At 66.2% G+C, this 56937-nt stretch carries 49 protein-coding genes and 2 riboswitches (1 of these 51 only partly in view); of the genes, 24 read left to right on the top strand and 25 right to left on the bottom strand.

Going from position 1 to position 56937, the window contains the following annotated elements; all coding sequences use genetic code 11:
* Window positions 1-263, top strand: the 3' portion of a protein-coding gene (locus tag RXV88_RS14060) for a Hint domain-containing protein (protein ID WP_316293903.1). Its footprint begins 802 nt before the window's first position; 263 of the gene's 1065 nt are visible here — the last part of the coding sequence; its start codon lies off the left edge, out of view; it ends in the stop codon at window positions 261-263.
* A gap of 253 nt (window positions 264-516) precedes the next feature.
* Here RXV88_RS14060 and RXV88_RS14055 read toward each other — a convergent pair whose 3' ends face one another.
* Window positions 517-1017, bottom strand: a complete 501-nt coding sequence (locus RXV88_RS14055; RefSeq protein ID WP_316293901.1) for an SH3 domain-containing protein — start codon at window positions 1015-1017, stop codon at window positions 517-519.
* Window positions 1018-1137: 120 nt separating this feature from the next.
* Between RXV88_RS14055 and RXV88_RS14050 the strand changes: the two genes are divergently transcribed.
* Together RXV88_RS14050 and ggt are read left to right on the top strand one after the other, a co-directional pair.
* Window positions 1138-2124 (top strand): D-glycerate dehydrogenase, encoded by a 987-nt coding sequence (locus tag RXV88_RS14050; RefSeq protein WP_316293899.1) that lies wholly within the window; start codon window positions 1138-1140, stop codon window positions 2122-2124.
* 185 nt (window positions 2125-2309) lie between these two features.
* Window positions 2310-4091, top strand: a complete 1782-nt coding sequence (ggt, locus tag RXV88_RS14045) for a gamma-glutamyltransferase (protein ID WP_316293897.1) — start codon at window positions 2310-2312, stop codon at window positions 4089-4091.
* Window positions 4092-4159: 68 nt separating this feature from the next.
* Here ggt and RXV88_RS14040 read toward each other — a convergent pair whose 3' ends face one another.
* The 13 genes from RXV88_RS14040 to RXV88_RS13980 all read right to left on the bottom strand — a co-directional run bounded on the left by RXV88_RS14040 (window position 4160) and on the right by RXV88_RS13980 (window position 16257).
* Complete coding sequence (locus tag RXV88_RS14040; protein ID WP_316293895.1) at window positions 4160-5515, bottom strand: TRAP transporter large permease subunit; 1356 nt, start codon at window positions 5513-5515, stop codon at window positions 4160-4162.
* Window positions 5516-5518: 3 nt separating this feature from the next.
* Window positions 5519-6850 (bottom strand): TRAP transporter small permease subunit, encoded by a 1332-nt coding sequence (locus RXV88_RS14035; protein WP_316293894.1) that lies wholly within the window; start codon window positions 6848-6850, stop codon window positions 5519-5521.
* A gap of 96 nt (window positions 6851-6946) precedes the next feature.
* Window positions 6947-8035, bottom strand: coding sequence for a TRAP transporter substrate-binding protein DctP (dctP, locus tag RXV88_RS14030; RefSeq protein WP_316293892.1), 1089 nt, complete (start codon window positions 8033-8035; stop codon window positions 6947-6949).
* A 248-nt stretch (window positions 8036-8283) separates the two neighbouring features.
* Window positions 8284-8811, bottom strand: a complete 528-nt coding sequence (locus tag RXV88_RS14025) for a chemotaxis protein CheD (RefSeq protein WP_316293891.1) — start codon at window positions 8809-8811, stop codon at window positions 8284-8286.
* Between the two features lie 2 nt (window positions 8812-8813).
* Window positions 8814-9812, bottom strand: coding sequence for a CheB methylesterase domain-containing protein (locus tag RXV88_RS14020; RefSeq protein ID WP_316293889.1), 999 nt, complete (start codon window positions 9810-9812; stop codon window positions 8814-8816).
* A 40-nt stretch (window positions 9813-9852) separates the two neighbouring features.
* On the bottom strand, window positions 9853-10206 hold the full coding sequence (locus RXV88_RS14015) for a chemotaxis protein (protein WP_316293887.1): 354 nt from the start codon (window positions 10204-10206) through the stop codon (window positions 9853-9855).
* Window positions 10206-10592, bottom strand: coding sequence for a response regulator (locus RXV88_RS14010; protein WP_316293885.1), 387 nt, complete (start codon window positions 10590-10592; stop codon window positions 10206-10208). Before RXV88_RS14010 ends, RXV88_RS14015 begins: the two co-directional genes overlap by 1 nt.
* A gap of 18 nt (window positions 10593-10610) precedes the next feature.
* Complete coding sequence (locus tag RXV88_RS14005; RefSeq protein ID WP_316293884.1) at window positions 10611-11477, bottom strand: protein-glutamate O-methyltransferase; 867 nt, start codon at window positions 11475-11477, stop codon at window positions 10611-10613.
* Window positions 11474-11941 (bottom strand): chemotaxis protein CheW, encoded by a 468-nt coding sequence (locus RXV88_RS14000; protein WP_316293882.1) that lies wholly within the window; start codon window positions 11939-11941, stop codon window positions 11474-11476. Before RXV88_RS14000 ends, RXV88_RS14005 begins: the two co-directional genes overlap by 4 nt.
* Window positions 11934-14057 (bottom strand): chemotaxis protein CheA, encoded by a 2124-nt coding sequence (locus RXV88_RS13995; protein WP_316293880.1) that lies wholly within the window; start codon window positions 14055-14057, stop codon window positions 11934-11936. The genes RXV88_RS14000 and RXV88_RS13995 overlap by 8 nt, the downstream gene beginning before the upstream one ends.
* Before the next feature lies 1 nt (window position 14058).
* The gene (locus tag RXV88_RS13990; RefSeq protein WP_316293878.1) at window positions 14059-14433 is read right to left on the bottom strand and encodes a response regulator; all 375 of its coding nucleotides are present in this window, start codon (window positions 14431-14433) and stop codon (window positions 14059-14061) included.
* Entirely contained in the window at window positions 14430-14717 is a 288-nt protein-coding gene (locus RXV88_RS13985; RefSeq protein ID WP_316293875.1) for an STAS domain-containing protein, read from the bottom strand. Before RXV88_RS13985 ends, RXV88_RS13990 begins: the two co-directional genes overlap by 4 nt.
* A 133-nt stretch (window positions 14718-14850) precedes the next feature.
* On the bottom strand, window positions 14851-16257 hold the full coding sequence (locus RXV88_RS13980) for a short-chain fatty acyl-CoA regulator family protein (protein WP_316293873.1): 1407 nt from the start codon (window positions 16255-16257) through the stop codon (window positions 14851-14853).
* Between the two features lie 165 nt (window positions 16258-16422).
* Between RXV88_RS13980 and RXV88_RS13975 the strand changes: the two genes are divergently transcribed.
* The 6 genes from RXV88_RS13975 to xylB all read left to right on the top strand — a co-directional run bounded on the left by RXV88_RS13975 (window position 16423) and on the right by xylB (window position 23673).
* The gene (locus RXV88_RS13975; RefSeq protein ID WP_316293871.1) at window positions 16423-17412 is read left to right on the top strand and encodes a tripartite tricarboxylate transporter substrate binding protein; all 990 of its coding nucleotides are present in this window, start codon (window positions 16423-16425) and stop codon (window positions 17410-17412) included.
* A gap of 92 nt (window positions 17413-17504) precedes the next feature.
* Entirely contained in the window at window positions 17505-17996 is a 492-nt protein-coding gene (locus RXV88_RS13970) for a tripartite tricarboxylate transporter TctB family protein (RefSeq protein ID WP_316293869.1), read from the top strand.
* Window positions 17997-18006: 10 nt separating this feature from the next.
* The gene (locus RXV88_RS13965; RefSeq protein WP_316293867.1) at window positions 18007-19524 is read left to right on the top strand and encodes a tripartite tricarboxylate transporter permease; all 1518 of its coding nucleotides are present in this window, start codon (window positions 18007-18009) and stop codon (window positions 19522-19524) included.
* Window positions 19525-19557: 33 nt separating this feature from the next.
* The gene (locus RXV88_RS13960) at window positions 19558-21081 is read left to right on the top strand and encodes an acyl--CoA ligase (RefSeq protein ID WP_316293865.1); all 1524 of its coding nucleotides are present in this window, start codon (window positions 19558-19560) and stop codon (window positions 21079-21081) included.
* A gap of 117 nt (window positions 21082-21198) precedes the next feature.
* Window positions 21199-22185 (top strand): 2-dehydropantoate 2-reductase, encoded by a 987-nt coding sequence (locus RXV88_RS13955; protein ID WP_316293863.1) that lies wholly within the window; start codon window positions 21199-21201, stop codon window positions 22183-22185.
* Between the two features lie 39 nt (window positions 22186-22224).
* Window positions 22225-23673, top strand: coding sequence for a xylulokinase (xylB, locus tag RXV88_RS13950; RefSeq protein WP_316293861.1), 1449 nt, complete (start codon window positions 22225-22227; stop codon window positions 23671-23673).
* Between the two features lie 84 nt (window positions 23674-23757).
* Here the strand turns inward: xylB and RXV88_RS13945 are convergent, their stop codons facing one another.
* The 3 genes from RXV88_RS13945 to RXV88_RS13935 form a co-directional block, all read right to left on the bottom strand.
* Entirely contained in the window at window positions 23758-24531 is a 774-nt protein-coding gene (locus RXV88_RS13945) for an ATP-binding cassette domain-containing protein (protein ID WP_316293859.1), read from the bottom strand.
* A 100-nt stretch (window positions 24532-24631) separates the two neighbouring features.
* Window positions 24632-25705, bottom strand: a complete 1074-nt coding sequence (locus tag RXV88_RS13940) for an ABC transporter permease (protein ID WP_316293857.1) — start codon at window positions 25703-25705, stop codon at window positions 24632-24634.
* Between the two features lie 122 nt (window positions 25706-25827).
* Complete coding sequence (locus RXV88_RS13935) at window positions 25828-26847, bottom strand: sugar ABC transporter substrate-binding protein (protein WP_316293855.1); 1020 nt, start codon at window positions 26845-26847, stop codon at window positions 25828-25830.
* 165 nt (window positions 26848-27012) lie between these two features.
* Between RXV88_RS13935 and RXV88_RS13930 the strand changes: the two genes are divergently transcribed.
* Window positions 27013-28203, top strand: a complete 1191-nt coding sequence (locus RXV88_RS13930; RefSeq protein ID WP_316293853.1) for an ROK family transcriptional regulator — start codon at window positions 27013-27015, stop codon at window positions 28201-28203.
* Between the two features lie 86 nt (window positions 28204-28289).
* Window positions 28290-28976, top strand: a complete 687-nt coding sequence (locus RXV88_RS13925; RefSeq protein ID WP_316293851.1) for a D-lyxose/D-mannose family sugar isomerase — start codon at window positions 28290-28292, stop codon at window positions 28974-28976.
* A 45-nt stretch (window positions 28977-29021) separates the two neighbouring features.
* On the opposite strand, the gene RXV88_RS13920 is transcribed toward RXV88_RS13925, so the two are convergent.
* Window positions 29022-29588 carry a hemerythrin domain-containing protein gene (locus tag RXV88_RS13920; protein WP_316293849.1) on the bottom strand — a complete coding sequence of 189 codons (567 nt, stop codon included), beginning with the start codon at window positions 29586-29588 and terminating at the stop codon, window positions 29022-29024.
* Between the two features lie 160 nt (window positions 29589-29748).
* Between RXV88_RS13920 and RXV88_RS13915 the strand changes: the two genes are divergently transcribed.
* The 5 genes from RXV88_RS13915 to RXV88_RS13895 all read left to right on the top strand — a co-directional run bounded on the left by RXV88_RS13915 (window position 29749) and on the right by RXV88_RS13895 (window position 35190).
* Window positions 29749-30840: a carboxynorspermidine decarboxylase gene (locus tag RXV88_RS13915; protein ID WP_316293848.1), complete on the top strand. Its 1092-nt coding sequence runs from the start codon at window positions 29749-29751 to the stop codon at window positions 30838-30840.
* 47 nt (window positions 30841-30887) lie between these two features.
* Window positions 30888-32123, top strand: a complete 1236-nt coding sequence (locus RXV88_RS13910) for a saccharopine dehydrogenase family protein (protein WP_316293846.1) — start codon at window positions 30888-30890, stop codon at window positions 32121-32123.
* An 84-nt stretch (window positions 32124-32207) separates the two neighbouring features.
* Window positions 32208-33059: a BadF/BadG/BcrA/BcrD ATPase family protein gene (locus tag RXV88_RS13905; RefSeq protein WP_316293845.1), complete on the top strand. Its 852-nt coding sequence runs from the start codon at window positions 32208-32210 to the stop codon at window positions 33057-33059.
* A gap of 75 nt (window positions 33060-33134) precedes the next feature.
* Window positions 33135-34478: a proline--tRNA ligase gene (proS, locus tag RXV88_RS13900; RefSeq protein WP_316293843.1), complete on the top strand. Its 1344-nt coding sequence runs from the start codon at window positions 33135-33137 to the stop codon at window positions 34476-34478.
* A 199-nt stretch (window positions 34479-34677) separates the two neighbouring features.
* The gene (locus RXV88_RS13895) at window positions 34678-35190 is read left to right on the top strand and encodes a DUF2937 family protein (protein ID WP_316293841.1); all 513 of its coding nucleotides are present in this window, start codon (window positions 34678-34680) and stop codon (window positions 35188-35190) included.
* A 151-nt stretch (window positions 35191-35341) separates the two neighbouring features.
* On the opposite strand, the gene RXV88_RS13890 is transcribed toward RXV88_RS13895, so the two are convergent.
* Entirely contained in the window at window positions 35342-38788 is a 3447-nt protein-coding gene (locus RXV88_RS13890; RefSeq protein WP_316293839.1) for a pyruvate carboxylase, read from the bottom strand.
* A 146-nt stretch (window positions 38789-38934) separates the two neighbouring features.
* Between RXV88_RS13890 and RXV88_RS13885 the strand changes: the two genes are divergently transcribed.
* The gene (locus RXV88_RS13885; protein ID WP_316293837.1) at window positions 38935-39330 is read left to right on the top strand and encodes a hypothetical protein; all 396 of its coding nucleotides are present in this window, start codon (window positions 38935-38937) and stop codon (window positions 39328-39330) included.
* Window positions 39331-39337: 7 nt separating this feature from the next.
* Here the strand turns inward: RXV88_RS13885 and RXV88_RS13880 are convergent, their stop codons facing one another.
* Complete coding sequence (locus RXV88_RS13880; protein ID WP_316293835.1) at window positions 39338-40498, bottom strand: alpha-hydroxy acid oxidase; 1161 nt, start codon at window positions 40496-40498, stop codon at window positions 39338-39340.
* A gap of 178 nt (window positions 40499-40676) precedes the next feature.
* Here RXV88_RS13880 and RXV88_RS13875 point away from each other — a divergent pair, with 178 nt between their 5' ends.
* On the top strand, window positions 40677-43019 hold the full coding sequence (locus tag RXV88_RS13875) for an ATP-dependent helicase (RefSeq protein ID WP_316293833.1): 2343 nt from the start codon (window positions 40677-40679) through the stop codon (window positions 43017-43019).
* Window positions 43020-43109: 90 nt separating this feature from the next.
* Here RXV88_RS13875 and RXV88_RS13870 read toward each other — a convergent pair whose 3' ends face one another.
* Window positions 43110-43760 (bottom strand): glutathione S-transferase N-terminal domain-containing protein, encoded by a 651-nt coding sequence (locus RXV88_RS13870; RefSeq protein ID WP_316293831.1) that lies wholly within the window; start codon window positions 43758-43760, stop codon window positions 43110-43112.
* Window positions 43757-44698, bottom strand: a complete 942-nt coding sequence (locus RXV88_RS13865; protein ID WP_316293829.1) for an alpha/beta hydrolase — start codon at window positions 44696-44698, stop codon at window positions 43757-43759. Before RXV88_RS13865 ends, RXV88_RS13870 begins: the two co-directional genes overlap by 4 nt.
* A gap of 111 nt (window positions 44699-44809) precedes the next feature.
* Window positions 44810-44887, top strand: a riboswitch (SAM riboswitch).
* Between the two features lie 59 nt (window positions 44888-44946).
* Between RXV88_RS13865 and metZ the strand changes: the two genes are divergently transcribed.
* From metZ to RXV88_RS13845, 4 genes are all read left to right on the top strand, one after another.
* Window positions 44947-46116, top strand: coding sequence for an O-succinylhomoserine sulfhydrylase (gene metZ, locus RXV88_RS13860; RefSeq protein ID WP_316293827.1), 1170 nt, complete (start codon window positions 44947-44949; stop codon window positions 46114-46116).
* A gap of 148 nt (window positions 46117-46264) precedes the next feature.
* Window positions 46265-47368 carry a GTP cyclohydrolase FolE2 gene (folE2, locus tag RXV88_RS13855; protein WP_316293825.1) on the top strand — a complete coding sequence of 368 codons (1104 nt, stop codon included), beginning with the start codon at window positions 46265-46267 and terminating at the stop codon, window positions 47366-47368.
* A gap of 131 nt (window positions 47369-47499) precedes the next feature.
* Window positions 47500-48951: a TrkH family potassium uptake protein gene (locus RXV88_RS13850; RefSeq protein WP_316293823.1), complete on the top strand. Its 1452-nt coding sequence runs from the start codon at window positions 47500-47502 to the stop codon at window positions 48949-48951.
* Window positions 48951-50543 carry a 5-guanidino-2-oxopentanoate decarboxylase gene (locus tag RXV88_RS13845; protein ID WP_316293822.1) on the top strand — a complete coding sequence of 531 codons (1593 nt, stop codon included), beginning with the start codon at window positions 48951-48953 and terminating at the stop codon, window positions 50541-50543. The genes RXV88_RS13850 and RXV88_RS13845 overlap by 1 nt, the downstream gene beginning before the upstream one ends.
* A gap of 9 nt (window positions 50544-50552) precedes the next feature.
* On the opposite strand, the gene RXV88_RS13840 is transcribed toward RXV88_RS13845, so the two are convergent.
* Window positions 50553-53693 carry a valine--tRNA ligase gene (locus RXV88_RS13840; protein ID WP_316293821.1) on the bottom strand — a complete coding sequence of 1047 codons (3141 nt, stop codon included), beginning with the start codon at window positions 53691-53693 and terminating at the stop codon, window positions 50553-50555.
* Window positions 53694-53850: 157 nt separating this feature from the next.
* Window positions 53851-54064: riboswitch (cobalamin riboswitch) on the top strand.
* 91 nt (window positions 54065-54155) lie between these two features.
* Here RXV88_RS13840 and RXV88_RS13835 point away from each other — a divergent pair.
* Window positions 54156-54425: a hypothetical protein gene (locus RXV88_RS13835; protein WP_316293819.1), complete on the top strand. Its 270-nt coding sequence runs from the start codon at window positions 54156-54158 to the stop codon at window positions 54423-54425.
* Window positions 54426-55157: 732 nt separating this feature from the next.
* Here RXV88_RS13835 and RXV88_RS13830 read toward each other — a convergent pair.
* Window positions 55158-55376 carry a DUF1127 domain-containing protein gene (locus tag RXV88_RS13830; RefSeq protein ID WP_316293817.1) on the bottom strand — a complete coding sequence of 73 codons (219 nt, stop codon included), beginning with the start codon at window positions 55374-55376 and terminating at the stop codon, window positions 55158-55160.
* Window positions 55377-55620: 244 nt separating this feature from the next.
* On the opposite strand from RXV88_RS13830, the gene RXV88_RS13825 reads away from it, so the two are divergent.
* Window positions 55621-56685: an Mrp/NBP35 family ATP-binding protein gene (locus RXV88_RS13825; RefSeq protein WP_316293815.1), complete on the top strand. Its 1065-nt coding sequence runs from the start codon at window positions 55621-55623 to the stop codon at window positions 56683-56685.
* A gap of 12 nt (window positions 56686-56697) precedes the next feature.
* Here the strand turns inward: RXV88_RS13825 and RXV88_RS13820 are convergent.
* The coding region (locus tag RXV88_RS13820) for a transposase (RefSeq protein ID WP_316293813.1) at window positions 56698-56937 on the bottom strand (240 nt) is incomplete at its 5' end.

Genomic DNA, 56937 nt, shown 5'->3' with positions numbered 1-56937 from the left:
AGGTCACGCTGGACATGAATGTGCGCGCGGTGACCTATGTGCATCTGCTGCTGCCGCGCCACGAGGTGCTTTTCGCCAACGGGATGGAGACCGAGAGCTTCCACCCCGCCAACACCGCGCTGGCCACGCTGAGCGATGCCGACCGCGCGCGGCTGCTGGCGCAGCTGCCGGTGATCGAGGACAACCCCCATGCCTATGGCGGCTATGCAAGGCGCAACCTTTCGGCCTCGGAGGCGGCGATCCTGATGCACGAGGCGGCTTAGGGGGCGGCAGGGGCAGACTGGCCCATTGCTCTTGGGTAACGAAAGCCGCGACCTGCGCCTGTCCGTGGGGTGGCGCTGCTACGGTACGTCTACGCGCTTTATCCCAGCCCAGTCATCGCACCGAATGAGCGGCGTACTCACGTCACCAAAGCGCCAGCCCGCCGGGACGGGCAGGCGCTGGTCGCGGCGGCCTGCGGCCTTGATTCCGCGACTTGAGGGCGCTGATCAGAGTTAAAACAGGGCACCCCGCCCGTTATTCGCGAATCTCGTCCGGCCGAACGCCCCAGAGCGCGGTTTTCTGACCCCATCCCTTGTAGCCGCCCGCGCTGAGGTGGCACCATTCGGGGCCGCAATCGCCCAGCCGGGCGATCACCCCCAGCGCCAGCTTGGCGGCCACCGGCGCGCCCGGATCGGGCCGGGTGTGCAGCGGCAGAAGGTCGGAATCCACGATCACCGTGCGCACGCCCGACAGCAGAGAGTAATGCACCCAGCCGCCCGCGCCGTCGCGGTCCTGAACGCGCCGCCAGTGGCCGTGTTCGGCGGTGATCTGCAGCGGCATGTCGCGGCGCTTGTAGACCCAGTCGATCCGGTGCGTCAGCGACGGGCCGCGCCGGACGTTGCCCTCGGCGGCCTTCATCGACACGTAGCGCGGCAGCGGCAGGTTGGTCACCGGCCCGCGATCCTGCCCCGCCCATGCGGCATGGCCCAGAAAAAGGGCCGCCAGCAGCCCCGCCCGCAATGCTTTCGCGATCATGTTCCCGATCCTGCCCGAATTCTGCCCAAGGGTTTTTCGCGGCGGGGTTCTTGTGCCCCGTTCCGTCTTGCGACACTCTGCCAAAGCGCCGGGCCAAGGGAAAGCGAAGGGACGAACCACATGCCATCAAAACGTCTGAGTGTTGTCGTGACGCGACGCTTGCCCGATGTGGTGGAGACCCGGCTGAAGGAATTGTTCGACGTGCGTCTGCGCGACGACGACACGCCGATGACCCGCGCCGAGCTGATCGAGGCGGTCCAGAGCGCCGACGTGCTGGTGCCCACGCTGACCGATACGATCGACGCGGGGCTGATCGGGCAGGCGGGCGAGGACCTGCGGCTGATCGCCAATTACGGCGCCGGGGTCGATCATATCGACGTCGAGACCGCGCGCTCGCGCGGGATCCTGGTGTCGAACACGCCCGGCGTGGTGACCGACGACACCGCCGACATGGTGATGGCGCTGATGCTGGGTGTGACCCGCCGCATCCAGGAAGGGCTGGCGGTGATGCAGGAAGGCACCTGGCAGGGCTGGGCGCCGACGGCGTTTCTGGGCGCGCGGCTGGGCGGCAAGCGGCTTGGCATCCTCGGAATGGGCCGCATCGGCCAGGCGGTGGCGCGGCGCGCGCAGGCTTTCGGGATGCAGATCCACTACCACAACCGCCGCCGACTGCGCCCCGAGACCGAGGAGGCGCTGGAGGCGACCTATTGGGAGAGCCTCGACCAGATGGTCGCGCGCATGGATGTGCTGAGCGTGAACTGCCCGCATACGCCTTCGACCTTCCATCTGCTGAACGCGCGGCGGCTGAAGCTGATGAAACCTTCGGCGGTGATCGTGAACACCTCGCGCGGGGAGGTGATCGATGAGAACGCGCTGACGCGGATGCTGAAGGCCGGGGAGCTGGCGGGGGCGGGGCTCGACGTTTATGAACACGGGCATCGCGGAAATCCCGATCTGGTCAACATGCCCAATGTGGTGATGCTGCCGCATATGGGGTCTGCCACGGTCGAGGGGCGGATCGAGATGGGCGAGAAGGTGATCATCAACGTCAAGACCTTCGCCGACGGCCACCGCCCGCCGGACCAGGTCGTGCCGGCGATGCTCTGAAGCTTGCCGTTATCATGTGGAGCGCGGCTGCGCCGCGCGCTGGTTTCTGGAGGGGTTTGCGGATGTGAGCCCTTTTTCTTTCGCCGTCGCGCCGGTGTCGGGGGCGGAGCCTCCGGCGGGGATATTTTGGGATCGATGAAGACGAGCGCTGTGCTAGGCTGAGAGCGATTCAGCTGGAGATTGAAATGCGGTATGTTCTTGGATTTGGATTGGCGGTTGTCCTGAGCGGCGCGGCGCTGGCGCAGGAGGCCGCCGATGCGGTTGCGCCGGAGGCGGCGACGGAGACCGGTTTCGCGGCGCTTTCGGCGGAAGTGGCGGCGGCGCTGGAGGCCAAGGCCTCGGGCGTGCCGGTGGCGGCGTCGGACTGGATGGTGGCCGCGGCCAACCCGCTTGCGGTCAGCGCCGGGGCGCGGGTTCTGCGCGAGGGCGGCACGGCGGCGGATGCCATGGTGGCGGTGCAGGCGGTGCTGGGATTGGTGGAGCCGCAAAGCTCGGGTCTGGGCGGCGGGGCGTTCCTGGTCTGGCACGACGGCGCGAGCGGAGAGATCACCACGCTCGACGGGCGCGAGACCGCGCCGCTGGCGGCGACGCCGGGGCTTTTCCAGGACGACAGCGGCGCGCCGCTGAAGTTCTTCGACGCGGTGGTTGGGGGCCGGTCGGTCGGGGTGCCGGGCACGCCGGCGCTGATGCAGGCGGCGCATGACCGTTGGGGCCGGGCGGACTGGGCCGGGCTTTTCGACGACGCGGTGGCGCTGGCAGAGGGCGGTTTCGCGGTGTCGCCGAGGCTGGCGGCGCTGGTGGCGGGCGATGCGGATCGGCTGGGGCGCTTTCCGGCCACGGCCGCCTACTTCCTGCCCGGGGGCGAGCCGCTGGCCGAGGGCGATATGCTGACCAACCCGCAATATGCGGCGGTGCTGCGGGCGATGGCGGCGCAAGGGGCGGATGCGGTCTATACCGGACGGATCGCACAGGACATCGTCAGCACCGTGCGCGGGGCCGAGGACAATCCCGGCGTCATGGCCGCCGTCGATCTGGCGATCTACGAGGTCAGGGAGCGCCCCGCCGTCTGCGCGCCGTTCCGTGCGCATGAGGTCTGCGGTATGGGGCCGCCGTCGTCGGGGGCGCTGACCGTGGGGCAGATCCTGGGGATGCTGGACCAGAGTGCGGCGGGGGGGGCGGACGACGTGCAGACCTGGCGGCGGATCGGCGATGCCTCGCGGCTCGCCTTTGCGGATCGGGGCCGGTACATGGCCGACAGCGATTTCGTGCCGATGCCCACCGCGGGGCTGGTCGCCCCCGCCTATCTTGCCGAGCGGGCGGCGCTGCTGGAGGGCGACGACGCGCTGCCCGAGGTGGCGCCGGGCAATCCCGAATGGGATCATGCACGGCTCTGGGCCGATGACGAGAGCATCGAGTTTCCCTCGACCTCGCATATCTCGATCGTGGACCAGTACGGCAACGCGCTGTCGATGACGACGACCATCGAGAACGGTTTCGGGTCGCGGCTGATGACCAACGGTTTCCTGCTGAACAACGAGCTGACGGATTTCTCGTTCCGTTCGCACAGCGACGGGGTGCCCATCGCCAACCGGGTGGAGCCGGGCAAGCGGCCGCGCTCGTCTATGTCGCCGACCATCGTGCGCCGGGGCGGCGCGCCAGTGCTGGTGATCGGCTCGCCCGGCGGGTCGCGGATCATCGGCTATGTGGCGCAGGCCATCGTCGCGCATATCGACTGGGGGATGGATGTGCAGCAGGCCATCGCCATGCCGCATGCGGTGAACCGCTTTGGCACCTATGACCTTGAGGCGGGCACCGACATGGAGGCGATGGAAGCGCCGCTTGCCGAGCTTGGCTTCAAGGTCAATCTGCGCGATCTCAATTCCGGGCTGCACGCCATCGCCATCGGGCCGGACGGTTTGCAGGGCGGGGCGGATCCGCGCCGCGAGGGGATCGCGCTGGGGGAATGACCCGGGCCTTGCCGTGAAATAAAAAGGGCTGCCCGTGGGCAGCCCTTTTTGGGGTCATGTGCGATGGTTCAGCCGTAGACCAGCCTGGGCAGCCAGGTGATGATCTGCGGGAAGAACATGCAGAGCACCAGCCCGACGATCTGCAGCGCCAGGAAGGGCAGGGCGGATTTGAAGATGTCGGTCATCGGAATCTCCGCCGGGGCCACGCCGCGCAGGTAGAAGAGCGCATAGCCGAAAGGCGGCGAAAGGAACGACATCTGCATGTTCACCAGGTAGAGCACCCCGAACCACAGCACCAGATCGTCCGGGTTGGTCAGGCCGAAGGGCTCGGGCCCCATCGCCTTGATGATCGGCACGAAGATCGGCACGCAGAGCAGCAGGATGCCGACCCAGTCGAGGAACATGCCCAGGATCACCAGCACGATCATCATGATGATCAGGATGCCCCAGGGGCCGAAACCGGTGGCCTCCAAAGCGCCTTGCACGAATTGCTGGCCACCTTCGAGCACGTAGAGCCCCACGAAGATCGTCGCGCCGAACATGATCCAGATCACCATGGCCGAGGCCTTGAGCGTGGTCAGAGAGGCCTCGCGGATGGTCTGCCAGTCCAGCTTGCGGTGAATGGCCGCCACGATGAAGGCGCCGAAGGTGCCGATGCCCGCGGCCTCGACCGGCGTTGCGACGCCGGTGAAGATCACGCCCAGAACCACCGCAATCAGCGCGATGGGCGCCGACATGTTGCCCATGAGCTTCATCTTTTCGGCGGTGCTGATGCGTTCCTCGACCGGAATCGGCGGGCCCAGCTTGGGGTTGATGACCGAGCGGATGACCACATAGGCGATGTACATGCCCGACAGCAGCAGGCCCGGAATGACCGCGCCGATGAAGAGTTCGCCCACCGATTGCTCGGCCACGACCGCGTAGATGATCGCCAGGATCGACGGCGGGATCAGGATGCCCAGCGTGCCGCCGGCCATGATCGAACCCATCGCGATCTTGGGGTCGTACCCGCGTTTCAGCATGGCGGGCAGGGCGATGATGCCCATGGTCACCACGGCCGCGCCAATGACGCCCACCATCGCGGCCAGCACCGTCGAGGCCAGGATGGTCGCCGCCGCAAGGCCGCCGCGCACACCGCCCAGCACCTTGTAGATGACGTCGAACATCTCGTTGATGATGCCCGCCCTCTCTAGCATCGCCGCCATGAATATGAAGAGCGGGATGGCTGAAAGCTGGTAGTTCGTCATCAATGGGAAGATGCGGCTGGGCACGATGTTCAGCGCCCGCTGGTCGCCCAGAACGAAGAGGAACACACAGGCCAGACCGCCGGTGACGAAGGCCAGAGGCAGCCCCGCCATCAGCAGGACCAGCAGCGACCCGAACATGATGAGTGTCAGCCACTCGATGCCAATCTCAAGTCCCATGCCTCATGCCCCCCGTGCAATCGCGCGGATGTCCTGCGCGAGTTTCGAAATGCCCTGAAGGACAAGCAGCAGGCCACCGATCACCATGACCCATTTCATCGGCCACAAGGGGACCTCCCATTCGTTGAAACTGATCTCGCCCCAGCGGATGTTGGGGTCTGTCCATTGCGCCATGTTCCAGCTGCCCAGCATCTCGCCAAAGCCGATCTCGCCGCGCGCCCAGTCGCTGACCAGGCTGTTGCCCGAGGCCACCGCGTTGGCGTCCATGGCGAAGATGTAACTGGTCACCAGAAGCGTGCCCGCGAAGATGAAGAAGAAGATCGAGGTGAAAAGATCGACCCACGCCTTGTTCGTCCGCTTCATCGGCGCATAGAAGATATCGACGCGCACATGCGCCTCGGTCAGCATCGCATAGGACCCGGCGATCAGGTATTGCATCCCGAACATCAGGTACATCGCCTCGTGCGCCCAGTTGGTCGGGCTGCCAAAAACGTAGCGGCTGATCACCTCGAAGTAATAGACGAAGACCGCGATCACCGCCCAGTAGCTGACGAATTCGCCGGCTTTCAGCGAGAGCTGGTCGATCCAGCCGGTCCAGCCGGCACTGACGTGGTCGGCGTCGTCCTTCTGCTCTTCCTCCTCCAGCTTCTTCAGCGCGATCTCGGCCTCCGACGGCGCCTCGCTCGGCGGAATGGCGGCATTGGCGCGCTTGACCAGCATCGGCAGCAGCAGCGCGTCGATCGCCATCGCGGCAAGCAGCACATAGAAGGCATAGCGCGCGACGTTGTTCCAGAAACCCAGCGCCTCCTGCGCCTCGACTGCGGTGGGGCGGGCGGTTTCCAGATCGGTCTCGGCCTCGGCGATGCGCTCACGGCCTTCGGTGATGCGCTTTTCGGCCCGTTCGACATTGCGCTCGGCGCGGCGCACCGCAAAGGATTCCGGATCCTCTGCCAGCGCCTCGGCCAGCGCGGCCTGCAGGTCGGGCATGTCCGCCTCGGCGGTTTCGACGCGCTCGGTCTCGCGTTCTAGGATCCGCTCGGCCATGCGCACCACGTTGTCGGCATCCGAAACCACCGACCGCGCCGCCTGGCTTTCGGCATTGGCGAAAAGGATGACAAGGAACACCGGAATGAACGCGAGCCCCAGAAGGCTGCGCAGATAGAACCGGTGCAGGCCCAGCATGCCGCCGGTCACCAGTACGAAATAGCCAAGGCTGATCGAGTATTTGGTCTGATCGGGTTTCGGCCGCCTTGACAGTAGCATCGCCACCAGCGGAAAAACGATCAGCCCCACCCAATACGCCCAATGCGGCAGGGAAAAGTCGAGACTGGGCATCGTGCCCCCCCCTCGTTGTCAGATTGTGTCTTTAAACGTAAAGCGACGGGCCCGGCGCCGTGGCGCGGGCCCATCCTTCGTCAAAAGCTGCGCCGATCAGAGATCGAGCGTCATGCCTTCCGTCAGCGCCGGGTCGACATAGCCCAGGCTGCCCGACTGCATATAGTCGAGGATGATCTTGAAGACGCGCGCGGCATCCTTGTCGCGGTTGGCGTACTTGTACCAGACCGGGACCGCCACTTCGGTCATCAGCTCGACGTCGTCCTGGGTCAGACGGGTGACCTCGGTGCCATCGGCCTCGAACTTCTGCCAGGCTTCCTGGTCGGCGGCCTGGATCGCGGCGTGGTGCATGTCCGAATAGACATGCGTCTCCATCTCGACGAACTGCTTCATCTGCGGCGACAGCGCATCCCACGAGGACTGGCCCACGGTGATGTCCATGATGTCGACCGGCTGGTAAAGCGACATGAAGCCCGGAGGGCCCATGACGATGTAGTCGGTCACCTGGCTGAAGCCGAGCGCGTAGTTCACCGCCGGACCCACGTAGTCGGCCACGTCGATGGTGCCCTTTTCCAGCGCCGGGAAGATCTCCGAACCCGGCAGAACCGTGGTTTCGGCGCCGATTTCGGTGAAGATTTCCGCCACCATGCCGCCCGGCAGGCGCATCTTGCGGCCGCGGAAGTCGTCGATCGAGCGGATCGGAACCTTGGAATGGATGATGTTCGGGCCGTGGTGCACGGGGCCGACGAAGTGCATGCCCTGCGCGGCATAAAGCTCGCGCGCGATGTCGAGCCCGCCGAGGCCGTAGTAGAACACGTCGTATTCATGCGGGTTGCGCAGGCCCAGCGGGAAGGACGACAGGAACGTCGCCGCCGGAATGATACCCTGCGCGTAGATGGTGAAGGGGTTCACAGCATCCAGAACGCCGTTCTTGACCGCGTCGTAAAGCTGGAAATCGCCCACGACGTCGTTCGCGCCGAAAGGTGTGAACGACAGCTCGCCGCCGGTCTTTTCCTCGATCGTGGCGCACCAGTCCTTGAAGATCTGCAGTCCGGCGCCGCCGGGCCAGCTCGTCTGGATCTTCCAGTTGGTGCCGTGCGCGGCTGCGGTTGCGATATGCGGTGCGGCCAAGCCGGCAGTACCAAGGCCGATCAGCGCCTTGCGGCGCGATACCAGTGAAGTCATGTTTTCCTCCCACTTTAAAGCCGCCCTCGCAGCAGCTTACCGGCCCAAAGCGCGAACCGGATGCAGACTGTTTAATACTTCGGTGGGAATTGGTAAAGGTTTCTTTCCAATTCGCGGGGTGGGGGCCGCTTTGTAACGGTTCTGCCTTAGAATATTGCGTCTGCGGGACGGCGGCTTGCTGCATTGAACGGCTACATCGAAACGGTGGGCCGTTGCGCCACACGGTCCTTTGAAAAGGCCGAACAGCTTCAGAAAAGGGTGATTCCCGCATCGGCGGCCCGAGGCGCTGGGCGCGGCGGAACCTCCGGCTCGACCGTGTCGGGCACCAGGAACTGCTGCGCGCGCGCCGCCCGAGGCCAGAACCGCAGCCGCCGGGCAGAGGTGCCGCCCAGGCTTTCAGCGACGCAAGGTATGCCCTCGTCCGCCAGAAAGCGCCGGGCGAACGCCGCGTTCGACGCGCCGATGTCGCGCAGGTTGACGTTCATCCGCGCCCCGCCGAAAAGCTTGGCGACCATTCTGTCCTTGCGCGCCCCGTGTTTCAGCAGATCGTTGATCAGCAGTTCCATCAGATAGGCGCCAAAGCGGACGTCGCCGCGGCCGCTCTCGGTCCTTTCGGGCAGCAGGAAATGGTTCATCCCCCCGATTTTTGCTGCAGGGTCGTTCAGGCACACCGCCACGCAAGAGCCCAGCACCGTCGACAGTACGACATTTGGCGCGTCCGCGATCGCGTATTCTCCCTGGATGACGGTGACGGTCTTCTGATCAGGCAGGGTCATATTCATCCCCTTTCCAGGGATTTGCGCGATTTGCACGCGGCAAGGATGGCCTGGCCCATGTCCGGCAGCGCCACGCTTTGCTGCACGCCGCCCAGTTCCACGGCCGCGCGCGGCATTCCATAAACGGTCGAGGTCGCCTCGTCCTGCGCCAGGGTCCGGGCGCCTGCGTCGAAGAGCTGCCGCATGCCCGCGGCCCCGTCGCGCCCCATGCCGGTCAACTGCACCGCGATGCAGCGCCGCGCCACCGGCACCGCCGAGCGAAACAGCATGTCGATCGACGGCATATGGCCGCTGACCGGCGCGCCGGGCACCAGCCGCAGGCGTTTGCCGTCGCCGTCGGCCAGTTGTATATGCGCCTTGCACCCCGCCGCCAGCGCCACCGTGCCGGTCTCTATGGGCTGGCCGTCGGCGGCCAGACGCACGCGCGCCGGGCATTGCCGGTCCAGCAGCCCGGCAAGGCTCGGCCCGAAGCCCGCGCCGGTGTGCTGCACGATCAGGACCGGCGGGCAGTTCGGCGGGAAATGCCGCAGGACGGTCATCAGCGCGTCGATGCCGCCGGTCGATGCGCCGATCAGGATCAGGCTGTCGTCGAATGCTGCCGTGGCGGGCCGTTTCGGCGCGGCGGGCTGCCCGCGTCGTTCGGACCGCGCGACCGCCAGTATCGTCTCTGCCAGCCGGTCGGGCGCCGCCGCGCCGTCAATCTCGAAAAGGCCGCTTTTCGCGGTCTGGGCCTGCGCCGTCGAAGGCGCGTCGCGGATCACCAGCCAGCGCACGTCGAACGTGGCGAAGAGCGCGCGCATCACCTCGAATTCCGGCTTTGCGGCAAGCGCGTTTCCGATCACCACCACGTCGGGGGCGAATTCCTCGACATAGGCATAGGTGGCGGCCAGATCGCGGGTGCGGCAGACCACGCGCAGCCCCGGCACGCCGGACAGGCCGCGGGAAAACCGGTCGTTGATCGCGGCGTCCTGCAAGGCCAGAACGACGGAAACACGGGTCATGTCAGGTCCCTCTTCGTTGCATGGATGCGCACGGCCGACTTCACAGCAGCTCAAAGCCGTGATGGCCGCCTTCCGCCTCCTCCCCGCCCAGCCGATTGGCCAGATCCCGCAGCGGCAGGGCGTTCAAAAGCGGCCCGATATCGACCGGGGTCTCGTCCCCGATCCGGGACGCCAGGCTTTGCGCATAGCCGGCAAGCGCCTCGGCGGATTGCACCAGCACGTCGATTTCCTGCAGATGCTTCAACGCATCCGACCGGGTGACGCCGTCGTCCGTGCAAAGCGCCTCGATCCCGTCTTCCAACCGCAAGAGCCGTTGCGACAGGCGGGCGATCTCCTCGCCCAAAAGCGCGATGGCCTCGCGCGGCGCCAACCGGAGTGAGGACGGGGCCGCCATCACAACCGGCCCACCACGCTTTCTATGCATTGCTTCATCGCGGCGGAGGTAAAGGGCTTCTTGATCATGTTGTTCAACCCCAGCCGCTTGGCGTCCGCCACGATCTGCGGCGTCGGCTTGCCGGTGACCAGAATGAACCCCATGCGCTGGGTGGCCTTGTTCTGCCGCACCGCCTGCAGCAACCCCAGCCCGTCCATGCCGGGCATGTTGTAATCCGACAGCACCAGATGCACGGGCCGCGACGCCAATTGCGTGAACGCGCTGCGGCCGTCGTTTTCGGTGAGGTAATTCTTGATGCCGATCTCGTCGAGCGCCTGCGTGATCAGCCCGCGGCTCGTGGCCATGTCATCGACCACCATCACGCGGAGCGATTCCTTCAATCCCATTCTGGTCTCCTCAACTGCTCATTTTGGGTTTGTTCGTTTTGCGTAGGCGGTGATCCCGATGGTTTCGAGCGCCGCAGTTGCCGGGCCCGTGACGCGTTCGGAATGGCCGATGAAAAGCAGCCCGCCCTCGCGCAGCAGCCCGACGAACCTTTCCCAGAGCCGTGCCTGCGTCGGCTTGTCGAAATAGATCGCCACGTTGCGGCAAAAGATGGCGTCGAACGGGCCCTTGAACGGCCAGTCCGTCATCAGGTTCAGCTCGGCAATCTTGACCATGTCGCGCACCGATGGCGCCATCTGGTTAGGTTTGCGCGGGTCCCCGGATCCGGTCACGTATCGGTCACGCAAGGCCTGTGGAATGGTGGCCACCGACTCGTCGCTGTAGCGCCCGGCCTGCGCCATCGACACGACCGCCGGGTCGATGTCGGTGGCCAGAATGCGCACATCGCGCCGGGCGGCGCCGGGCAGGTGTTCCAGCAGGGTCATGGCCAGCGAATAGGGCTCTTCGCCGGACGAGCAGCCCGCCGACCAAAGACGCACGCGCTGCCCCGCCTCCAGCTGGCGCGCCATGACCGGCAGGCCGCGGCCCTGCAAAAGTTCGAAGTAATGGTTCTCACGAAAGAAACTGGTGACATTGGTTGTCAGCGCGCTGACGAAGGCGGTTTCCTCCTCGGTTTCTCCGTCGCGTTTGATCAGCTCGAGATAGGCCGAGAAATCGGCAAGCCCGCGGGCCCGAAGCCGCCGTGCGAGGCGCGAATAGACCAGAGGCTTCTTGGTCTCGGCAAGGTTGAGCCCGTAGCGGCGGTGCGCCAGATCCGCGATCTGGCGAAAATGCGCCTCGGTGAAGTCGTACTCGCCGAGCGCGTCGTCCGCGGCTTTGGCGATCATGCGGCGCCCGCCGCTTCGGGGCTGACCACATTGGCCAGGTTCACCACGCGGATCATCGCCTCGTCGACCGATATGACGCCGAGGATGCTGTCGCGGGCGAATTCGGATTTCACATCGGGCGTTTCCTGGATCGCATCCTTCTGCACCGACAGGATTTCAGACACCGATTCGACCAGCAGCCCGATCGTGTTGCCCTCGGTCGCGGCGACGATCACCACGTTGCGCTCGTTGTCCCAGGTCTTGCCCAGACCGAAGCGCGCCGACAGATCGAAGATCGGAATCACGGCGCCGCGCAGGTTCATCACCCCCAGCACGTCCTCGGGCGTGTGCGGCAGCAGCGTGACCGGAGTCCAGCGCCGGATCTCGCGGATTTGGGTGATCTCGAGGCAAAAGCTCTGCCCGCCGGCGGAAAAGGTGATGAATTCGAAGGGGGCTTCGACGGACGATTCTGTGGCGTCAAGCATGACGGATCTCCATTCGCTGGGCTGGCAGGGGGGCGGGGGCGACCGCGTCGGCGGGCAGCCGGACAAGCTCGTCCGGATCGAGGATCAGCGCGATCTTGCCGTCCCCCAGGATCGTCGCGGCCGACACGCCCTCGATCGTGCCGTAATTGTTTTCCAGGCTCTTGATGACCACCTGGCGCTGGTCGTGGATGGCGTCGACGCGCAGCGCGGTCAGGCCACTGGCCTCGGTGTGGACCAGCAGCAGCACGCCGTTGCCGCGCTTTGTTTCCGCGCCCGCGAGGCCGAGGTTCCGCGCCACATCGACAATGGGCACATAGCTGCCGCGCACCGATAGCACCGCGCCATCGGCGCCGATCCGGTGCAGATCGCGCGATGACGGGCGCACCGTTTCGAGGATCGAGGCGATCGGTATGACCATGGTCTGGCTGCCGACCGATATCACGAACCCGTCCATCACCGCGAGCGTCAGCGGCAGAATGATCGTGAAGGTCGTGCCTTCGCCCGGAACGGAGGCGATCGAAATCCGCCCGCCCAGGGCGTTCACCGCGTTCTTGACCACATCCATGCCGACCCCGCGGCCCGACAGGTTCGACACGGTGCCGGCGGTGGAAAAGCCGGGCAGGAACAGAAGGTTGTCGATCTCGGCATCGGTCAGTTCGCTGTCCGGCGGGATCAGGTTCTTGCGGGTGGCGGTTTCGAGGATTTTCTCGCGGTTGAGCCCGGCACCGTCGTCGGCCACTTCGATGAAGACGCTGCCCGAGCGGTGCGAGGCGGAAAGGCGGATCGTGCCGGTTTTGCCTTTTCCCGCGGCCTCGCGGCCCTCGGGGGTTTCCAGGCCGTGGTCGACGGCATTGCGGATCATGTGGGTCAGCGGGTCGGCCAGCCGTTCGATCACGGTCTTGTCGACCTCGGTGGAATCGCCCGAGGTTTCCAGCCGCGCGGTCTTGCCGGTCACCTCCGAGGCCTCGCGCACGATGCGGGACATGCGCTGGAAGAGCGGCTTGACCGGCTGCGCGCGGATCGCCATCACGCCTTCCTGGATGTCGCGGGCCAGCAGTTTGTAGGCCTCGAGCTCGTTGGTCAGATGCGCGACAGTGGGCAGGTCCAGCTCTTCGATGCGCTGCGAGATCATGGCCTGGTTGATGATCAGCTCGCCCACGGTGTTGATCAGCCGGTCGACACGGTCGAGATCGACGCGAAGCGTCGGTTTCGGACCCCTGCTGTCCCGCTCGGCCTTGGCCGGCGCCGGGGCGCCGTCGGTTTGCGGGGCGGGCGCGGGATCGGGGGTGGCGTCGCGATCAGGCCCGGCAGGGGCCTCGACGTTTCCCTCCGGCTCGGGCGTGTCGGGCAGGGGGATGTCGGGCACGGGCGCGTCCTCGCGGATCGTGATGTGCAGCGCGCACAGGCCCTCGACGAATTCGAAGACCTCGTGCAGCACGGTTTCGGGTTCTGCCGTGGTCAGTTCGAGGTCCCATGCCAGCGGTCCGTCGGCGGGGTCATAGCAATCGAGGTCCGGCAGATCGCCCGGATCGGCGCGCACGGTCAGGTCGCCGAGTTCGGCCAGCGCGTCGAACAGCAAAAGCGGCTCGTGGCCATTGTCGTAGAGCCCCCGGCGGGGCTCGAACCGGATCCGATAGGTCGTCGGGCCGGTGTCCAGCGGCCCGAGATCGATGGCGGCGGGGGTGTCGAAATCCAGCGTGACGGCGTCGAAGGAGAACGTGTCTTCCAGATCCTCGGCGCCAAGATAGCCTTCGAGCTCTTTGGTGAGCGCCTCTGTCTGGGCGGCGTTGGCTTCGCGTTCGTCGCGCGCGGCCTCGACCTGATCGGCCAGCGTATCGCCGGAGCGGTGGAAAAGGCGCATCAGGTCGGCATCGACCGTCAGCTCGCGAGAGCGGACCTTGTCCAGCACCGTCTCGAACGTGTGGGCAAAGCCCACGAGGTCGTCCAGCGCGAAGGCCCCGGCGCCGCCCTTGATCGAATGCACGGCGCGGAACACCGCGTTGACCACTTCGGGATCGTTGTCGGTCTCTTCCATGCCGGAGAGACCTTCGACCAACGCCTCGAGAAGCTCTTCGCATTCCTCGAAAAACGTGTCGCGGATCGCTTTGCCCGACATGTCAGGACACATGCCCGGTGAGGCGGCGCAGCACCGACACAAGCGATGCATCGTCGAACGGTTTTACGATCCATCCCGTGGCCCCCGCGTCGCGGGCGCGGGTCTTCAACTCGGCCGAGCTTTCGGTGGTCAGCACGATGATCGGCACACTGGTCTGGTGCGGGCCGCTGCGCAGCGTGTCGATCACCCCGTAGCCGTCCATGTTCGGCATGTTGATATCGGTGATCACAACGTCCGGATCGACCTCGGCGAAGCGTTCGACGCCTTCGACGCCGTCGCAGGCCGCGTGAAATTCGAATCCGGCGCTTTCCAGCGACGCCCGAAGCAAGTTTCGAATCGTGCGGGAATCGTCAATGGCGAGAACCTTTGTTGTCATCGGGGCGCATCCTTGTCGAAGTGATCGGGGGCCAGGCCGAGGCGTTCCAGGCCGGCGCGAAAGGCATCGGCCATGTCGGAAAGAACGAAGCCCCGGCCATCGGCCAACCATTGCCGTTCGGCCACGAGAAGAGTTTGCAGGCGCTGCGCGTCCAGGCGCGTCACCTCTCGGACCGAGAGGTGCACGTCGCTGCCGCGCGCCGCGTTCAGAAAGGCCAGAAGCGGGTCTTCCCCGCTGCGGGCGCGGGCCGGGGCAAGGGCATATGTGCGTGGCTGTGATGTCATGATCTGCGCAGGCGGCCTCCGGTCGGGGGCCCGGGCGCCGGATAGCCGCGGGCGATGCGGCAGGGATACGCACGCCGGATTAACAAACCGTTCCCCGAATTCACCTTCTCGCCCCCGGGGGCGAGGGACGGTCTCAGCTCTCGTAGCGAGTGCTGCCGCGGCGGTGGGCGTCGATGGGCAGGTTCATGTGCAAGGGCTGATGCGCGCGCTGCGAACAGGCCTGCCGCGGGCAGAGCTGGCAGTTGATGCCGATCGGGCTGAAGAGGTTGGGGTCGTCCATGTTGAACCGCTGGGCATAGCCGATTCGCTCGGCATGGACGCGCTCGCAGCCGATGGCGACGACCAGTCGGCGGTCCTGGGTCTGGCGGCTGAAGACCGGCCGGTCGGTGGTGCGCGAGACTGTGAAGAATTGGCCGCCCTCGGGCAGTTCGACGAATTGCGGCACGATCACCCCGGGCACGCGGAACGCGCCGTGGATGTCCCAGATCGGGCAGGAGCCGCCCTCTTCGGCGAGGGTGAAGGCGGTGGCGTTGAACCGCTTGGTGACGTTGCCAGCGCGGTCCACGCGCAGAAAGAAGAACGGCACCCCGCGCGCGCCGTCGCGCTGCAACGTGGTCAGCCGGTGGCAGACCTGCTCGAAGCTGACGCCGAAGGCCGCAGCCAGCCGGTCGATGTCGTAAAGCGTCGCCTCGGCCAATTCGAGAAAGGCGTCGTAGGGCATCAGCATCGCGCCGGCGAAATAATTGTTCAGCTCGACCCGTAGCCGCTCGCGCCCGGCATTGGTGTCGATGCCGCTGCCGTCGACCAGGCCGTCAACGATCTGTGTCGCCTCGACCATGCCCAGCACATGCGCCAGCTGAAAGATCCGGTTGGTGTGGTCCAACGCCTCGGACAGATGGACGATTTGCTCGTCCTCGTCGAAGACGCGCAGGCTGTCGGGCATGTCGGTGATTCGCCGCAGGCCGGTCTGGATCCCGTGCTCGACCCTCAGCTGACGTTTGAGCAGGGTGTACATGTCGTCGGCGCTGCCGCCCACCCGGTCGCGCAGCGCGGTGGCTGCGGTTTCCAGCGCGTCGAAATGGTTGCCCCGGTCGCGGAAATAATCGTGGATCGCGGTTTCGGGCGATATCAGCAGCAGATCGCGCGCCGATCCCTCGCCGCCGATCTTCTTGACCTGATCCATCAGCGCGCGGTGATTCTGGTAAAGCTGAAGGAACCGCTCGGCCACGCCTGGCGCGTGATCAAGCGCGCCGCGCAGTTCCGCCAGATCGGGGGCCGGGCCGGAAAACACCGGATCGCGCACAGCGGCGCGCAGATCGGCGAGGCGGTTTGTCTCCTGGTCCTGCACCAGCGTCTTGAGGTCGACGCCGTAACTCTCGGTCAAGGAGAGCAGAACCTGTACCGACAGGCTTCTTTGGTTGTTTTCCAGCAGGTTGACATAAGCCGGGCTGATGCCCAGACGCTTGGCCATTTCCGCCTGGGTGTGGTTGTTCAGGCGGCGCAGTTGCCGCAATTGGGGGCCGACGAAGGTCTTTCTCATGGTTACAAGTTTACAAATAAATAAAATGTTAAGGCAATACTTAACATTTAAACCACATTTTTCGTGAAATAAAATTTCGTCTGCCCCATATCCACCGCAGGACTTGCGAGGGTTTGCGTAAAATCCGCGTCGAAGAGGTAGGTCCGTGGTATTGGAGGACTTCACATGACAAACATTTTCACCCGCCGTGTTGCACTGGGCCTGGCAGCATCCGCCGCGATGATGGCCGGCAGCGTGACCAGCGCCCTGGCCGAGGGCTGGGCGCCGCAGAAACCGGTCGAGATGGTCATCATGGCCGGGCAGGGCGGTGGCGCGGACCGGCTGGCGCGGCTGTTCCAGTCGATCATCCAGAAGGAAAACCTGTCGCGTATGCCGATCCTGCCGGTGAACAAGGGCGGCGGGTCGGGCGCCGAGGCGCTGCGCTACCTCAAGGATAATGAGGGTGACGCCCACATCATCATGGCGACGCTCAACAGCTATTACACCACGCCGCTGCGCACCGACATCGGCGTCGACATCGAGGAATACACGCCCATCGCCCGCATGGCTCTCGACACCTTCGTGCTCTGGGTCAGCGCCGACAGCGACATCTACACGCTCGACGATTACGTCGAGGCGGTGAAGGCCGCCGGCGGCGAGTGGAAGATGGGCGGCACCGGCACCGGCGCCGAGGACAGCCTGGTGACCGCGATGCTGGAAAAGGAATTCGGCATCAAGCACACCTACGTTCCCTTCAAGGGTGGCGGCACCGTGGCCAAGAACCTGGTGGGCGGTCATATCGACAGCACCGTCAACAATCCGTCCGAGCAGATGGGCTTTTACCAGGCGGGCAAGTCGCGCCCCATCGCGGCCTTCACGCCCGAGCGGATCGAGGCCTTCCCGGATGTGCCAACCGCGCGTGAGCTTGGCCACGATCTGGTCTACTGGATGCAGCGGTCCTTCGTGGCGCCCAAGGACATGCCGGCCGAGGCCGTGGCCTACTACACCGAGATGTTCGAAAAGCTGAGCATGTCCGAAGAATGGCAGACCTACACCAGGGAAAAGGCGCTGATGGCCGACTTCCTGACCGGTGACGCGCTGCAGGCCTATTTCCTGGAAGAGCGCGCCAAGCACGACGCCATCCTCAAGGACATGGCCGCCGACGGCTCCTCGTGATCCCCGGATGACCAAGGCACTCGCCGGGCCGCTTGCGTGGCCCGGCGATTTGGATGTCGGGGTGGCATCCATGAACGACAGAGGGAGCAACGATGTTACTAGCTGACCGCGTGATCGCGGCGGCGCTGATGGCGCTGTCGGTTTATTTCATGGTCCATGCCACGGCCCTGCCGATCGGATGGAACGGCGCTACGGGTGGCCCGGGCGGCGGCGCGTTTCCCTTCTGGCTGTCGCTGATCATGCTGCTGGCGGCGGGGGGCATCCTGATCCGGTCCTTCGTCTCTCCCGGCCGCAGCCCGGACAGCTTTTTCGACATGTCGATGCTGCGCTCGGTGCTGGCGGTGGTCGTGGCGCTGGTGGCGACCATCGCGCTGATCCCCGTGGTCGGGGCCTATATCGCGATACCGCTCTTTCTGTTTTGGTACCTGCGGCTTTACGGCGGTCACGGCTGGGTCCTGACCCTGTCGATCACGCTGGCGACACCGGTCTTTCTGTTCTTCTTCTTCGAAGTGACCCTGCGCATCCTGCTGCCCAAGGGCATCACCGAGCCGCTGTTCTTCCCGCTTTACGCAATGCTCTTCTGAGGAGCCCGCCATGGAGATGCTGACGCTACTGGCCGACGGTTTCGCAACCTCGCTGTCCCCGGTGAATCTGATGATCGTGATCCTCGGGGTCACGGCTGGGCTCTTCATCGGTGCAATGCCGGGGCTCGGGTCGGTCAACGGCGTGGCCATCGTGCTGCCGCTGACCTTCATCGTGCCGCCCTCGTCGGCGATCATCCTGCTGGCGGCGATCTATTACGGCGCGATGTACGGCGGCGCGGTGAGCTCGGTGCTGCTGGGCATTCCGGGCGCCTCGACCGCGGTGGCGACCACCTTCGACGGGCGGCCCATGGCGCAGCAGGGCAAGGCGGGGCTGGCGCTGATCGCCGCCGCGACCGCGTCTTTCGTGGGCGGCACGATCTCGGTCGTTCTTTTCACCATCTTTGCGGCACCTCTGGCGGATCTGGCGCTGGCCTTTGGCCCGGCCGAGGAATTCGCGCTGGTGCTGATGGCCTTCACAACCTTCGTGGGGCTGGGTGGCGACGACAAGCTCAAGACCGTGATCATGATCTGCCTCGGGCTGGTGCTGTCGACCGTTGGGCTCGACCTCATCTCGGGCCAGCCGCGGCTGATCTTCGGCGATCTGCCTGGCTTTTATTCCGGCATTTCCTTTCTGGTGCTGGCCATCGGCGTCTACGGCATCGGCGAGGTGCTCTACACGATCGAGACCTCCAAGACCGCGCCGCAGGTCACCTCGGCCAAGATCACCTTTGGCGAGCTGGGCGCGGGCCTGCGCCAGATCAACAAGCTTTGGAAAACAATGAGCCTCGGCTCGTTCCTGGGCTTTTTCGTGGGCATGCTGCCCGCCGCCGGCGCGACGCCCGCGTCGCTGATGGCCTACGGCATCGCGCGCCAGACCTCGAAAGAGCCGGACACCTTCGGCAAAGGCAATATCGAGGGCGTCGTCGCGCCCGAAACCGCCAACAACGCCGCCTCTACCGGCTCGCTCCTGCCGATGCTGACGCTGGGCATTCCCGGCTCGCCCACCACCGCGCTGCTGCTGGGCGGCATGGTGATGTGGGGGCTGGTGCCGGGGCCGATGCTGTTCATCGAACAGCCGGATTTCGTCTGGGGGCTGATCTCGTCGCTCTACACCGCGAATTTCGCCGCCGTGGCGATCAACATCGCGCTGATCCCGCTGTTTGTCTGGGCGCTGCGGATGCCGTTCACCGTGCTCTGCGCCATCGTCATGGTGCTCTGCATCGTCGGCGGTTTTGCGCCCAGCCAGAAAATGCACGACGTCTGGCTGATCGCGGGCTTCGGCGTGGCGGGCTATCTGCTGCGCAAGGCCGACTATCCGCTGGCCCCGCTGGTGCTGGCGCTGGTGCTGGGCCCGCTGATGGAAAAGAGCTTTCGCCAGACGCTGATTGCCGAGCAGGGCAACGTCCTGGCCTTTATCGAACGCCCGCTTTCGGGCACTTTCATCGCGATTGCTGTGCTTTTCTTCGTGCTTCCGCTAATTAAGTATCTGCGAAAGTCCAAAGTCCGCAGCGTCGCACCTGCGGAGTGATCCCTATGCTTGCCAAAGAAGAAGGAAAATACCATGGGCACGACTCTGACACAGCTTCTCGAACCGCATGGGGCGGACAGCCCCGCGATTGGCGCACCGGGAAAAGCGTGGCTGAGCTATGGCGGGCTGCGTGCGCTGTCGGACAAGATCCGCGGCCAGCTGCGGGCGGCGGGCGTGGGCCCCAAAGACCGGGTGGCGATCGTGCTGCCCAACGGTCCGGATATGGCGACGGCCTTTATCACGATCGCGCAGGCGGCGACTACGGCACCGCTCAACCCGGCGTACCGAGAGGATGAATACGCCTTCTATCTCGAGGATCTGAAGGCCAAGGCCATCGTTCTGGCCGAGGGCGAGGACGGCCCGGCACTGGCCGCCGCGCAGAAAACCGGGATGACCGTGCTGCGGCTGACGCCCGATGCGGACATTGCCGGCGTGTTCGATCTGAAAGCCGAGGGCGACACCGTTGCGGCCGAGGAGGGCACGCCAGGGCCCGAGGAGGTGGCGCTGATCCTGCACACCTCGGGCACCACGTCGCGGCCCAAGATCGTGCCGCTGCTGCAGAGCAACGTCGCGGCCTCGGCGGTGCATATCGCGCAATCGCTGAACCTGACGGCCGAGGACCGCTGCATGAACGTCATGCCGCTCTTTCACATCCACGGCCTTTTGGCGGCGGTCAGCGCGACGCTGTCGTCGGGCGGGTCGATCTTCTGCACGCCGGGCTTCAACGCGCTCAACTTTTTCACGATGATGGCCGAGGCCAAACCGACCTGGTACACCGCCGTGCCGACCATGCACCAGGCGATCCTGTCCCGCGCGGGCCGAAACGCCGAGACCATCGCGGCCAACCCGCTGCGCTTCCTGCGGTCGTCTTCTGCCAGCCTGCCCGCGCAGGTGATGGAACAGCTGCGCGAGACCTTCGGCGCGCCGGTGATCGAGGCCTACGGCATGACCGAGGCCGCGCATCAGATGTGCTGCAACCCCATGGACCGCCAGAAACCCGGCTCGGTCGGCGTCGAGGCGGGGCCGATGGTGCGCATCGCCCACGAGATCGAGAACCGTCTGGTCGAGGGCACCGGCGAGGTCTGCATCTCGGGGCCAAACGTGACGCCGGGCTACGAGAGCAATCCCGAGGCCAACGAGAAGAATTTCTTCGAGGCCGAGGGGCACCGCTGGTTCCGCACCGGCGACCAGGGCGCCTTTGACGAGGACGGGTTCCTGCATCTGACAGGGCGGCTGAAGGAAATCATCAACCGCGGCGGCGAGAAGGTCTCGCCGCTCGAGGTGGATGGCGTCCTGATGGACCATCCCGCGATCGCGCAGGTGGTGACCTTCGCGCTGCCGCATCCCAAGCTGGGCGAAGAGGTCGCCGCGGCGGTGGTTCTGCGCGAAGGGCAGGAGGCCACCGAGCGCGACATCCGCGATTTCGCCGCCGCGCGCATGGCCGACTTCAAGGTGCCGCGCAAGGTGGTGATCCTCGACGAGATCCCGAAAGGCGCCACCGGCAAGATGCAGCGCATCGGGCTGGCTGAAAAGCTGGGGCTGGTCGAAGCGGCGTAATCCTTTTCCGCGGCAGGCGCCCGTGGTGGGTTGCGGGCGCCTCCGGCGGGAGTATTTTTGCCAAGAAGAAGCAGGGGACGCGCCTTTGACGGCAAGGGCGGCGCGAGGGGAGAGCTTATGAAGATCTGTGTGTTCGGGGCCGGCGCCATCGGCGGTTACATGGGGGTCAAGCTGGCGCAGGCGGGCGCGGATGTGAGCCTGGTGGCGCGCGGCCCGCATCTGGCGGCGATGCAGGCCAAGGGGCTGAAGCTGATCGAGGAAGGCGGCGAGGAGACGGTGGTCGACGTCACCGCCTCGGAGGATCCGGCGGCGCTGGGGGTGCAGGATTACGTGATCGTCACGCTCAAGGCGCATTCGGTGCCTGGCGTGGTCGACAAGATGCAGCCGCTGATCGGGCCCGAGACCACCATCGTGTCGGGGGTGAACGGCGTGCCGTGGTGGTATTTCCACAAGATCGGCGGCGATCTGGAGGGCACGCGGCTGGAAACGGTCGATCCCGGCAACAAGCAATGGGACGGCTTTGGCCCCGATCGCGTGCTGGGCTGCGTGGTCTATCCCGCCGCCGAGGTGATCGAGCCGGGTGTGATCAAGCATATCGAGGGCAACCGGTTTTCGCTGGGCGAGCCCGACGGCAGCAAATCCGACCGGGCCATGGCGCTGTCCAAGGCGCTGGCGGCGGCCGGGCTCAAGGCGCCGGTGCGCCCGCGGCTGCGCGACGAGATCTGGGTCAAGCTCTGGGGCAACCTGTCGTTCAACCCGATCTCGGCGCTGACCCATGCCACGCTCGACGTGCTTTGCACCGATCCCGGCACGCGGGCGGTGGCGCGGGGCATGATGCTCGAGGCGCAGGAGATCGCCGAGAAGCTGGGCGTCAAGTTCCCCATCGACGTGGAAAAGCGAATCGACGGCGGCGCGGCCGTTGGGGCGCACCGCACCTCGATGTGGCAGGACCTGGATCAGGGCCGTCCGATGGAGATCGACGCGCTTGTGGGCTCGGTGCAGGAGCTGGGACGTCTGACCGATACGCCCACGCCGACGATCGACACGGTTCTGGCGCTGGTCGCGTTGCGCGCGCGTATGGCGGGGCTTTACGGCACCGGCTAAGTGTGCTGTTTCTGCTCCCGGAAAACGGGGGCAGATGTCATGCAGATCGGTCTGGATATCGGAACATCGTCGGTCATCGCCGTGCTGGTTCGGGACGGCGCGATCCTCGCATCGGAAAGCGTGCCGCTCAACACCTCGTCGCCCGGCCCGTACCGGTCGGAACAGGATCCGGAAAGCTGGTGGCAGGCCTGCCGCGCGGCGCTGCGCGGCGTTGCGGCTGCGGCGCCGGAGGGGGCCGTGACCGCGCTGGGGCTGTCGGGGCAGATGCACGGGCTGGTGGCGCTGGGCGCGGGACACGAGGTGTTGCATCCGGCGATCCTCTGGAACGACGGGCGCGCTCATGCCGAAAGCGCGGCCCTTGCGCGCGCATTGCCCGAGATCGGCCAGATCGCCGGCGTGCCGCCGCTGCCCGGGCTGACCGCGCCCAAGGTGATGTGGCTGCGCAAGCACCGACCCGAGGTTTGGGGCGCGATCCGCCATGTGCTTTTGCCCAAGGATTACATCGGCTTGCGCCTGCATGGCGAAACCGTCACCGACCCGGCGGATGCGGCGGGGACGCTCTGGCTCGACCAGGCGGCGCGGCGCTGGTCCGAGGCGGTCTGCGCCGCCAGCGACACCGATCCCGCCTGGCTGCCGCCGATCCTGCACGGGCACGAGGTCGCCGGGCGGCTGCGCGCCGATGTGGCCGACGATCTGGGGCTGCCGGCGGGTATTCCCGTCGTGGCTGGCGCGGGCGATGCGGCCTCGGGTGCGGTGTCGGTCGGCGCGGTCGAGGAGGGGGCGGCGTTCCTGTCGATGGGCACCTCGGGGCAGCTTTTCGTGGCCGGTGACGCCTACCGGCCCAATCCGGCAGCGATGGTGCATGCCTTTGCCCACACGCTGCCCGACCGCTGGTTCCAGATGGCGGCGATGCTGAACGGCGCGCGCCCCATGGCGTGGTTCGCGAACGTGGCAAAGGCCGACATCCGGACCTTGCTGGAGGAGGCCGCCGGAGTGCAGCCCGACCGGGTGCCGCTCTTCCTGCCGTATCTGACCGGCGAGCGTAGCCCGCACGCCGATCCGCACATCCGCGGGGCCTTTTACGGGCTGGAGGACGCGACGACCCGCGCCGAGATGATGCGCGCGGTGGTCGAGGCGGTGGCGTTCAGCTTTGCCGATGCCTTCGCAAGCTTCGGGCCCCGCGACTATGGCACGGTGCTGGCCATCGGCGGCGGGGCGCAAAGCGATCTGGTGCTGCAGACCGTCGCAGATGCCACGGGGCAGCGGATCGGCCGGGCCGATGGCGCGCTGGCGGGTCCGGCGATGGGCACGGCGATGCTGGCGGCTGTGGGTCAAGGCGCGATGACGCGGGCGGACCTTGCCCGGCGTCCCGCGGCCCAAGCCGTATTTGAGCCCAACGACACCCCTGTGCTGCAAGAGCGGCTGGCGCGGTATCGCACGCTTTACGCGGCGCTCAAGCCGCTGGCTTCGGGCCGCACGGCGGAATAGCCCAACGGTCGATAGCCCTGATGCGCAAGCGCCAGCCCCGAGAGGCTGGCGCTTTTCGTTCTGAAGGCGCCGTTCCGGCGTCGGTCAGGCGGCGATCGCGTCGGGTTCTTTCGCGCCGGTCATCAGGGCCACCGCGTCCGACATGGTGCAATCGCCCGGATTGACCACGCAAAGCCGCTTGCCCAGACGATGGACGTGGATACGGTCGGCGACCTCGAACACATGCGGCATGTTGTGGCTGATCAGGATGATCGGAATGCCGCGCGACTTCACGTCCTGGATCAGCTCGAGCACCTTGCGGCTTTCCTTGACGCCGAGCGCCGCCGTCGGCTCGTCGAGGATGATGACCTTCGACCCGAAGGCGGCGGCGCGGGCCACCGCGACGCCCTGGCGCTGACCGCCCGAGAGCGTCTCGACCGCCTGGTTGATGTTCTGGATCGTCATCAGCCCCAGCTCGTTGAGCTTTTCGCGGGCGAAGGTCTCCATCTTCTTGTGGTCGAGCTGACGCAGAACCTGGCCCATGAACCCGGATTTGCGGATCTCGCGCCCCATGAACATGTTGTCCGCGATGCTGAGCGCGGGGGACATGGCGAGGGTCTGATAGACCGTCTCGATCCCGGCGTGGCGGGCATCGTTGGGCGAGCTGAAATTGATCTTCTGCCCTTCGAGCCAGACCTCTCCGTCATCGGGCTCCACCGCGCCCGAGAGCGCCTTGATCAGCGTCGATTTGCCCGCGCCGTTGTCGCCGATGACGGCCAGGATCTCGCCCGGCATCAGTTCGAAGTCGCAATGATCCAGCGCCACCACCTTGCCATAGCGTTTCACCAGATTGCGGGCCTTGAGAATGGGGTCGGTCATGACATCACCTTTCGGGTCGCTTGCGGCGTGGCCGCGGTTGCAGGGGGGCTCTCGGGGGCCGGGCCGCGCCGCCCCCCGGGAAAGGGTCCGAAGCCGCCGGTCATGCCGACACCTTGCGGATCCACTGGTCGACCGCGACCGCCACGATGATCAGCACACCGATCAGCAGGTAGGTCCATTGCGCATCCGCACCCATAAGCCGCAGCCCCAGCGTGAACACGCCCACGATCAGCGCGCCAAAGAGCGTGCCCAGGATCGAGCCCCGCCCGCCGAAGAGCGAGATGCCCCCGATCACCACGGCGGTGATGCTCTCGATATTGGCCAGCTGTCCAGAGGTCGGCGAAACCGAGCCGATCCGCCCGATCAAGGCCCAGCCGGCGAAGGCGCAGATAAGACCCGACAGCATGTAGACCGACATCAGCGTGCGGTGCACGTTGACACCCGACAGCGCTGCGGCCTCGGGGTCGTCGCCCACCGCATAGACATGCCGCCCCCAGGCGGTATGTTTCAGCGCGTAGGCCAGCACGGCGACCAGCACCAGCATGAAGATCACGCCGACGGTCAGCGTCGCGCTGCCGACCTTCACCTGGGTGCCGAAGAACTGCAAAAGCGGCGCCTGGGCCGTGATATCCTGGCTGCGGATGGTCTCGTTGCGCGAATAGAGGAAGTTGGCCGCCAGCACGATCTGCCACATGCCCAGCGTGACGATGAAGGGCGGCAGCTTGACCCGGCTGACCAGCCAGCCGCTGACCGCGCCCAGGGCGGTGCCCACCGCCAGGCCGCAGACCACGGCGACCGTGGGCGGCAGGCCGTAGCGGAAGGTGAACTGCCCCATCACCACCGAGGACATCACCATCAACGCCCCGACGCTGAGGTCGATGCCGGCGGTCAGGATCACCAGGCTTTGGGCCGCGGCGACGATGCCGACGATCTGCACCTGCTGCAGGATCAGCGTCAGCGCGAAGGGTGAAAAGAACTTGGAGCCGAGAAGAAGCCCGAAGACGATGATCGCCGCGACCAGAACGGTCAGCGGGACGAAGGACGGATTGACGTGCAGCACATGCTGGAGCTTGCCTGCAAACCCCCGGTCGCTGTGTTCGAATTCCGCCACGGTGCTCGGGCTTGACGACGCGGCGCTTTCATAATCGTCCGCCGATGCGGCTTGCTTGGACATGACCCTCTCCGTTTCGATAACGCGTCGGACGCGGCTCACGGCCCGTCCGACGCCGGGCGATGCGCAAGGGGCGCATCAGGAAATGAGGGGCGGCGGCGCCGCCCCTCGGGTGCCGGGCTCTATCAGCCCCAGCAGAGCTCCAGGCCCCGTTCGACCGAGATCGACTCGATCCCGTCGACCGGCTTGTCGGTCACAAGGCCGACGCCGGTGTCGAAGAAGTCCTTGCCTTCGGTCGGCGCGGGCTTGCTGCCGTCCTCGGCCCAGGTCTTGATCGCCTCGATGCCCAGCGACGCCATCAGCAGCGGGTACTGCTGCGAGGTCGCGCCGATCACGCCATCGGCCACGTTCTGCACGCCGGGGCAGCCGCCGTCGACCGACACGATCAGCACTTCGTCCTCGCGGCCGAGCGCCTTGAGCGCCTCGTAGGCGCCTGCGGCGGCGGGCTCGTTGATGGTGTAGACCACGTTGATGCCGGGATCGGTGGCCAGCAGGTTTTCCATGCCGGTGCGGCCGCCCTGTGCATCGCCGTTCGACACGTCGTGGCCGACGATGCGCGGATCGGTTTCGTCACCCCACTTGTTGGGATCGCCGAGCTCGACGCCAAAGCCTTCGAGGAAGCCCTGGTTGCGCAGCACGCCCACGGTGGGCTGCGACACGTTGATGTTGAGCAGGCCGATCTTGGCGTTCGCCGCCTCGTCGCCCATCTGCGCCTTGGCCCACTGACCGATCAGCAGCCCGGCCAGGTAATTGTCGGTGGCAAAGGTGGCGTCGGCGGCATCCGCCGGGCTCAGCGGCGTGTCCAGCGCGATGACCAGAAGGCCCGCATCCCGCGCCTGCTGCACCGACGAGGTGATCGACGATGTGTCGGACGCGGTCAGCAGGATGCCCTTGGCGCCGTCCAGAATGCAGGTTTCGATCGCCTGAACCTGGGTCTCATGGTCGCCGTCGAACTTGCCGGCAAAGGTCTTGAGCTCGATGCCCAGCTCTTCGGCCTTGGCGGTCGCACCTTCGCGCATCTTCACGAAGAAGGGGTTGGTGTCGGTCTTGGTGATCAGGCACGCGCTGACGCTGTGGCCGGCGGCAAAGGCCGATCCGGTCATGGCGCAAAGAGCAAGCGCCGATCCGGCGAGTAGTTTTTTCATGGTAGCCTCCCAATATGGCGTGGTTCGTTCCGAACCGATTTGTCCCGGCGGCCGAAAGACCGTAGGACTAGCGCTAACAAAACAAGATTCGCTCCGAGCGTCAATTAATAAGTCTAGTTGATTTATTAATGCGGTCATGGCGTAATCCTCGTAGGAGGATAGGTCATGGCGCAAGCCGGAGCGCGAAATCTGTACGCTGGCGCGAACCCGCACGGGGTGCGCAATCACAACGAACGTCTGATCCTGACGCTGATCCAGCGCCACGGCACGTTGCCGGCCAGCGACATTGCGAAACATGCGGGGCTGTCGCCGCAGACCGTGTCGGTGATCCTGCGCGGACTCGAGGCCGAAGGTTTCGTCATGCGCGGGGATCCGCAGCGCGGCAAGGTCGGCAAGCCGTCGATCCCGATCACTCTGAACCCCGGGGGCGCCTTTTCCGTCGGGCTCAAGATCGGGCGGCGCAATGCCGATCTGGTGCTGACCGACCTGAGGGGCGATCTGCGGCAGGCGCACCGGATCAGCTATGACTACCCGGTGCCGGCCGATATCCTCACCTTCCTGCGCACCGGGCTAGAGAGGTTCGACCGTCTGCTGGATGACGCCGCCGCGCGGATCGCCGGGATCGGCGTGGCCAAGCCCTACGATCTCTGGGCCTGGCACGAGGCCATCGCGGCACCTGCGGCGGACATGCTGGCCTGGAAGACGATCGACGTGGCCGAGGAAATCGCGCGGTTCACCGATCTGCCGGTCTTCATCGAGAACGACGCCACCGCCGCCTGCCGGTCCGAGCATATCTTCGGACGCGGGCGCGAATTCGGCGATTACGCTTATTTCTTCGTGGGCTCGTTCATCGGCGGCGGCGTGGTCATCAACGCTTCGGTCTTCGAGGGCACGCGCGGCAATGCCGGGGCGCTCGGGTCGCTGCCGGTCAGTACCGAGGACGGCCCGCGCCAGCTGATCGACGCGGCCTCGCTTTTGCTGCTGGAAAAACGCCTTGCCGCCGAGGGGATCGACACGCGCCGCATGTGGCACCAGCCGCTGGACTGGTCGGGCTTTGTGCCGCAGGTCGACGACTGGGTCGCGCGCACGGCCCGGCATTTGGCGCAGGCGGCGCTGACGGTCTGCGCGGTGGTGGATTTCGAGGCGGTGCTGATCGACGGCGCCTTCCCCGAAGACGTGCGCGCCGCGCTGGTGGCGCAGACCTTCGACAACATGACCCGGCTGGACACGCGCGGGCTGATTCCGCCGCGCATCGAGGCGGGCAGCGTCGGCCCCGCCGCGCGCGAGCTCGGGGCCGCAGCCACGCCGATCTTTTCGCGCTATATGCTCAACACCCATGTCGGGCTGATGAGCTGAACGGCGCGGGCCCGGTGTTGTGCCGATCCGCAGCGCCCCCTATGACTGCGCCCGAACGATCCGGCACAGACAGAGGAGGGGGCCGCATGAAACGATCCCGCATCAACGATATCATGGCCGCCGCCGATGACCTGATCCGGTCGCACGGCTTTGTCCTGCCGCCCTTCGCGCGCTGGAGCCCGGACGATTTCCGCGCCCGCCGCGCCGATGCCCGCCACGTGATCGACGCGCGCTGCGGCTGGGACATCACCGATTACGGCGCGGGCCGGTTCGACGAGCTGGGCCTTTTCCTCTTTACCCTGCGCAACGGCAGGCTGGCCGATCTGCAACGGGGCGGCGGCATGTGCTACGCTGAAAAGCTGCTGATCTCGCGGCAGGATCAGCTCTCGCCGATGCACACGCACGTCATCAAGGCCGAGGACATCATCAACCGCGGCGGCGCCACTCTGGTGATCGAGCTTTACGGGTCGGACGACGCGGGCCGTTTCGCCGAGGATCGCGGCGGCACCGTCTGGTGCGACGGCATCCGGCGCGACTATGCGCCCGGCGACAAGCTGCGGCTGGCCCCGGGCGAAAGCGTGACCCTGATGCCCGGCGACTGGCACGCCTTCTGGGGCGAGGGCGGCGATGTGCTGATCGGCGAGGTCTCGACTGTCAACGACGACGAGACCGACAATATCTTCCGCGAAAAGATCGGGCGGTTTTCGCAGATCGAAGAGGACGTCGCGCCCAACCATCTGCTGGTCAGCGACTACGCCACCTGGCTGGCATAACGCCCGGTGGCGGCGGCGCGGGCAGATGCCGCGCCGCCTTTTTCGTTACCCCCGCAGCCTGTGGTGCAGGATGATCGGCACCGCGAGGTCCTCTTCGTCGCCCAGGTGACGCTCGAGAAAGGCCTCGATCCTTTGCGCCTCGTCGTGCAGCGCACCGGCCTCGGCATGGGCCGCCGGTTCGTCCAGCTGTATCAGCTTGATCGTCCGGTTGGCCGCCCGCGTAAAGCGGTCGAGCACTTGGTCGAGCTCGGCATGGTCTGCCTCGAGGATCTCGAGCCCCCTGTCGAACCGCGGGTCGGCGGCCGAAAGCTCGGGGAAATAGCGGCGATCCTCCCAGGCGTGGTGGCCGTGCAGGTTGCCCACCAGCGCATTGCCGTAATGCGACAGCCGCGCGGCATAGTCCTCGGGCGCCTGGGTGCGGTCGAGATAGGCTTCGGTATCCTCGCGCACCAACGCGCCCAATTGCCGGAACATCCGGTGCGCCCCCAGCCAGCGCCGGGTGGCGTCTTTGAAATGCGGGTTCGCGTCCCAGCTGTCGCGGGGATATTCCTCGAGCAGCACGCGCATGGCGTCGGGCATCGGGGTGGTTCGGATGTCTGTAAACTGGGTCATGGCACTTTCCTTTCGCGCCTGAGATGGGCAGACCGGCCCCCGCATACATCTGCCGATCCGCGCACAGCGACGGTGCGCCAGCGGCGGCATCCCCTTGCGCCTTGCGCCATGATTTCCTATCACCCGCGCTTGTTTCCGCGCGACCGAAAGGCCCCGTTCCATGCAGACGCCCTATTACCTAATCGACAAATCCCGCCTGTTGCCGAACCTCGAAAAGATCGCCCATCTGCGCGAGGCTTCGGGCGCCAAGGCGCTGCTGGCGCTCAAATGTTTCGCCACCTGGTCGGTCTTCGACATGATGAGCGAATACATGGACGGCACCACCTCGAGCTCGCTTTTCGAGCTCAAGCTGGGGCGCGAGAAGTTTCCCGGCGAAACCCATGCCTATTCGGTCGCCTGGGCGCCGCACGAGATCGCCGAGGTGGTGGCGAGCTCGGACAAGATCATCTTCAACACCGCCGCGCAGCTGCAGCGCTTCGAGGACGAGACCGCCGGTCGGATCCGCGGGCTGCGGGTGAACCCCGGCGTCAGCACCTCGGAATTCGACCTGGCCGATCCGTCGCGGCCGTTCTCGCGGCTGGGCGAGCATGACCCGAAGGACATCGAACCTGTGATGGATCGCATCAGCGGCTTCATGTTCCACAACAATTGCGAAAACGCCGATTTCGACCGGTTCGACGCGATGCTGGGCCAGATCGAGGACCGTTTCGGTCATCTCATCCGCCGCATGGACTGGATCAGCCTCGGCGGCGGCATCCATTTCACCGGCGAGGGCTATCCGCTGGACCGGCTGGCCGAGCGGCTGAAACGCTTTGCCGGCGAGAACGGCGTGCAGGTCTATCTGGAACCGGGCGAGGCCGCGATCACCAAGTCCACCACGCTTGAGGTGACGGTGCTGGACACGCTCTTCAACGGCAAGAACCTGGCCATCGTCGACAGCTCGATCGAGGCGCATATGCTCGATCTGCTGATCTATCGCGAAAGCGCGCGGATGAAGGAAAGCGGCGATCAGGAGTGGATGATCTGCGGAAAATCCTGCCTGGCGGGCGATATTTTCGGCGAATTCCGGTTTCCGAAGGCGCTGCGCCCGGGCGACCGGCTGAGCATCGAGGACGCGGCCGGTTACACGATGGTCAAGAAGAACTGGTTCAACGGCGTCAAGATGCCCGCCATCGCGATCCGCGAGCTGGATGGAACCGAACGGCTGGTGCGGGACTTCGTCTATGACGATTTCGTCGCGGCCCTGTCGTAACGGGCTCAAGGCCGTTATCGTTGGGACAACAGAACAGGGAGAGTGACTTGAAACGCAACGTACTCATCATCGGCGCCGGCGGCGTCGCCCAGGTGGTCGCGCATAAATGCGCCCAGAACAACGACGTGCTCGGCGATCTGCACATCGCCAGCCGGACGAAGTCGAAATGCGAGGCGATCCTGGCGTCGGTGCACGAAAAGGGCGCGATGAAGCAGGACGGCGTGTTTCAGGCACATGCTGTGGACGCGATGGACAGCGCCGCGGTGGCCGCGCTGATCCGCGAGACCGGCGCGCAGATCGTGATCAACGTGGGCACGGCGTTTGTGAACATGACCGTGCTCGACGCCTGTATCGAAACGGGGGCCGCCTATATCGACACGGCGATCCACGAAGAGCCCGACAAGATCTGCGAAACCCCGCCGTGGTACGCCAATTACGAATGGAAAAAGCGCGACCTCTGCGCTGAAAAGGGCGTGACGGCGATCCTGGGCGCGGGCTTCGATCCGGGGGTGGTGAATGCCTATGCACGCTTTGCGGTCGATCATATGGACGAGGTGAATAGCATCGACATCGTCGACATCAACGCGGGCAGCCACGGCAAGTATTTCGCAACGAACTTCGACCCCGAGATCAATTTCCGCGAATTCACCGGAGTGGTCTATTATTGGGAGGACGGACAGTGGAAGGAAACCACGATGTTCGCCTCGGGCCACGAATGGGACCTGCCGGTGGTGGGCAAGCAGATGGCCTATCAATCGGGCCATGACGAGGTGCACTCGCTGGCGACGAACTATCCCCAGGCCGACGTGCGCTTCTGGATGGGCTTCGGCGCGCATTACATCAACGTCTTCACGGTGCTCAAGAACATCGGCCTTTTGTCCGAACAGCCCGTCACCACCGCCGAGGGGCAGGAGGTGATCCCGCTCAAGGTCGTCAAGGCCTGCCTGCCGGATCCGTCCAGCCTCGCGCCGAATTATACCGGCAAGACCTGCATCGGCGATCTGGTGAAGGGCACCAAGGACGGGCAAGAGGTCGAGATGTTCGTCTACAACGTCGCCGACCACAAGAAGGCCTATGAAGAGGTGGGCAGCCAGGGCATTTCCTACACCGCCGGTGTGCCGCCGGTGGCCGCGGCGATGCTGATCGCGAACGGCGATTGGGATGCGGGCACGATGAAGAACGTCGAGGAACTGGACCCCAAGCCGTTCTTCAGCCTTCTCGACCGCATGGGCCTGCCGACGCGGGTTCGCGATGCAGAGGGCGACAGGCCGTGGAATGCGTGACGCGCGGCGTGTCGGAATTTTTGTAAAATTCCGATCCGTTTTCTTCCCAAGAAAACGGCCCCACTGCGGGCCGTTTGGCGGATGATGGCGGTTTTTCTGGGTGTCGACGGCGGCGGGTCGGGATGCCGGGCGGCCATTGCAGACGCCGGGGGCCGCGTCCTGGGGCGCGGGTCGGCGGGGCCGGCCAACGTGTCTACCGATATGGCCGGGGCGCTCGAAAATCTGCGCGCGGCGGTGACCGCCGCCGCGGCAGAGGCGGGCGTTGGCGGGTCCGATCTGGCCGAATGCCCCGCGCATCTCGGCATCGCGGGTGTCTTGCGTGCGGACCAGGCTCTGGCCGTGGCGCAGGGTCTTGGATTGCCGCGTGCACGGGTGACCGACGACCGCACCACGCAGCTGCGCGGCGCCCTGGGCAAAGACGATGGCGCGCTTGTCGCTCTGGGCACCGGCACGATCATCGGGGTGCAGCGCGCCGGTCGGGTGCGCTTTGCCGGTGGTTGGGGGTTGGTTCTGTCGGATGAGGCGTCGGGCGGGTGGCTGGGTCTGCGCGCCTTGTCACTGACCTTGGAGGCGCGCGACGGGCTCTCTTTGGCCTCCGATCTGACGACTCGGTTGGATCAGGCGCTGCACGGGCCGGCGGGCATCGTCGCCTTCGCCGCCCGCGCCACGCCGGCGGATTTTGCCGCCCATGCGCCGGACGTCATAGCCGCGGCCGACACGGGCGACGCCGTGGCCGTGCGGCTGATGCGCGAAGGGGCGGCGTATATCGCCCGCACGCTGCGCGCGCTGGGCCATGCCGCGGGCGAGCCTCTCTGCCTCACCGGCGGGGTGGGCCCGGCCTACCGAGATTTCCTGCCGGCCGAGCTTGGCGCCGCCTGCATAAAGCCGCGCGGCAGCGCGCTCGATGGAGCGCTGTCGCTGGCCCGCGAGGCCTGAGCGCCAGTCCTCCCTTGCCAAGCCGCGCGCCATGGCCCAAACAACCCCAAACCGCCCAAAGACCAAGGATGCCCCATGCGCCTGAGCCGTTATTTCCTGCCTGTCCTCAAGGAAACCCCTGCCGAGGCGCAGATCGTCAGCCACCGCTACATGCTGCGCGCCGGTATGATCAAGCAGGCCTCCGCCGGGATCTATTCCTGGCTGCCGCTGGGCTACCGGGTGCTGCGCAATATCGAACGGATCGTACACGAAGAGCAGGAGCGCGCCGGGCACATCCCGCTCTTGATGCCGACGCTGCAATCGGCGGACCTTTGGCGCGAATCCGGGCGGTATGACGCTTATGGCGACGAGCTTTTGCGCGTCCGCGACCGGCACGGGCGCGACATGCTCTACGGTCCCACCAACGAAGAGCTGATCACCGATATCTTCCGCAGCCATGTGGGGTCCTACAAGGACCTGCCGCTGACGCTTTATCACATCCAGTGGAAATTCCGCGACGAGATCCGGCCGCGCTTCGGCGTCATGCGGGGGCGCGAGTTCCTGATGAAGGACGGCTACAATTTCGACCTGACGAAAGAGGATGCGCTGCACGCCTACAACCGCCATCTGGTCAGCTACCTGCGCACCTACGAGCGCATGGGGCTGCAGGCCATCCCGATGCGCGCCGACAGCGGGCCCATCGGCGGCGACGACACGCATGAATTCCTGGTGCTGGCCGAGACCGGCGAATCGGAGGTCTTCTACGATGCCGCGATCACCGATCTGCGCTTCGGCGACCGCCAGATCGACTATGACAGTCACGAGCAATGCCGCGCCGTGCTCGAGGAATTCACCTCGCGTTATGCGCGCACCGATGAAACCCACGACGAGGCGCTCTTCAACCAGATCCCCGAGGACCGTCGCCGCGTCGCGCGCGGGATCGAGGTGGGGCAGATCTTCTACTTCGGGACCAAGTATTCCGAACCCATGGGCGCCGTCGTCGCCGACCGCGACGGCAACCGCGTGCCGGTGCATATGGGGTCGCACGGGATCGGGGTCAGCCGCCTTTTGGGGGCGATCATCGAGGCCAGCCATGACGACAAGGGCATCATCTGGCCCGAAGGCGTGACGCCCTTCCATTGCGGGCTCGTCAACCTCAAGAGCGGCGACGCCGAGGCGGATGCCGCTTGCGAGGCGATCTATGCCAGCCTGACGGCGCTGGGGCTGGAGCCGCTTTACGACGACACCGACGAACGCGCCGGGGGCAAGTTCGCCACGATGGATCTGATCGGGCTGCCGTGGCGGATCACCGTGGGGCCGCGCGGGCTGAAGAACGGGGTGGTCGAACTGACTTCGCGCCGCACCGGCGAAAGCGAAGAGATGCCGCCCGAACAGGCGGTCGAGCGGATCGCGCGGATCTACGGGAAGACGGCGGGCTGAAGGTTTGGTTTCGCCGTGCGCTGCGCGCACGGCGACCGGGGAGGGGGGCGCTGCCCCCCTCCACCCCCCGGAGTATTTTGCCAAGAAGAAGCAGGGTACGAAGCGCGTTTGCAGGCTGGCCTGACAGCAGTTCAGGATTGCGCTATCCTTGGTTGCTGACGGTCCCGACAGAGGGCCGCGGCAGGCCAGGAGCAGTATCATGACGCTAAGAACCATCGCCCTTGCCGGCGGATTGGCCGGGGCGGCGGGCTTGTCGCAATTCCCCGAGTTTTCGCAGCAATACACCCAGCGCCTTGGCGGCGCGGTGGATGAGCTGCAGCGGGTCGTCACTCGGTTCGACGCGGACGCTGCCGCCACCGGGCTGGACCGCGCGGGAGCGCTGACCGATCTGTCGACGGGCGGGGCCTTTGGCGCGCAGCGGGCCGCGACCATGCGCGAGACGGTGGCGCGCTACGAAAGGCTGAGCGCCGATCTGGCGGCGCTGGAGCGGGCGGGGCCGTTCACCCGGGCGCGGCTGGCGGGGCATCTTCGCGACCCGGAGATCGCCGCGCGCGCCTGGGAGGCGTATCGCCCCGCGGTGCCCGCGACCTTCGAAGGCGCGGTTTTCGGTGGCACGGGGTTCGTGCTGGGCTGGCTGGCGGCCGGTGCGCTGCTGCGGCTTTTGCGGCGCATGACGGGGCTCGGGCGAAAAAGGTCAGAACGGGTGATATGATGTTTCGCACGCGAAACATTGGGGTAGGACGAGTGCCCTGGAAATTCATTGAATTTTAAGGGCTTGTAACGATGTCTTAAGCTGGCGTCCGCGCGTAAAGCCGCGAGGAAAGCCCGCAAGGGCTTGAGGAGCTGCCCCCGCGGACCCCGGACTACCCTTCGTATTCGATCAACAGGTCCTTGGCGTCGATCTGCGATCCGGGCGTCACATGCACCGCCTTGACCACGGCGTCCCGCTCGGCGTGCAGACCGGTCTCCATCTTCATCGCCTCGATGGTCAGCAGCAGATCGCCTTCCCTGACGTGCTTGCCGACCACCACCGCGACGCTGGCCACAACGCCGGGCATCGGTGCGCCGACATGGGCGGGGTTGCCCAGCTCGGCCTTGGGGCGCGCGGCGGTCACCGCCTTGGCCTTGCGGTCGGGAACGCGCACGGTGCGCGGCTGGCCGTTCAGTTCGAAGAACACACGCGCCTCGCCGTCCTCTTGCGTGTCGCCCACGGCGATCAGCCGGATCTCGAGCGTCTTTCCGGGGTCGATCTCGGCGGTGATCTCTTCGCCGGGCTCCATCCCGTAGAAGAACGTGCGCGTGGGCAGGGTGCGGACGGGGCCATAGACCCGGTGGCGACCCATGTAATCCATGAACACCTTGGGATACATCAGGTAGCCGTTCAGATCCTCGTCATCGACCGCCTTGCCCTCGAGCTCGGCCTGTACCTTGGCGCGGGTGGCCTCGATATCCACCGGCTCGGCGGTAAGGCCCGGGCGCTTGGTAAAGGGCTTGTCGCCTTTCAGGATCTTCTTCTGGATTGCCTTGGGCCAGCCGCCCGGCGGCTGGCCGAGATTGCCGCGCATCATGTCGATGACGCTGTCGGGAAAGCTGACATCGGTGTCGGGATCCTCGACATCCGCCCGCGTCAGCCCCTGGCTGACCATCATCAGCGCCATGTCGCCCACCACCTTCGAGGACGGCGTCACCTTGACGATATCGCCGAACATCTGGTTCACATCGGCATAGGTCTGGGCGACCTCGTGCCAGCGCTCTTCCAGCCCCAGGCTGCGGGCCTGCGCCTTGAGGTTGGTGAACTGCCCGCCGGGCATCTCGTGCAGGTAAACCTCCGAGGCGGGTGCTTGCAGCCCCGATTCGAACGCCGCGTACTGGCCGCGCACGGCCTCCCAGTAATTCGAGATCTCGCGGATCGCGCCGATATCCAGCCCGGTGTCGCGGTCGGTGTGGCGCAGCGCCTCGACCACCGATCCCAGCGTCGGCTGGCTGGTGTTGCCCGACAGCGCATCCATCGCCGCGTCGACCGCATCGACCCCGGCCTTTGCGGCCTCGATGATCGAGCCGATGGCCGCGCCCGAGGTGTCATGCGTGTGGAAATGCACCGGCAGGCCGACCTCTTCCTTCAACACGCGCACCAGCGGGCCGGCGGCATTGGGTTTCAGCAGCCCTGCCATGTCCTTGAGCCCGAGGATATGCGCGCCCGCAGCCTTCAGCTCCTTGCCCATGGACACATAGTATTTCAGATCGTACTTGGCGCGGTCGGGGTCGAGGATATCGCCGGTGTAACAGATCGTGCCCTCCAGCACCTTGCCGTTCTCCAGCACCGCGTCCATGGCGACACGCATGTTCTCGACCCAGTTGAGGCTGTCGAAGACGCGGAACACGTCCACGCCGGTCTCGGCGGCCTGACGCACGAAGAACTGGACCACGTTGTCGGGGTAATTCGTGTACCCCACCCCGTTGGCCCCGCGCAAAAGCATCTGGGTCATCAGGTTGGGCATCCGTGCGCGCAGATCGCGCAGGCGTTGCCAGGGGCATTCCTGCAGGAACCGGTAGGCCACGTCGAAGGTCGCACCCCCCCAGCATTCCACGCTGAATAGCTGCGGCATGTTGGCGGCATAGGCCGGGGCGACCTTGATCATGTCGAGGCTGCGCATCCGCGTGGCCAGCAGCGACTGATGCCCGTCGCGCATGGTGGTGTCGGTGATCAGCACCTGCGGCTGTTCGGCAAGCCAGTCGGCGACGGCCTGCGGGCCCTTTTCCTCCAGCAGGTTGCGGGTGCCGTAGGGTGCGCGCTCTGCGCGCACCGCTGGCGGGCGGGCGGGCTTCAGCTCGGCCGCGGGGCGGGGCCGGCCTTCGACCTCCGGGTGGCCGTTGACTGTGATGTCGGCGATATAGGTCAGCACCTTGGTGCCGCGGTCGCGCCGCTTGGGGAACTGAAAGAGCGCGGGCGTCTCGTCGATGAACTTGGTGGTGTACTGGTTGGTCAGAAACGTCGGGTGTTTCAGCAGGTTCTCGACAAAGGCGATGTTGGTGCTGACGCCGCGGATGCGGAACTCGCGCAGGGCGCGGTCCATCCGGGCGATCGCCTTTTCGGGCGTCTGCGCCCAGGCGGTCACCTTGACCAGCAGCGAGTCGTAGAACCGCGTGATCACCCCGCCCGCATAGGCCGTGCCGCCATCCAGCCGGATGCCCATGCCCGTGGCCGACCGGAACGCTGTGATGCGGCCGTAATCGGGGATGAAGTTGTTCTGCGGATCCTCGGTCGTGATCCGGGTCTGCAGCGCGTGGCCGTTCAGCCGGATGTCGTATTGCGACGCCTTGCCGGTGGCCTCGGCCAGCGATTTGCCCTCGGCGATCATGATTTGCGCCTGCACGATGTCGATGCCCGTCACCTCTTCGGTGACGGTATGTTCGACCTGCACGCGCGGGTTGACCTCGATGAAGTAGAACTTGCCGGTTTCCATATCCATCAGGAACTCGACCGTGCCGGCGCATTCGTAATTCACATGGGCGCAGATCTTGCGCCCCAGCTCGCAGAGCTCCTCGCGCTGCGCCTCGCTGAGATACGGCGCGGGGGCGCGTTCCACGACCTTCTGATTGCGCCGCTGGACCGAGCAGTCGCGTTCATAGAGGTGATAGATATTGCCCTGCTTGTCGCCGAGGATCTGCACCTCGACATGGCGCGCGCGCAGGATCATCTTTTCCAGATAGCCCTCGCCGTTGCCAAAGGCGGCCTCGGCCTCGCGCCGGCCTTCCAGCACCTTCTCGCGCAGCTCGCCGGGGCCCTCGATGGGCCGCATTCCGCGCCCGCCGCCGCCCCAGCTGGCCTTGAGCATCAGCGGATAGCCGATCGCTTCGGCCTCCTTGGTGATGGCGTCGAAATCGTCGCCCAGCACCTCGGTCGCCGGGATGACCGGCACGCCCGCCGCGACGGCCACGCGCCGCGCGCTGGCCTTGTCGCCGAGCGCGCGCATGGTCTCGGCCCGGGGACCGATGAAGGTGATGCCCGCGGCCTCGCAGGCGTCGACGAAATCGGGGTTCTCTGACAACAGGCCATATCCCGGATGGATCGCATCCGCGCCGCATTCCTTGGCCACGCGGATGATCTCGTCGATGGCCAGATAGGCCTGCACCGGCCCCAGCCCTTCACCGATCAGATAGGCCTCGTCGGCCTTGAACCGGTGCAGCCCCAGCTTGTCCGCCTCGGCATAGACCGCGACGGTGCGTTTGCCCATCTCGTTGGCGGCGCGCATGATGCGGATGGCGATCTCGCCACGGTTTGCGATCAGGATTTTCTTGAAGTCGGGCATGGCATTGATCCTGCGGATAACCTTGGCAAAGGTCTAGGCCAGTTTCTGCACCTGCACAACACGTAGAACTGGGTAGGCCGTGGCGGGCGCGCGGTCGCCGACGTGCCAGCCGTTTACTTTTTGTTAATACCCGTTAAGGTGGTCGGATGGCCGGAGAAGTCGAACTTACCGCGATCCTGTGCAGCCTCATTCTGGGCGGCGAGATGGAAGTGCGCCACGATTACATCGCGGCCGGGTCCGCCCGGCACGTGCGGGTGGATTGCGAGACGCCGACCCATGTGGTCGAGGTGGGGGTCGACGCCAAGCGGTCGTCCTTCGACAGCCTGCACCAGGCGCTTTTCGCCGCCGAGATCACCGGCAAGCTGCCCATGGTCGTCATGATCGACACCAACGGCGTCGAAGAGGGCGAAGAGTTCCAGGTCGAGACCGTCGCGCGCCGCACCGGGGTGAGCTATTTCACCGTCGACAAGGATTTCCTGATCCGCTGGCGCATGACCGCGCCCTTCCGCGATGCGGACCCGGTGCCTCTTTTCGGTTACTGATTTTCGGTTATTGAGCGCGGGTTTCGCGCGCCAGCACCTGGCCGCGCAGGTCGACCGGCCGCGCGACGCCCAGCTGACCCAGATTGGCCGCCAGATCGCGGCGCAGGATGTTGATCAGATGCGCCGGGCCTTCGCGCCCCAGCGCCCCCAGCGCATAGTGGAACGCCCGCCCCAGCATGACGAAATCCGCGCCAAGGGCGATGGCGCGCAGCATGTCCAGACCGCCCTCGATGCCGCTGTCGAAGATCAGCGGCAGGTCAGTGGCGGCGCGGATCGCGGGCAGGGCCTCGATGCTGGCGGGGGCGGCGTCGAACTGCCGCCCGGCGTGGTTGGAGACCCAGATCGCGTCGACGCCCGCCGATTCCAGCCCCGGCACATCGGCGGCGCGCAGCACGCCCTTGACGATCAGCGTGCCCTCCCAATGGTCGCGCAGCCAGCGCAGATACTCCCAGTCGGGCGCGGTGCGCAGCAGATAGCCCACATGCGCCGTCGGGTCCCGCGCCGCCGTATCGGCGGCGTAAGGATCAAGCGTGCGCATCCGCGGCATGCCGTGCATCGCGGTGCCCACGGCCCAGGCCGGGCGCATCGCCACCTGCGCCAGCAGGCGCGGCGTCAGCCGGGGCGGGTTGGTCAGCCCCGACCGCACCTGCCGCTCGCGGCGGCTGGCCACGGGCACGTCCACCGTCAGCACCAGCGCGGTAAAGCCCGCGTCGCGGGCGCGGGCCAGCATGTCGCGGCGAATCTCGGGATCGCGCGGCGGGTAAAGCTGGAACCAGCCCTGTCCGCCGGTCAGCGGCCCGACGGTCTCTGGCGTCTGCGTGGCGACCGTCGAGAGCGTATAGGGCACCCCCGCCCGCGCCGCCGCGCGCGCCAGAATCCGCTCGGCATCGGGCCATATCAGCCCCGACATGCCAACGGGCGCGATGCCGAAGGGCAGGGGGTGGTCCTGCCCGAAGAGGGTCGTGCCCAGGTCGGCGGCCACCTCGCCATGCAGGATCGAGGGGGCAAAGCGCACCGCGTCCAGCGTGCTGCGGTTGCGTTTCAGCGTCGCCTCGGTGCCGGTGCCGCTGTCGAGATATTCCCAGACGAAATGCGGGATGCGCCGGCGCGCGCGGGTGCGCAGATCGGCGATGGCGGGGTATCGGGCATTCAGATCCATCGGGTGCATTTGTGCCCTCTCGTGCGGATTTGTCCAGCACCTGCCGCTCCGTCCCGCAGCATGGGCCAGAGATCGCGCGAGGGCCGCGTCGCGCCGAGTTGCGCACCTGTCCGCGCGGCGAAAACAAGCGGGAACAGAAGCGGAACACGGGCTTTCCCTTTGCCCGCCGCCGCGCTAGACTATGCTTATGAGCAGTTTTGACGATATGGACGCCTTTGAAGGCGCGGCGCTGTCCGCCCGTGCGATGGCCGCGCGGCCTGCCCCCTATTTGGATGGTCTGAACCCCGCGCAGCGCCAGGCGGTCGAGACGCTGGATGGCCCGGTGCTGATGCTGGCGGGGGCGGGCACCGGCAAGACCCGCGCGCTGACGGCGCGAATCGTGCACCTGCTGAACACCGGACGGGCGCGCCCGAACGAAATTCTGGCGGTCACATTCACCAACAAGGCCGCGCGCGAGATGAAGAACCGCGTCGGCCATATGCTGGGCCAGACCATCGAAGGCATGCCGTGGCTGGGCACTTTCCATTCGATCTGCGTCAAGCTCCTGCGCCGACATGCCGAGCTGGTGGGGCTGAAGTCGAACTTCACCATCCTCGACACCGACGACCAGCTGCGCCTGCTCAAGCAGCTGGTCAGCGCTGCGGGCATCGACGACAAACGCTGGCCCGCGCGCCAGCTTTCGGGGCTGATCGACGGCTGGAAGAACCGCGCGCTGGTGCCTGAAAAGGTGCCCTCGGCCGATGCGGGGGCCTACAATAACCGCGGCACCGAGCTTTACGCGCAATACCAGGCGCGGCTGAAAGAGCTGAACGCGGTGGATTTCGGCGATCTGCTCTTGCACGTGGTGACGATCTTTCAGGCGCATGAGGACGTGCTGGCGCAATACCAGCGCTGGTTCCGCTATATCCTGGTGGACGAATACCAGGACACCAACGTGGCGCAGTACCTGTGGCTGCGGCTGCTGGCGGGCGGGCATCGCAACATCTGCTGCGTGGGCGACGACGATCAGTCGATCTATGGCTGGCGCGGCGCCGAGGTGGGCAACATCCTGCGGTTCGAAAAGGATTTTCCCGGCGCGCATGTGGTGCGGCTGGAACAGAACTACCGCTCGACCCCGCATATCCTGGCGGCCGCGAGCGGCGTCATCGCGGGCAACCGGGGGCGACTGGGCAAGGAGTTGTTCACCGACCTGACCGAGGGCGAGAAGGTGCGCCTCATCGGCCATTGGGACGGCGACGAAGAGGCGCGCTGGGTCGGCGAAGAGATCGAGGCTATGCAAAAGGGCACCCGTGGCCAGCGGGGCTTTTCGCTCGACGAGATGGCCATTCTGGTCCGCGCCAGCCACCAGATGCGAGCCTTTGAGGACCGCTTTCTGACCATCGGTCTGCCCTACCGCGTGATCGGCGGGCCGCGTTTTTACGAGCGGATGGAGATCCGCGATGCGATGGCCTATTTCCGCCTCGTGGTCAGCCCCGACGACGATCTGGCCTTCGAGCGCATCGTCAACACGCCCAAGCGGGGCCTGGGCGACAAGGCGCAGCAGACCATCCAGGTGACCGCGCGCGCGGGTGGGGTCAGCCTGCTGGAAGGCGCCGCGCTGGCGGTCGAGCAGGGGCTGATCAAGGGCAAGGGCGGAGGCGAGCTGCGGCTCTTGGTCGAGAACCTGCGCCGCTGGGGCCGGATGACCGGCGATCCCGACCTGACCCATATGGAACTGGCCGAGATCGTGCTGGACGAGTCGGGCTATACCGCGCATTGGCAGAACGACAAGACACCCGAGGCGCCGGGGCGGCTCGAGAACCTCAAGGAACTGGTCAAGGCGCTGGAAGGGTTCGAGAATCTGCAGGGATTCCTTGAACACGTCAGCCTGATCATGGACAACGAGACCGACGACGGCGGCGCGAAAGTGTCGATCATGACGCTGCATGCGGCCAAGGGGCTGGAGTTTCCGGCCGTCTTCCTGCCGGGATGGGAGGACGGGCTCTTCCCCTCGCAGCGCTCGATGGACGAGACCGGGGTCAAGGGGCTCGAGGAAGAGCGGCGGCTGGCCTATGTCGGCATCACCCGCGCCGAAGAGATCTGCACGATCTCGTTTGCGGCCAACCGGCGGGTCTTTGGCCAGTGGCAATCCTCGCTGCCCTCGCGCTTTGTCGACGAATTGCCCGAAGAGCATGTGGAGGTGCTGACGCCGCCCGGCCTTTACGGTGGCGGCTATGGGGCTGCGGGCATGTCCTCGGGGGTGGAGGCGCGCGCGGCCGAGGCGAATGTCTACAATTCGCCCGGTTGGAAGCGCCTGCAAGCCCGGTCGGCCGACCGCCCGGTCAGCCAGCCGCGCGAAAGCCGCAACACGGTAATCGATTTGAATGCAGTGTCGTCTTATGTGATGGGCGAGCGGGTGTTCCACCAGAAATTCGGCTATGGCGCGATCGTCGGGATCGAAGGCGACAAGCTGGAAATCGCCTTCGAGAAGGCAGGGACCAAGAAGGTCGTATCGCGGTTCATCTGTGCTGCGGACGACGTGCCCTTCTGACGCACCGCATTCGCCCCGGGGGCGTCGAAATCTTTGAAAGATTTCGATCCGTTTTCTTTGCAAGAAAACGTGTCCGCCGACCCGGCGTGGTTATTTCGCGGTCGGATCGCGGCGCAATTCCGCATAGAGCGCGCGGCCCCGGATGACGCCGGGGCGCGCGCTGACCTGATCCAGCCAGCGCGCCAGATGCGGCTTGTCGTCAAGCGTCTGGCGCTGGCCTTCCCAGAGCGACGCCCAGCCCCAGATCGCCATGTCGGCGATGGTGTAGTCGGGCCCGGCGACATATTCGTTCTGCGCCAGTTGCCGGTCCAGCACGCCGTAGAGCCGTGCCGCTTCGTCCCTGTAGCGGGCCTTGGCGTAGGGGATGTCCTCGCGCGCGAATTTCCAGAAATGATGCACCTGGCCCGCCATCGGCCCCAGCCCGCCCATCTGCCACATCAGCCATTGTTCGACCGCCACGCGGCTCCGTTCGTCGTGCCCGTAGAACCGGCCCGTCTTGCGCGCGAGATAGAGCAGGATCGCACCGGATTCGAAGATGTGGATCGGCGCGCCGCCGGGGCCGTCGGGGTCGGTGATGGCTGGGATCTTGTTGTTTGGCGACACCTCCAGAAAGGCCGGATCGTGTTGCGCGCCTTTGGATATGTCGATCAGGTGGGTGATGTAGGGCAGCCCCATCTCTTCCAGCGCGATGGAGGCTTTCCAGCCGTTCGGTGTCGGCCAGTAATACAAATCGATGGTCATGCGCGCGCCCTTTGGGGATTTCTCGCCGGCCAGTGTGCCGGTTTCGGCGCGAAGGACAAGAGGTGTGGCGGGGCCGGCTCTTTGGTCAGCAGCGCGCGCAGGCGGGCGATGTCCAGCGTCCCGCTCTGAAGCGCGCGGTAAAGCGGGAAGACCCCGGCGCGCAGATAGGGCGACCAGTGGCAGATGCGCCGGTCCGGCGCGGCGACAGGATAGCCCGCTCGGCGCAGCGCGGCGAGGCTGGGCGGGTGGTCGAGCCGAAGATGCGCCAGGTTCGCACGCTCGAGGGGCTGCCGCCCCATCGCGCCCCCGCCGCCGCGGGGCGGGCGGATGAGCAACTCCAGCACCCGGTCGAACACTGCGTTTTCGCGGCTCGAGACGTGCAGCACACCAGCCGCGCGCCCCGCCGGGGCGTCAAGCGCGGCGCCCGCGGCGGTGCTGAATTCGGCCGGCGCCATCAGGATCGCCGTCCTGACGTCGCCGGGCGCGGCCTGCCGCAGCGCCGCCAGCGCGACCCGCGCGCCCATGGAATGGGCGAAGACATGCACGTCGCGCCCGGGTGCAAAGTGGCGCAGGTCCTTGAGCAGGCAGGTCAACGCGCGGCCGGCGGCCTCGGCGGTGGTCCAGGCCCGCCAGATCGGGCCATCCGCGCTCCAACCAAGTGAAATCGCGATCCCGGCATCCGTTCCGGCGCGGCCAAAGCCCAGATGGCGTGGCCAGCTGATCGCCCGCGGCCGGTCGGGCGGCGGCGACAGGCTCTGCACCAGGGCGTGCGGGCAGCGGCCCGGACGGCCGGGCGCGTATCTGTACCCGTGCACCATGATCACCACGGGCCCGGGGGCGGCGACGCGATGCGCGTGGCTTAACAGGGCGGCGACCGGCATTTCCCCGTCGTGGCACAAGGGCTGATCGTCATGGACGGTAATACGCAGCAGCGGCATGGCCGGCCTCACAACATATTGTGGCTTGCTGATACGGAAACGCTATGTCGGCGCCGTGAAGGTTTGGTTACGGCCGCGTGACGGTCTTGACGCAGCCGCGCAACGGGCTTACGCAACCGCTGTGGCGATTTGTTACCGGATTGCGGGCCACGTTAAACATGCCGCTAAAGAGGTCAGACGAAGGAGCCCCTTTCGCTTGACCGCGACAGGGGTTTTTTTGTGGCCCAGGGCGGCCCGGAGGATACACGATGGAAAAACGGACGAAACTGGTGCACGGCGGCACCAAACGCAGCCAGTGGGGCGAGCTGAGCGAAGCGATTTTCCTCACGCAGGGCTTTGCCTACGACAGCGCCGAACAGGCCGAGGCGCGGTTCATCCAATCGGCGCCCGACGAATTCATCTACGCCCGCTACGGCAACCCCACGGTGCGCATGTTCGAAGAGCGTATAGCAGGGCTCGAGGGCACCGAGGACGCCTTTGCCACCGCCAGCGGCATGGCGGCGGTCAACGGCGCGCTGATGTCGATGCTGCGGGCGGGCGATCATGTGGTCGCGGCGCGGGCGCTTTTCGGCTCGTGCCTGTATATCCTAGAAGAGATCTTGCCGCGCTACGGCGTCGAGGTCAGCTTTGTCGACGGCGCCGATCTGGACCAGTGGCGGGCGGCGGTGCAACCCGGCACCAAGGCGGTGTTCTTCGAGTCGATGGCCAACCCGACGCTGGAATTGGTGGACATCGAAGGCGTTTCATCCATCGCGCGAAGTGTGGGCGCCAAGGTTCTGATAGACAACGTTTTTTCCACGCCGATCTATTCCAATGCCGTGGCCCAGGGGGCGGATGTGGTGATCTATTCCGCGACCAAGCATATCGACGGTCAGGGCCGGACGCTGGGCGGGGTCATCCTCGGCAGCCGCGAATTCATCCGCAAGACGGTGGAGCCTTTCCTCAAGCACACCGGCGGCTCGATGAGCCCGTTCACGGCCTGGGTGATGCTAAAGGGGCTCGAGACGATGGATCTGCGCGTACGCGCGCAGACCGCCTCGGCCGGCGCGATCGCCGAGGCACTCGAGAACCATCCCAAGGTCCGGCAGGTGCGCTATCCCGGCGCGCCCAGCCATCCGCAATACGACCTGGCGATGCGCCAGCTCGGGGCGGGCGGCACCATGGTGGCCATCGACCTGCACGGCGGCAAAGAGGCGGCGTTCCGTTTTCTCAACGCGCTGGAGGTGGTGCTGATCTCGAACAACCTCGGCGATGCGAAATCCATTGCCACCCATCCCGCGACCACGACCCACCAGCGCCTGACCGACGACCAACGCGCGAGCCTGGGGATCGGCGACGGGCTGATCCGGCTGTCGGTGGGGATCGAGGACCCCAGGGATCTGGTGGCCGATATCCTGAACGCGCTGGAGTTGATTTAACGAAAATTTGACGCGAATCAGCGTCGAATGCGCCGCATTCTGTGATCCGGAAATGGGTCGGTTCCGTACTATGTAAGCAAAGGTGGAAACGGCACGGCCGTATCCCATGTATAGTTACGAGCGCCCCATCGGGCGAGGAGGCACGAGCATGAACATTCATACGCCGGACATCGACCGCAAACCCAGCCGTCAAGAGGCCGAGGCCGCGCTCGCGCTGCTGCGGAAATGGGCGGGCAAGGCGCATGACGCCGAGATCGCCGATCTCGACCCGGTGCTGACGCGCCTGGCCCCCGACGCCAAGGCCGACGCCTATCCGGTTCTGGCGCGGGTCTATCCGCACGGCTTCGACGTCGACGCCGAATACAAGGCCACCCTGCCGGACCTTCAGAACGGGCCTTCGGCGCTGATCAAGGGTGCCAACCGGGCGATCCAGCACGTCGGCATTTCAAACTTTCGCCTGCCGATTCAGTATCATACGCGCGACAACGGCGACCTGACGCTGGAAACCAGCGTCACTGGCACCGTCAGCCTGGAGGCCGACAAGAAGGGCATCAACATGAGCCGCATCATGCGCTCGTTCTATGCCCACGCGGACAAGACCTTCAGCTTCGAGGTGATCGAGGCGGCGCTCGACGATTACAAATCCGACCTCGAAAGCTTTGACGCCCGTATCAACATGCGCCTGTCCTTCCCGATGCGGATGGACAGCCTGCGCTCGGGTCTGTCGGGCTATCAGTATTACGATATCGCCATCGAACTGGTCGAGACCGACGGCGTGCGCCACAAGATCATGCATCTCGATTATGTCTACAGCTCGACCTGCCCCTGCTCGCTGGAGCTGAGCGAACACGCCCGGCGCGAACGCGGCCAGCTGGCGACGCCGCATTCGCAGCGGTCGGTGGCGCGAATCTCGGTCGTGCTGAACGAAAACGATGCCTGCCTGTGGTTCGAGGACCTGATCGACATGTGCCGCCGCGCCGTGCCGACCGAGACCCAGGTCATGGTCAAGCGCGAGGACGAACAGGCCTTTGCCGAACTGAACGCCGCCAACCCGATCTTCGTCGAGGATGCGGCGCGGCTCTTTGCCGAGCAGTTGCAGAACGATCCGCGGGTGTCGGACTATCGGGTGCTGGCCAGCCACCAGGAAAGCCTGCACAGCCACGACGCGGTTTCGGTGCTGACCGAGGGGCCGACCTTTGCCTCCGAAAGCCTCGACCCCAAGCTTTTCTCGACCCTGTTCCACGTCGGCTAAGCGCGGCGTCCCCGCCAAAGCATCGAACGCCCGCCCCACCGGCGGGCGTTCGTTTGCGTGACCGGCCCCCCGGGCGGACGGGCGCGCTGCCATCTTGACAGGGCAAGCCGCGCGGTCCAACGCTGCGCCCCATGTTCGATCTTCGCCCCGTCTTCTACGTGATCGGCCTTTTGGTGGCCATGCTGGGGGCCACCATGCTGTTGCCGCTTTTGGTGGACATCGCCGAGGGGCGGGGGCAGTGGCCGGTCTTCGCCGAAAGCGCCATCATCACCATTCTGACCGGCGGGCTGATCGCGCTGGCCAGCGCCAACGCGGTGCGCGACCGGCTGTCGATCCAGCAGACCTTTCTGCTGACCACCGGGGTCTGGCTGACGCTGCCGATTTTCGGCGCGCTGCCCTTCGTTCTGGGCGCGACCGAGGCGCGCTTTGTCGATGCCTTTTTCGAGGCCATGTCGGGGCTGACGACCACCGGCTCGACCGTGTTCTCGGGGCTTGAGGAACTGCCAAAGGGCCTGCTGCTCTGGCGGGCGCTGCTGCAATGGCTGGGGGGCATCGGCATCATCGTCGTGGCGATGGTGTTCCTGCCCGAGCTGCGGGTGGGAGGGATGCAGATCTTCCGCTCCGAAGGCTTTGACACCATGGGCAAAATCCTGCCCCGGGCCACGCAGATATCCTCGAGCATCTCGACCATTTACGTCTCGCTGACGCTGATCTGCGCGGGGGCGTATTTTCTGGCCGGCATGACGCCCTTCGATGCGACCGTCCACGCCATGACCACCGTCGCGACCGGCGGTTTTGCCAATTACGACACGTCCTTCGCCGGGTTCGGGGCCGGGGTGGAATATATATCGGTCGTCTTCATGCTGCTGGCCGCGCTGCCCTTCGTGCGCTTCGTTCAAATGACGGCCAATCGCAACGTCGCCCCGCTGCTGCAGGACCGCCAGATCCGCGCCTTTCTGATCACGGTCGCGGTGATCGTCCTGCTGCTGACCTTCTGGCGGCTGACGGTGACGGACGCAAGCGGAGAGGACGCGGTGCGCAAGGTGCTCTTCAACGTCGTGTCGCTGGTCACCGGCACCGGCTATGCCTCGGACGATTACGGCCTTTGGGGGCCGTTCGCGGTGACGGTGTTCTTTTTCATCGGCCTGATCGGAGGCTGCGCCGGGTCGACCGCCTGTTCGATCAAGATCTTCCGCTATCAGCTGCTTTTCGCCTCGATCAAGGTGCAGCTCAGACGCATTCGGGCGCCGCATGGCGTTTTTACTCCGCGCTACGACGGCCGCCCGGTGGGCGACGACGTGCTGGGGTCGGTGATGTCGTTCTTCGTGTTCTTCGTGGTCACGCTGGGGGTGCTGGCCGTCGGGCTTGGGATGACCGGGCTCGATTTCATTACCTCGGTGTCGGGGGCGGCGACGGCGCTGGCCAATGTGGGCCCGGGGCTGGGCGACCAGATTGGCCCGGCGGGCAATTTCGCGGGGCTCAACGACACCGCGAAATGGATGCTGGCGTTGGCGATGCTGGTGGGGCGGCTCGAGCTGATGGCGGTCTACGCCATCCTGACCGTCAGTTTCTGGAGAGCGTGATGACCGACCGTCCTCTTGGCGCGCAGATCTCGCACATGCTGCGGGCGCGCGGTGTCGAGGTGATCTTTGGCATCCCCGGCGTGCACAATGTCGAGATGTACCGCGGCATCGAGACCGCCGGGATCACCCATGTGCTGGCCCGCCACGAACAGGGGGCGGGGTTCATGGCCGATGGCTATGCCCGCGCCAGCGGTAAACCGGGGGTGTGTTACCTGATCACCGGGCCGGGGCTTTGCAATGCGATGACGGCGCTGGGGCAGGCCTATAGCGACAGCGCGCCGGTGCTGGCGATCAGCTCGTGCCTGGACGAGGCCGATGCGCGCCGGGGCCAGCTGCACCAGATGCGCGACCAGCGCGCGGCGGCCGAGACGGTCTGCGACTGGTCCGCCGAGGCGCGCAGCCCCGAGGCCGCTTATGCCCTGATCGACCGGGCATTTTCAGAATTTGCCACCGCGCGGCCGCGGCCCAAACACCTGCAGGTGCCCATAGCACTTGCCGGGCGCAACGCGCCACCGGCCCCGGCACGCCCGGCGGCGTCGGGCCTGCCGCAGGTCAGCCACGGCGATCTGTCCATGGCGATCACCCGGATCCTCGCGGCGAAAAAGCCATTATTCGTCTTCGGCGGCGGGGCGCGGGCCGGGGCGGGCGCGGTGCCCGACATCCTGCGCCAGACCGGGGCCGCGTCCTTCGTCACCTATGCCGGGCGGGGCATCGTGCCTCCCGGGACGCCGCTTTTCTTCGGCTCGACCCTGGCGCGGCCCGATTCGGCGCAGGTGGCGGCTGAGGCCGATCTGGTGATCGCCATCGGCACCGAGCTTTCCGAGGTCGATCTCTGGCGCGATCATCTCGGCCACGACTGCCCGACGATCCGGGTCGATATCGACGCCGAGGTGCTGGCGGCCTGCGGCGCGGGGGACATGCCGCTTCTGGGCGATGCGGGGGCGTTCCTCAGGGCCATGGCGGTGGCGATCCCCGCGCGGGTCGAGGACCGCGCGCCGTGCTGGGACGCCGCAGAGGTGGACCGCACCCGCGCGCGCTGGCGCGCCGAGATCGACGCCGAGCGGCCGGGCATCCTGCCGGTGGCCGACGCCCTGCGGGCGGTCATGCCCGAGGATGCGATGATCTATTCCGACATGACCCAGTTCGCCTATGCGGTGAAAGAGGTCTGGGACATGCCGCGCCCGGGCCATTGGCACCATCCCTACGGCTTTGGCACGCTGGGCTACGCCTTGCCCGCCGCCATCGGCGGGGCGGTGGCGCGGCGCGGCAAACCCACGGTGGCGATCCTGGGCGATTACGGTTTTCAATACACCGTGCAAGAGCTGGGCACGGCGGTCGAGCTGGGCCTGCCGCTGCCGATCCTGATCTGGGACAACGCCAAGCTGGGCGAGATCGAGGCGGCGATGATCGCCTCGCAGATCGCGCCCAACGCTGTCGTCGCGCGCAACCCCGATTTCCTGGCGCTGGCCCGCGCCTATGGCGCAGGGGCCAAAGAGCCGGAGACGCTGAGCGCCTTGCAGCAGGCGCTGCTGGCGGCATTCGACGCGCCCGGCCCCACGGTGATCCGCATGACCCGGGCGCTGGCCGGATAGGCCGGCGCGTCAGCCGATTTCCAAGAGTCGCGCCAGCGCCTCCTTGAGCTTGCCCTCTTCCTCTTCGCGCGCTTCCAGGTTGGCGCGGGTTTCGGCGACGACGTCCTCGGGCGCGCTTGCGGCGAACTTGGGGTTGCTGAGCCGCCCGCGCAGGCCGCCCAGCTCTTTGCCGAGCTTTTGCAGCGCCTTTTCCAGCCGGTCCTTTTCGGCGTTGACGTCGATGAGGTCGGCCAGCGGCATGCCGAAAGTCGCGCCGCCCACGGGCACGGTGACGCAGCCTTTGGGGAAGGTGTTCACGGTCTCCAGCGTGTCGATCCGCGCGAGCCGCTTGATCAGCGCCTCGTTCTGGGTCCAGGCGGCCTGGCCCGCGGCGTCCATGTCCTTGACCAGCAGCGGCAAGTAGAGCCCGGCGGGCACGTGCATCTGGGCGCGCGCCGAGCGCACGCCTTCGATCAGCCCGATGACCCAGGACATTTCGGCCTCGGCCTCGGCGTCGATCAGGTCGCTGCCGTAGGTCGGCCAGTCGGCATGGACCAGCATTTTGGGCCGGTCGCCCAGCGTGTCCCAAAGCTCTTCGGTGATGAAGGGCATGAAGGGGTGCAGCAGGATCAGGCACTGGTCGATCACCCAGGCCATGGTGGCGCGGGTTTCGGCCACGACGGCGGCGTCGTCCGAGCCGAAGAGCGGTTTCGAAAATTCCACGTACCAGTCGCAGACCTTGCCCCAGACGAAGGCATAAAGCGCGTTGGCGGCGTCGTTGAACCGGTAGCCGGTCAGCGCCTCGTCCACGGTTTCGCGGATGCGCGCGGTCTCGCCGACGATCCAGCGGTTGAGCGGCGCGGTGGTCTGGGGGATGCGGCCGTCCGAACCCACCGCCTCGTTCATCTCGGCGAAGCGGGCGGCGTTCCAGAGCTTGGTGCCGAAGTTGCGGTAGCCCGCGACGCGGTCCTTGGACAATTTCAGGTCCCGGCCCATGGCGGCCATGGCGGCGAGCGTGAAGCGCACCGCATCGGCGCCGTATTCGTCGATCAGTTCCAGCGGGTCGATGACGTTGCCGACGGATTTCGACATCTTGCGGCCCTTCTCGTCGCGCACCAGCGCGTGGACATAGACCGTGTCGAAGGGGCGTTCGCCCACCACCGCGTATTGCATCATCATCATCCGGGCGACCCAGAAAAAGATGATGTCGAAGCCGGTGATGAGGACCGAGGTGGGGAAGTACTTTTTCAGCTCTTCGGTCTCTTCCGGCCAGCCCAGCGTGCCGATGGGCCAGAGGCCGGACGAGAACCAGGTGTCGAGGACGTCCGCATCCTGCCAGACCGGGTAGACCAGCCGGGTCGGATCCTGGGTGGTTTCATATTCGGCGAGGCTTTCGGCCAGACGGTGCACCGCGGCGGCGCGGTCGGCGACCTCGACCACGCGGGCGTGGTTGAGCGGCGTGGGCAGCCCGTCGAGCACGTCGCGGAACTGGCCATGCACGGCGTGGAAATCGGCGGCGCAATGGTGCCGGTCGGTGCCGGTGGTCAGGAACTGGTCCGACAGGAGCCGGCCCATTTCCACGAGGTCGAGCGCGCCGTCGTTCTCGTCGTCGGTGAAATCGTTGGTTTCGATGTCGAAGCCATACCAAACCGGGATCTGATGGCCCCACCAGAGCTGGCGCGAAATGCACCAGGGCTCGATGTTTTCCAGCCAGTGGAAATAGACGCGCTTGTCGCGTTCGGGCAGGATGTCGACGGTGCCATCGCGGACGGCGTCGAGCGCGGGGCCGACGATCTTGTCGGTGTCGACGAACCACTGGTCGGTGAGCATCGGCTCGATCACCACTTTCGAGCGGTCGCCGAAAGGCTGCATGATCGGTTTGGATTCGACGAGGGGCACCTCATCGGTCTCTTGCGAGCCCTCTTCGGCTTTTTTCGCGGGTTTGCCGAGGCGCGGGTCGCCCGTGCGGGTCATCACCGCGAGGCCCTCGGTCGTGATCTCGTCGATGACGCGTTTGCGCGCCTCGAAGCGGTCGAGACCACGCAGGTGGTCGGGGACGAGGTTGAGCGCGTCGGTCTCGGCCTCGGTCAGGGTCCGCTCGCCGCGGGCGACCTCGAGCGCGATGGCGGCGGCCTCGGCATAGGGCACGCCGTCGTCGCGCATGTGGCCCTTGGTGTCCATCAGCCGGTAGCAGGGGATGCCGCCGCGTTTGGCCACCGCGTAGTCGTTGAAATCATGCGCGCCGGTGATCTTGACCGCGCCCGAGCCGAAATCGGGATCGGGGTAGTCGTCGGTGATGATCGGGATCAGGCGGCGGTGTTCCTTGGGGCCCACGGGGATCTCGCAGAGCTGGCCGACGATGGGCGCATAGCGTTCGTCGCCCGGGTGCACCGCCACCGCGCCGTCGCCCAGCATGGTTTCGGGGCGGGTGGTGGCGATCGAGATGTAATCGCGGGTCTCGCGCAGGGTGACGTTGCCGTCCTCGTCCTTTTCCACGTATTCATAGGTGGCCCCGCCCGCGAGCGGGTATTTGAAGTGCCACATGTGGCCCGGCACCTCGATATTCTCGACCTCGAGGTCCGAGATCGCGGTTTCGAAATGCGGATCCCAGTTCACCAGGCGCTTGCCACGATAGATCAGGCCTTTTTCGTACATGTCGACGAAGACCTTGATCACGGCGTCGTGGAAATTGCCCTCTTCGCCCGCGGGCGCGCCGGGGGCGCCGGACATGGTGAAGGCCTCGCGCGACCAGTCGCAGGAGGCGCCGAGGCGCTTCAACTGCCCGATGATGGTGCCACGCGACTTGATCTTCTGCTGCCAGACCCGTTCGAGGAACTTTTCGCGCCCCATCTCGGTGCGCGAGGGTTCCTGGTTGGCGGCCATTTCGCGTTCGGTGACCATCTGCGTGGCGATGCCTGCGTGGTCGGTGCCCGGCTGCCAGAGCGTGTCGAAGCCCTGCATCCGCTTCCAGCGCACCAGGATGTCCTGCAGCGTGTTGTTGAAGGCGTGGCCCATGTGCAGGCTGCCCGTCACGTTGGGCGGCGGGATCATGATGCTGAAGGTCGCTTCGCGGCTGGCGTTGGCCCCGGCGGCGAAGGCGCCTGCGCGGTCCCATGCCTCGTAGATGCGCGTCTCGGCTGTTGTTGCGTCGAAGGTCTTTTCCATGGCCATGGAAGCTGTCCTCTGCCTTTCGGGCGGCCGAAGCGCCGCGCCGGGTGTCCTTTTGCTGTCCGTCTACCCAAAGGGGCGGCGAAGGCCAAGGCCCGGCTTGGCGTATCGCGGCGTCGGAATGCCGGTTTTGGGTCTAGGCGACTCGGGGCGGGGTGACATAGCCTGCGGATCTCAAGGTGCCGTGGCCTGCCACGGAGAATTGGGAAGCCGGTGAAAGTCCGGCACTGCCCCCGCAACGGTGAGGGCGGGAGGCCTGCCGCAAAGGTCACTGGGGATGTCCCCGGGAAGGCGCGGCAGGCAGGGTCAGGTCGCCATCGGCGCGAGGCCCGCCCGCCGCAGTCCGGAAACCAGCCTTGGGTGAGACCGACCGCGTCGCGCAGGGATGCGCGGCGCCCCAAAGGTCCGCGGGGCGCGGATCACGAGGAAAGGGGCATTGCCCATGACCACCCTGAGAGGCCGCGCATGACCGCGCGGCGCATTTTCGACGGTCTGCAGAGCATCGACAGCGCCGAGGCGCAGGATGCCGCGCGGGCTGGGTTCCTGGAATGGGCGCTGAGCCTGCCCTGCGGTGCAGCCCCGGCTGCGGCCGCGGCCGAGGCGCTGGGGCGCATCGGGTGCTGTGCCACGGCCAGCCGCGCGGCGCGGCTTTTCGCGGGTTATCTGGCGCAGGCCTCGGTCTGCGATCCGCGCCGGCCGGCGCGGCGCGGCGGACGGGCGGGCCGGTTGCACTAGGGCCTTTGGGTTCAGACCCGGGACAGACCAGTCGCAGATGCCCCGAGCGCGTGCCGCGCGGCGGAGGATGTGCGTCCGGGTTGTTCCGAAACGCTGGCCGCCACGGCCCTTGACGGGTCACGCATGAAAAAACGGCGACGCACGTGTGCGTGCGCCGCCGTGAAGTCATGCGCTAACCCCAGGGAGGAGGAGAGGGGCGCGCAATCCGTCGTTGGGGCTGCTGCCCCGGAAACCTAGTGCGGTGACGCCCGGGAGGAGGATGGACGCCACCGCAATTCGCGACGGCCCCAGGGAGGAGGAGAGGGGAGCCGCGAAATTTGTTGGGGCCGATGGCCCCGGAAAGGGAGGCGGCGGTGCCCGGGAGGAGGATGGACACCACCGCCGATCACGACTGCCCCAGGGAGGAGGAGAGGGGGCCGCGAAACGTTGGGGCCTGAGCCCCGAATTAGGTGCGGTGACGCCAGGGAGGAGGAGAGGCGCCACCGCGGATCACGACTGCCCCAGGGAGGAGGAGAGGGGGCCGCGAAGTGTTGGGGTCGTGGCCCCGAATTCAGTGCGGTGACACCCGGGAGGAGGATGGGTGCCACCGCTGATCACGACCGCCCCAGGGAGGAGGAGAGGGGCTACCGCGTAATTTGGAACCCGTGGGTTCCGTTTTGCGCCGACCGATGGGAGGAAAGGCCGGTGCGGGTTCGAAAGGGACTATTGGGAGGAGGACCCCTTTCGAATTTCTCAGTCGCCGTAGGCGGCTTGCCACGCGATGCGGTTCAGCATCGACCGGTGCAGGCCCAGATCGGCCAGTTCGCGGTCGCTGAGCGCGATGAGCTCGCTGCGCGTCTGCTTGTAGAGACGGCGGCGCGCCATGCGGTCGCGGAAGGTTTCGATAAGCGCGTCGAGGCGCAGCGAGAAGCCCTTGCCGGCGCGGGTGTTGGTCGTGTTTGCGTATGTCATGTCAGAAGCCTATGAGTTCGTGGTTGGCTTTGTTGAACTCAAGATGGGGCACATGCTGCAGATGCACAATACCGCGCTTCGACAATGCTGCTATGCAGCAAGTGCATAGGAAATTTTGTATGAATTCAGGCAGTTCGCTCAATTTTGAGGCTGTATGAAAACTTTTACATGCTGCTAGGACGCGGCTTCGGGAAATCAATATTCGGGACGCCGCGTGAATTGGCGGAGTGATGGGAGAATGGGCATGACGCAAATCCGGACAGAGGTTCAAGACGCGCTGCGGCGGCTGGCGCTGCCCGACGGCGGCGACCTGATTTCGCGTGACATGATTCGCGCGCTGACCGTCGAGGATGGCAAGGTGCGCTTTGTCATCGAGGCGCCCAGCCCCGAGATCGCCCGTCAGATGGAGCCGCTGCGCCGCGCCGCAGAAGAGATCGTGGGGCAGGTGCCCGGCGTGACGGGCGTCAGCGCGGCGCTGACCGCGCATCAGACCGAAAAGAAGCCGCCGTCGCTCAAGCTGGGGCAGCATCCCCAGGCGCAGGCCGGGCCGATGAAGCCCGCGGGGGTGAAGACGATCCTCGCCATCGGCTCGGGCAAGGGCGGGGTGGGTAAATCCACGGTGTCGTCGAACCTTGCGGTGGCGCTGGCGCGGGCGGGCAAGCGGGTCGGGCTGCTGGACGCCGACATTCACGGACCCAGCCAGCCGCGCATGTTCGGCCTGACCGAGCGCCCGCAGAGCCCCGACGGCAAGACCATCCGCCCGCTGAAGGCGCATGGCGTGACGCTGATGTCGATCGGGCTGATGCTGGCCGAGGACAAGGCGGTGGTCTGGCGCGGCCCGATGCTGATGGGGGCGCTGCAGCAGATGCTGATGCAGGTGGATTGGGGCGAACTGGATGTGCTGCTGGTCGATCTGCCGCCGGGGACGGGGGATGTGCAGCTGTCGCTCTGCCAGAAGTCCGAGGTGGCGGGTGCGATCGTCGTGTCGACGCCGCAGGACGTGGCGCTTTTGGATGCGCGCAAGGCGCTGGATGCCTTCGCCACGCTGCGCACGCCGGTGCTGGGGCTGATCGAGAACATGTCGGTCTTCGTCTGCCCGCATTGCGGCGGCGAGAGCCATATCTTCGGCCATGGCGGCGTGGTGGCCGAGGCCGAACGGCTGGGCCTGCCGGTGCTGGGGCAATTGCCGGTGGACCTGGAGACGCGGCTGGCCGGGGATTCGGGCCGCCCGGTGGCGCTGGGCGACGGGCCGGTGCCCGAGGCCTATGCGCGGCTGGCCGACCGGCTGATTGCGGGCGGCATCGTCTAGAGCGTCGTCTATTTAATCTGCAACATATCCGGCAGCCTTGAAGAGGTTTCTGCACTCGTTTGGCGGGAAGAGATCGCAGGTTTGGACGACGGATTGGAATAGTACTTCAAATGTGCGGGCCTTTAGCCGTCTGAGGTGTGCCTTGAGTTTCGAGTATGCCATTTCGATGGGGTTCAGGTCGGGCGAGTAAGGCGGCAGGAAGAGCAGCCAGCTGCCTTGCGACTTCAGAACCTCCTGCGCGCGCGCCGATTT

Origin of the sequence: Aestuariicoccus sp. MJ-SS9 (assembly GCF_032586235.1) — a bacterium.
In the GTDB taxonomy this organism is placed as follows: Bacteria; Pseudomonadota; Alphaproteobacteria; order Rhodobacterales; family Rhodobacteraceae; genus Aestuariicoccus.
This window is presented reverse-complemented; position numbering and strand designations above follow the sequence as displayed.

Excerpts from the sequence above, each read along its gene's own strand:
- RXV88_RS13985 (WP_316293875.1), bottom strand. The coding sequence starts at position 14,717 with ATGACATCACAGCCACGCACATATGCCCTTGCCCCGGCCCGCGCCCGC.
- RXV88_RS14040 (WP_316293895.1), bottom strand. The coding sequence starts at position 5,515 with ATGGGACTTGAGATTGGCATCGAGTGGCTGACACTCATCATGTTCGGG.
- RXV88_RS13915 (WP_316293848.1), top strand. The coding sequence starts at position 29,749 with ATGCAGACGCCCTATTACCTAATCGACAAATCCCGCCTGTTGCCGAAC.
- RXV88_RS13830 (WP_316293817.1), bottom strand. The coding sequence starts at position 55,376 with ATGACATACGCAAACACGACCAACACCCGCGCCGGCAAGGGCTTCTCG.
- RXV88_RS13905 (WP_316293845.1), top strand. The coding sequence starts at position 32,208 with ATGGCGGTTTTTCTGGGTGTCGACGGCGGCGGGTCGGGATGCCGGGCG.
- proS (WP_316293843.1), top strand. The coding sequence starts at position 33,135 with ATGCGCCTGAGCCGTTATTTCCTGCCTGTCCTCAAGGAAACCCCTGCC.
- RXV88_RS13955 (WP_316293863.1), top strand. The coding sequence starts at position 21,199 with ATGAAGATCTGTGTGTTCGGGGCCGGCGCCATCGGCGGTTACATGGGG.
- RXV88_RS14055 (WP_316293901.1), bottom strand. The coding sequence starts at position 1,017 with ATGATCGCGAAAGCATTGCGGGCGGGGCTGCTGGCGGCCCTTTTTCTG.
- RXV88_RS14035 (WP_316293894.1), bottom strand. The coding sequence starts at position 6,850 with ATGCCCAGTCTCGACTTTTCCCTGCCGCATTGGGCGTATTGGGTGGGG.
- RXV88_RS14025 (WP_316293891.1), bottom strand. The coding sequence starts at position 8,811 with ATGACCCTGCCTGATCAGAAGACCGTCACCGTCATCCAGGGAGAATAC.
- folE2 (WP_316293825.1), top strand. The coding sequence starts at position 46,265 with ATGAACATTCATACGCCGGACATCGACCGCAAACCCAGCCGTCAAGAG.
- RXV88_RS13975 (WP_316293871.1), top strand. The coding sequence starts at position 16,423 with ATGACAAACATTTTCACCCGCCGTGTTGCACTGGGCCTGGCAGCATCC.
- RXV88_RS14050 (WP_316293899.1), top strand. The coding sequence starts at position 1,138 with ATGCCATCAAAACGTCTGAGTGTTGTCGTGACGCGACGCTTGCCCGAT.
- RXV88_RS13920 (WP_316293849.1), bottom strand. The coding sequence starts at position 29,588 with ATGACCCAGTTTACAGACATCCGAACCACCCCGATGCCCGACGCCATG.
- RXV88_RS13865 (WP_316293829.1), bottom strand. The coding sequence starts at position 44,698 with ATGCCGCTGCTGCGTATTACCGTCCATGACGATCAGCCCTTGTGCCAC.
- RXV88_RS14005 (WP_316293884.1), bottom strand. The coding sequence starts at position 11,477 with ATGATCGCCAAAGCCGCGGACGACGCGCTCGGCGAGTACGACTTCACC.
- RXV88_RS13925 (WP_316293851.1), top strand. The coding sequence starts at position 28,290 with ATGAAACGATCCCGCATCAACGATATCATGGCCGCCGCCGATGACCTG.
- RXV88_RS13875 (WP_316293833.1), top strand. The coding sequence starts at position 40,677 with ATGAGCAGTTTTGACGATATGGACGCCTTTGAAGGCGCGGCGCTGTCC.
- metZ (WP_316293827.1), top strand. The coding sequence starts at position 44,947 with ATGGAAAAACGGACGAAACTGGTGCACGGCGGCACCAAACGCAGCCAG.
- RXV88_RS13825 (WP_316293815.1), top strand. The coding sequence starts at position 55,621 with ATGACGCAAATCCGGACAGAGGTTCAAGACGCGCTGCGGCGGCTGGCG.
- RXV88_RS13845 (WP_316293822.1), top strand. The coding sequence starts at position 48,951 with ATGACCGACCGTCCTCTTGGCGCGCAGATCTCGCACATGCTGCGGGCG.
- RXV88_RS13880 (WP_316293835.1), bottom strand. The coding sequence starts at position 40,498 with ATGCACCCGATGGATCTGAATGCCCGATACCCCGCCATCGCCGATCTG.
- RXV88_RS13930 (WP_316293853.1), top strand. The coding sequence starts at position 27,013 with ATGGCGCAAGCCGGAGCGCGAAATCTGTACGCTGGCGCGAACCCGCAC.
- RXV88_RS13870 (WP_316293831.1), bottom strand. The coding sequence starts at position 43,760 with ATGACCATCGATTTGTATTACTGGCCGACACCGAACGGCTGGAAAGCC.
- RXV88_RS14020 (WP_316293889.1), bottom strand. The coding sequence starts at position 9,812 with ATGACCCGTGTTTCCGTCGTTCTGGCCTTGCAGGACGCCGCGATCAAC.
- RXV88_RS13990 (WP_316293878.1), bottom strand. The coding sequence starts at position 14,433 with ATGACAACAAAGGTTCTCGCCATTGACGATTCCCGCACGATTCGAAAC.
- RXV88_RS13935 (WP_316293855.1), bottom strand. The coding sequence starts at position 26,847 with ATGAAAAAACTACTCGCCGGATCGGCGCTTGCTCTTTGCGCCATGACC.
- xylB (WP_316293861.1), top strand. The coding sequence starts at position 22,225 with ATGCAGATCGGTCTGGATATCGGAACATCGTCGGTCATCGCCGTGCTG.
- ggt (WP_316293897.1), top strand. The coding sequence starts at position 2,310 with ATGCGGTATGTTCTTGGATTTGGATTGGCGGTTGTCCTGAGCGGCGCG.
- RXV88_RS13945 (WP_316293859.1), bottom strand. The coding sequence starts at position 24,531 with ATGACCGACCCCATTCTCAAGGCCCGCAATCTGGTGAAACGCTATGGC.
- RXV88_RS13980 (WP_316293873.1), bottom strand. The coding sequence starts at position 16,257 with ATGAGAAAGACCTTCGTCGGCCCCCAATTGCGGCAACTGCGCCGCCTG.
- RXV88_RS13840 (WP_316293821.1), bottom strand. The coding sequence starts at position 53,693 with ATGGCCATGGAAAAGACCTTCGACGCAACAACAGCCGAGACGCGCATC.
- RXV88_RS13995 (WP_316293880.1), bottom strand. The coding sequence starts at position 14,057 with ATGTCGGGCAAAGCGATCCGCGACACGTTTTTCGAGGAATGCGAAGAG.
- RXV88_RS13885 (WP_316293837.1), top strand. The coding sequence starts at position 38,935 with ATGGCCGGAGAAGTCGAACTTACCGCGATCCTGTGCAGCCTCATTCTG.
- RXV88_RS14000 (WP_316293882.1), bottom strand. The coding sequence starts at position 11,941 with ATGCTTGACGCCACAGAATCGTCCGTCGAAGCCCCCTTCGAATTCATC.
- RXV88_RS13895 (WP_316293841.1), top strand. The coding sequence starts at position 34,678 with ATGACGCTAAGAACCATCGCCCTTGCCGGCGGATTGGCCGGGGCGGCG.
- RXV88_RS13965 (WP_316293867.1), top strand. The coding sequence starts at position 18,007 with ATGGAGATGCTGACGCTACTGGCCGACGGTTTCGCAACCTCGCTGTCC.
- RXV88_RS13940 (WP_316293857.1), bottom strand. The coding sequence starts at position 25,705 with ATGTCCAAGCAAGCCGCATCGGCGGACGATTATGAAAGCGCCGCGTCG.
- RXV88_RS13960 (WP_316293865.1), top strand. The coding sequence starts at position 19,558 with ATGGGCACGACTCTGACACAGCTTCTCGAACCGCATGGGGCGGACAGC.
- RXV88_RS13890 (WP_316293839.1), bottom strand. The coding sequence starts at position 38,788 with ATGCCCGACTTCAAGAAAATCCTGATCGCAAACCGTGGCGAGATCGCC.
- RXV88_RS13850 (WP_316293823.1), top strand. The coding sequence starts at position 47,500 with ATGTTCGATCTTCGCCCCGTCTTCTACGTGATCGGCCTTTTGGTGGCC.
- dctP (WP_316293892.1), bottom strand. The coding sequence starts at position 8,035 with ATGACTTCACTGGTATCGCGCCGCAAGGCGCTGATCGGCCTTGGTACT.
- RXV88_RS14015 (WP_316293887.1), bottom strand. The coding sequence starts at position 10,206 with ATGGCGGCCCCGTCCTCACTCCGGTTGGCGCCGCGCGAGGCCATCGCG.
- RXV88_RS14010 (WP_316293885.1), bottom strand. The coding sequence starts at position 10,592 with ATGGGATTGAAGGAATCGCTCCGCGTGATGGTGGTCGATGACATGGCC.
- RXV88_RS13970 (WP_316293869.1), top strand. The coding sequence starts at position 17,505 with ATGTTACTAGCTGACCGCGTGATCGCGGCGGCGCTGATGGCGCTGTCG.
- RXV88_RS13835 (WP_316293819.1), top strand. The coding sequence starts at position 54,156 with ATGACCGCGCGGCGCATTTTCGACGGTCTGCAGAGCATCGACAGCGCC.